This is a genomic window from Gorillibacterium sp. sgz306347 (genome assembly GCF_059735245.1).
In genome coordinates, this window is the sequence record NZ_JCAPET010000011.1 from 55,200 (window position 1) to 112,870 (window position 57,671).

At 61.1% G+C, this 57,671-nt stretch carries 49 protein-coding genes and 2 other annotated features (1 of these 51 only partly in view); of the genes, 46 read left to right on the forward strand and 3 right to left on the reverse strand.

Going from position 1 to position 57,671, the window contains the following annotated elements:
- The first annotated feature begins 74 nt into the window (after positions 1 to 74).
- From tig to AC6I6H_RS08415, 19 genes are all read left to right on the forward strand, one after another.
- The gene (gene tig / locus AC6I6H_RS08325; RefSeq protein ID WP_497953284.1) at positions 75 to 1,379 is read left to right on the forward strand and encodes a trigger factor; all 1,305 of its coding nucleotides are present in this window, start codon (positions 75 to 77) and stop codon (positions 1,377 to 1,379) included.
- Between the two features lie 200 nt (positions 1,380 to 1,579).
- On the forward strand, positions 1,580 to 2,170 hold the full coding sequence (gene clpP / locus AC6I6H_RS08330) for an ATP-dependent Clp endopeptidase proteolytic subunit ClpP (protein ID WP_497953285.1): 591 nt from the start codon (positions 1,580 to 1,582) through the stop codon (positions 2,168 to 2,170).
- 16 nt (positions 2,171 to 2,186) lie between these two features.
- On the forward strand, positions 2,187 to 3,440 hold the full coding sequence (clpX, locus tag AC6I6H_RS08335) for an ATP-dependent protease ATP-binding subunit ClpX (protein WP_497953286.1): 1,254 nt from the start codon (positions 2,187 to 2,189) through the stop codon (positions 3,438 to 3,440).
- Between the two features lie 102 nt (positions 3,441 to 3,542).
- A complete protein-coding gene (ispG, locus tag AC6I6H_RS08340) occupies positions 3,543 to 4,661 on the forward strand; it encodes a flavodoxin-dependent (E)-4-hydroxy-3-methylbut-2-enyl-diphosphate synthase (RefSeq protein ID WP_497953287.1) in 1,119 nt (372 codons plus the stop codon).
- Between the two features lie 138 nt (positions 4,662 to 4,799).
- The gene (gene lonB / locus AC6I6H_RS08345; protein WP_497953288.1) at positions 4,800 to 6,539 is read left to right on the forward strand and encodes an ATP-dependent protease LonB; all 1,740 of its coding nucleotides are present in this window, start codon (positions 4,800 to 4,802) and stop codon (positions 6,537 to 6,539) included.
- A gap of 83 nt (positions 6,540 to 6,622) precedes the next feature.
- The gene (gene lon, locus AC6I6H_RS08350; protein ID WP_497953289.1) at positions 6,623 to 8,956 is read left to right on the forward strand and encodes an endopeptidase La; all 2,334 of its coding nucleotides are present in this window, start codon (positions 6,623 to 6,625) and stop codon (positions 8,954 to 8,956) included.
- Positions 8,957 to 8,971: 15 nt separating this feature from the next.
- Entirely contained in the window at positions 8,972 to 9,598 is a 627-nt protein-coding gene (gene yihA / locus AC6I6H_RS08355) for a ribosome biogenesis GTP-binding protein YihA/YsxC (protein ID WP_497953290.1), read from the forward strand.
- Positions 9,599 to 9,794: 196 nt separating this feature from the next.
- The gene (hemA, locus tag AC6I6H_RS08360) at positions 9,795 to 11,192 is read left to right on the forward strand and encodes a glutamyl-tRNA reductase (RefSeq protein WP_497953291.1); all 1,398 of its coding nucleotides are present in this window, start codon (positions 9,795 to 9,797) and stop codon (positions 11,190 to 11,192) included.
- Positions 11,193 to 11,259: 67 nt separating this feature from the next.
- The gene (gene ccsA / locus AC6I6H_RS08365) at positions 11,260 to 12,090 is read left to right on the forward strand and encodes a cytochrome c biogenesis protein CcsA (protein WP_497953338.1); all 831 of its coding nucleotides are present in this window, start codon (positions 11,260 to 11,262) and stop codon (positions 12,088 to 12,090) included.
- A complete protein-coding gene (locus AC6I6H_RS08370) occupies positions 12,090 to 12,821 on the forward strand; it encodes a precorrin-2 dehydrogenase/sirohydrochlorin ferrochelatase family protein (RefSeq protein WP_497953292.1) in 732 nt (243 codons plus the stop codon). Before ccsA ends, AC6I6H_RS08370 begins: the two co-directional genes overlap by 1 nt.
- Positions 12,822 to 12,902: 81 nt before the next feature.
- Positions 12,903 to 13,862 carry a hydroxymethylbilane synthase gene (gene hemC / locus AC6I6H_RS08375; RefSeq protein WP_497953293.1) on the forward strand — a complete coding sequence of 320 codons (960 nt, stop codon included), beginning with the start codon at positions 12,903 to 12,905 and terminating at the stop codon, positions 13,860 to 13,862.
- 102 nt (positions 13,863 to 13,964) lie between these two features.
- Positions 13,965 to 15,512 (forward strand): uroporphyrinogen-III C-methyltransferase, encoded by a 1,548-nt coding sequence (gene cobA / locus AC6I6H_RS08380; RefSeq protein WP_497953294.1) that lies wholly within the window; start codon positions 13,965 to 13,967, stop codon positions 15,510 to 15,512.
- 66 nt (positions 15,513 to 15,578) lie between these two features.
- A complete protein-coding gene (gene hemB, locus AC6I6H_RS08385) occupies positions 15,579 to 16,568 on the forward strand; it encodes a porphobilinogen synthase (protein ID WP_497953295.1) in 990 nt (329 codons plus the stop codon).
- A gap of 100 nt (positions 16,569 to 16,668) precedes the next feature.
- Positions 16,669 to 17,751, forward strand: a complete 1,083-nt coding sequence (gene hemE, locus AC6I6H_RS08390) for a uroporphyrinogen decarboxylase (protein WP_497953296.1) — start codon at positions 16,669 to 16,671, stop codon at positions 17,749 to 17,751.
- A complete protein-coding gene (hemH, locus tag AC6I6H_RS08395) occupies positions 17,748 to 18,722 on the forward strand; it encodes a ferrochelatase (protein ID WP_497953297.1) in 975 nt (324 codons plus the stop codon). The genes hemE and hemH overlap by 4 nt, the downstream gene beginning before the upstream one ends.
- Entirely contained in the window at positions 18,712 to 20,178 is a 1,467-nt protein-coding gene (gene hemG / locus AC6I6H_RS08400) for a protoporphyrinogen oxidase (RefSeq protein ID WP_497953298.1), read from the forward strand. The genes hemH and hemG overlap by 11 nt, the downstream gene beginning before the upstream one ends.
- A 46-nt stretch (positions 20,179 to 20,224) precedes the next feature.
- Positions 20,225 to 21,523 carry a glutamate-1-semialdehyde 2,1-aminomutase gene (gene hemL / locus AC6I6H_RS08405; RefSeq protein WP_497953299.1) on the forward strand — a complete coding sequence of 433 codons (1,299 nt, stop codon included), beginning with the start codon at positions 20,225 to 20,227 and terminating at the stop codon, positions 21,521 to 21,523.
- A 125-nt stretch (positions 21,524 to 21,648) separates the two neighbouring features.
- Positions 21,649 to 22,596: an RluA family pseudouridine synthase gene (locus AC6I6H_RS08410; RefSeq protein WP_497953300.1), complete on the forward strand. Its 948-nt coding sequence runs from the start codon at positions 21,649 to 21,651 to the stop codon at positions 22,594 to 22,596.
- 75 nt (positions 22,597 to 22,671) lie between these two features.
- The gene (locus tag AC6I6H_RS08415) at positions 22,672 to 23,850 is read left to right on the forward strand and encodes a LysM peptidoglycan-binding domain-containing protein (RefSeq protein WP_497953301.1); all 1,179 of its coding nucleotides are present in this window, start codon (positions 22,672 to 22,674) and stop codon (positions 23,848 to 23,850) included.
- A gap of 88 nt (positions 23,851 to 23,938) precedes the next feature.
- On the opposite strand, the gene AC6I6H_RS08420 is transcribed toward AC6I6H_RS08415, so the two are convergent.
- Positions 23,939 to 24,103, reverse strand: a complete 165-nt coding sequence (locus AC6I6H_RS08420; RefSeq protein ID WP_497953302.1) for a YszA family small membrane protein — start codon at positions 24,101 to 24,103, stop codon at positions 23,939 to 23,941.
- A 180-nt stretch (positions 24,104 to 24,283) separates the two neighbouring features.
- Positions 24,284 to 24,528: a binding site (T-box leader), on the forward strand.
- A gap of 85 nt (positions 24,529 to 24,613) precedes the next feature.
- Here AC6I6H_RS08420 and AC6I6H_RS08425 point away from each other — a divergent pair.
- From AC6I6H_RS08425 to AC6I6H_RS08450, 6 genes are all read left to right on the forward strand, one after another.
- Positions 24,614 to 27,292, forward strand: a complete 2,679-nt coding sequence (locus tag AC6I6H_RS08425) for a valine--tRNA ligase (RefSeq protein ID WP_497953303.1) — start codon at positions 24,614 to 24,616, stop codon at positions 27,290 to 27,292.
- An 88-nt stretch (positions 27,293 to 27,380) separates the two neighbouring features.
- Positions 27,381 to 28,799, forward strand: a complete 1,419-nt coding sequence (locus tag AC6I6H_RS08430; protein ID WP_497953304.1) for a bifunctional folylpolyglutamate synthase/dihydrofolate synthase — start codon at positions 27,381 to 27,383, stop codon at positions 28,797 to 28,799.
- A gap of 5 nt (positions 28,800 to 28,804) precedes the next feature.
- A complete protein-coding gene (gene murC, locus AC6I6H_RS08435) occupies positions 28,805 to 30,181 on the forward strand; it encodes a UDP-N-acetylmuramate--L-alanine ligase (protein ID WP_497953305.1) in 1,377 nt (458 codons plus the stop codon).
- 186 nt (positions 30,182 to 30,367) lie between these two features.
- Entirely contained in the window at positions 30,368 to 30,574 is a 207-nt protein-coding gene (locus AC6I6H_RS08440; RefSeq protein WP_497953306.1) for a hypothetical protein, read from the forward strand.
- A gap of 14 nt (positions 30,575 to 30,588) precedes the next feature.
- Positions 30,589 to 31,434: a YCF48-related protein gene (locus tag AC6I6H_RS08445; protein WP_497953307.1), complete on the forward strand. Its 846-nt coding sequence runs from the start codon at positions 30,589 to 30,591 to the stop codon at positions 31,432 to 31,434.
- Positions 31,435 to 31,501: 67 nt separating this feature from the next.
- Entirely contained in the window at positions 31,502 to 33,400 is a 1,899-nt protein-coding gene (locus tag AC6I6H_RS08450; protein ID WP_497953308.1) for a hypothetical protein, read from the forward strand.
- A gap of 165 nt (positions 33,401 to 33,565) precedes the next feature.
- On the opposite strand, the gene AC6I6H_RS08455 is transcribed toward AC6I6H_RS08450, so the two are convergent.
- Positions 33,566 to 34,396, reverse strand: a complete 831-nt coding sequence (locus AC6I6H_RS08455) for a hypothetical protein (protein WP_497953309.1) — start codon at positions 34,394 to 34,396, stop codon at positions 33,566 to 33,568.
- A gap of 244 nt (positions 34,397 to 34,640) precedes the next feature.
- On the opposite strand from AC6I6H_RS08455, the gene ppk1 reads away from it, so the two are divergent.
- On the forward strand, positions 34,641 to 36,749 hold the full coding sequence (gene ppk1 / locus AC6I6H_RS08460; RefSeq protein WP_497953310.1) for a polyphosphate kinase 1: 2,109 nt from the start codon (positions 34,641 to 34,643) through the stop codon (positions 36,747 to 36,749).
- Here ppk1 and AC6I6H_RS08465 read toward each other — a convergent pair.
- Positions 36,694 to 38,229, reverse strand: coding sequence for a Ppx/GppA phosphatase family protein (locus tag AC6I6H_RS08465; protein WP_497953311.1), 1,536 nt, complete (start codon positions 38,227 to 38,229; stop codon positions 36,694 to 36,696). The genes ppk1 and AC6I6H_RS08465 overlap by 56 nt on opposite strands.
- A 212-nt stretch (positions 38,230 to 38,441) precedes the next feature.
- Here AC6I6H_RS08465 and AC6I6H_RS08470 point away from each other — a divergent pair, with 212 nt between their 5' ends.
- The 20 genes from AC6I6H_RS08470 to AC6I6H_RS08565 form a co-directional block, all read left to right on the forward strand.
- Positions 38,442 to 38,684 carry a DUF4321 domain-containing protein gene (locus tag AC6I6H_RS08470; protein WP_497953312.1) on the forward strand — a complete coding sequence of 81 codons (243 nt, stop codon included), beginning with the start codon at positions 38,442 to 38,444 and terminating at the stop codon, positions 38,682 to 38,684.
- A 15-nt stretch (positions 38,685 to 38,699) separates the two neighbouring features.
- The gene (locus tag AC6I6H_RS08475; protein WP_497953313.1) at positions 38,700 to 39,389 is read left to right on the forward strand and encodes a Maf family protein; all 690 of its coding nucleotides are present in this window, start codon (positions 38,700 to 38,702) and stop codon (positions 39,387 to 39,389) included.
- A gap of 319 nt (positions 39,390 to 39,708) precedes the next feature.
- Complete coding sequence (gene radC / locus AC6I6H_RS08480) at positions 39,709 to 40,398, forward strand: RadC family protein (RefSeq protein WP_497953314.1); 690 nt, start codon at positions 39,709 to 39,711, stop codon at positions 40,396 to 40,398.
- Between the two features lie 53 nt (positions 40,399 to 40,451).
- The gene (locus AC6I6H_RS08485; protein ID WP_497953315.1) at positions 40,452 to 41,477 is read left to right on the forward strand and encodes a rod shape-determining protein; all 1,026 of its coding nucleotides are present in this window, start codon (positions 40,452 to 40,454) and stop codon (positions 41,475 to 41,477) included.
- Between the two features lie 14 nt (positions 41,478 to 41,491).
- Positions 41,492 to 42,346 carry a rod shape-determining protein MreC gene (gene mreC, locus AC6I6H_RS08490; protein ID WP_497953316.1) on the forward strand — a complete coding sequence of 285 codons (855 nt, stop codon included), beginning with the start codon at positions 41,492 to 41,494 and terminating at the stop codon, positions 42,344 to 42,346.
- A gap of 10 nt (positions 42,347 to 42,356) precedes the next feature.
- Positions 42,357 to 42,887: a rod shape-determining protein MreD gene (gene mreD, locus AC6I6H_RS08495; protein ID WP_497953317.1), complete on the forward strand. Its 531-nt coding sequence runs from the start codon at positions 42,357 to 42,359 to the stop codon at positions 42,885 to 42,887.
- Positions 42,884 to 43,663, forward strand: a complete 780-nt coding sequence (gene minC / locus AC6I6H_RS08500; RefSeq protein ID WP_497953318.1) for a septum site-determining protein MinC — start codon at positions 42,884 to 42,886, stop codon at positions 43,661 to 43,663. The genes mreD and minC overlap by 4 nt, the downstream gene beginning before the upstream one ends.
- Positions 43,664 to 43,667: 4 nt before the next feature.
- Positions 43,668 to 44,465, forward strand: a complete 798-nt coding sequence (minD, locus tag AC6I6H_RS08505) for a septum site-determining protein MinD (protein WP_497953319.1) — start codon at positions 43,668 to 43,670, stop codon at positions 44,463 to 44,465.
- A 9-nt stretch (positions 44,466 to 44,474) separates the two neighbouring features.
- A complete protein-coding gene (locus AC6I6H_RS08510) occupies positions 44,475 to 45,674 on the forward strand; it encodes an FtsW/RodA/SpoVE family cell cycle protein (protein WP_497953320.1) in 1,200 nt (399 codons plus the stop codon).
- A gap of 654 nt (positions 45,675 to 46,328) precedes the next feature.
- Positions 46,329 to 47,528 (forward strand): CobW family GTP-binding protein, encoded by a 1,200-nt coding sequence (locus AC6I6H_RS08515; protein WP_497953321.1) that lies wholly within the window; start codon positions 46,329 to 46,331, stop codon positions 47,526 to 47,528.
- Between the two features lie 210 nt (positions 47,529 to 47,738).
- Complete coding sequence (locus AC6I6H_RS08520) at positions 47,739 to 49,136, forward strand: peptidoglycan DD-metalloendopeptidase family protein (protein WP_497953322.1); 1,398 nt, start codon at positions 47,739 to 47,741, stop codon at positions 49,134 to 49,136.
- Positions 49,129 to 50,001, forward strand: a complete 873-nt coding sequence (locus AC6I6H_RS08525; protein WP_497953323.1) for a site-2 protease family protein — start codon at positions 49,129 to 49,131, stop codon at positions 49,999 to 50,001. Before AC6I6H_RS08520 ends, AC6I6H_RS08525 begins: the two co-directional genes overlap by 8 nt.
- 34 nt (positions 50,002 to 50,035) lie before the next feature.
- On the forward strand, positions 50,036 to 51,298 hold the full coding sequence (locus AC6I6H_RS08530) for an Rne/Rng family ribonuclease (RefSeq protein ID WP_497953324.1): 1,263 nt from the start codon (positions 50,036 to 50,038) through the stop codon (positions 51,296 to 51,298).
- An 814-nt stretch (positions 51,299 to 52,112) separates the two neighbouring features.
- Positions 52,113 to 52,201: a sequence feature (ribosomal protein L21 leader region), on the forward strand.
- A 13-nt stretch (positions 52,202 to 52,214) separates the two neighbouring features.
- A complete protein-coding gene (gene rplU / locus AC6I6H_RS08535; RefSeq protein WP_497953325.1) occupies positions 52,215 to 52,526 on the forward strand; it encodes a 50S ribosomal protein L21 in 312 nt (103 codons plus the stop codon).
- Positions 52,527 to 52,532: 6 nt separating this feature from the next.
- Complete coding sequence (locus AC6I6H_RS08540) at positions 52,533 to 52,883, forward strand: ribosomal-processing cysteine protease Prp (protein ID WP_497953326.1); 351 nt, start codon at positions 52,533 to 52,535, stop codon at positions 52,881 to 52,883.
- Between the two features lie 7 nt (positions 52,884 to 52,890).
- Positions 52,891 to 53,202, forward strand: coding sequence for a 50S ribosomal protein L27 (rpmA, locus tag AC6I6H_RS08545; RefSeq protein ID WP_497953327.1), 312 nt, complete (start codon positions 52,891 to 52,893; stop codon positions 53,200 to 53,202).
- 184 nt (positions 53,203 to 53,386) lie between these two features.
- Positions 53,387 to 54,109 (forward strand): Spo0B domain-containing protein, encoded by a 723-nt coding sequence (locus AC6I6H_RS08550; RefSeq protein WP_497953328.1) that lies wholly within the window; start codon positions 53,387 to 53,389, stop codon positions 54,107 to 54,109.
- 9 nt (positions 54,110 to 54,118) lie between these two features.
- On the forward strand, positions 54,119 to 55,426 hold the full coding sequence (gene obgE / locus AC6I6H_RS08555; protein WP_497953329.1) for a GTPase ObgE: 1,308 nt from the start codon (positions 54,119 to 54,121) through the stop codon (positions 55,424 to 55,426).
- Positions 55,427 to 55,530: 104 nt separating this feature from the next.
- Positions 55,531 to 56,481, forward strand: a complete 951-nt coding sequence (locus AC6I6H_RS08560; RefSeq protein ID WP_497953330.1) for an aromatic acid exporter family protein — start codon at positions 55,531 to 55,533, stop codon at positions 56,479 to 56,481.
- A gap of 94 nt (positions 56,482 to 56,575) precedes the next feature.
- A protein-coding gene (locus tag AC6I6H_RS08565) for a stalk domain-containing protein (RefSeq protein WP_497953331.1) crosses the window boundary here: on the forward strand, positions 56,576 to 57,671 show its 5' portion. 848 nt of this gene lie beyond the right edge of the window; 1,096 of the gene's 1,944 nt are visible here — the first part of the coding sequence; it begins with the start codon at positions 56,576 to 56,578; its stop codon lies beyond the right edge, outside the window.

Here is a 57,671-nt window from a genome sequence, read left to right on the forward strand (position 1 = left end):
ATGATTATAATGGAATGGTTTAAGGTCAACGGGTAAAACGAGGCAGGTACATTTTTTGGAGGGGAAAGCATAAAATGAAAGCAAGCTGGGAAATAATAGAGAAGAATCAAGGCGTCCTTACCGTCGAGGTTGAAGCCGAGCGTGTAAACGACGCGTTAGACAAAGCGTTCAAGAAAGTGGCCGGGAAAGTAACCGTTCCGGGCTTCCGCAAAGGCAAAGTGCCGCGGGCCATGTTCGAGCGCCGTTTCGGCGTGGAAAGCCTGTACCAGGACGCGCTGGATATCCTTCTTCCGGAAGTTTACACCGAAGCCGTCGAAGAAGTGAACATTGAGCCGATCGACCGTCCGGAAGTGGACGTACAGGAAATGGGCAAAGGCCAAGTGCTGAAATTCACCGCCAAAGTGGCCGTGAAGCCGGAAGTGGAGCTCGGCGAGTACAAAGGCGTCGAAGTGACGGAGAAATCCGCCGACGTGACCGCCGAGGAAGTCGAAGCCGAGCTGAAGCGCATGCAGGAACGTCACGCCGAGCTCGTAGTAGCCGGTGACGACGAAGCGGCTGTTAACGGCGACATCGCCGTTATCGACTTTGAAGGCTTTATGGACGACGTTGCCTTCGAAGGCGGCAAAGGCGAGAACCACTCCCTCGAGCTCGGTTCGGGCAGCTTTATCCCGGGCTTTGAAGAGCAAGTGGTCGGCATGAAGAAGGACGAAGAGAAAGAAGTCAACGTTACCTTCCCGGAAGAGTACCACGCGCCCGACCTGAAGGGAAAAGCGGCTGTCTTCAAAGTGAAGGTTAACGAAATCAAACGGAAAAACCTGCCCGAGCTGGACGACGAATTCGCGAAGGACGTCAGCGAATTCGACACGCTGGAGGAATACAAAGCCGACGTGGAAAAACGCCTCCGCGAGCAAAAGGAGCAATCCTTGAAGCGCGAGCTGGAGAATGCCGTGATCGAGAAGGTCGCCGCCGCCGCAACCGTGGATGTGCCGGACGTCATGATCGACAACGAAGTGGAAAATCTGTTCTCCGATTTCCGCAACCGCCTGGAAGGGCAAGGCATGAACCTGGAGCTTTACTCGCAGTTCACGGGTCAAACGGAAGAAGCCCTGAAAGAGCAAATGCGCGCGGATGCAAGCAAGCGCGTGCTGAACTCCCTGGTGCTGGAAGCCGTAGCGAAAGCCGAAAGCATCGAGCCGACGGAGGAAGACCTGAACAAGGAGCTTGAGCGTCTCGGCGGTCTGTACCAGCGCTCCAGCGAGGAAATCCGCACGCTGTTCGAATCCAACGGCATGCTGGACAACCTGAAGGCCGACCTGACCCGCAGCAAAGTGGTCGATTTCCTGGTCGAGTCCAGCGTCAAGAAGCCGGAAGAGGCGTAAACGTCGAATCCTAGCGAAAAAATGATGAACCCATACGGAAAGGCGTCGCATTTTCGGCGCCTTTCTTTTCCACTCCGGCTCCGCCCGGAGCCGCGCGGTTTCAACGTTTTTCCAATGGGTAAAAAATGACAGACGTCTTTAAACATGATAAAATAAAGCTGTGCAATCGGTTATTTTAGGGATGAAAGGATGCTGCCGGTATGAGTCTGATTCCTATGGTGGTTGAACAAGAAGCGCGCGGCGAAAGATCGTACGATATCTATTCCCGCCTGCTGAAGGACCGCATTATCTTTATCGGCGACGCGATCGACGACAGCGTGGCCAATCTGGTCATCGCCCAGCTGCTGTTTTTGCAGGCGGCGGATCCGGAGAAGGACATCAGCCTCTACATCAATTCTCCCGGAGGTTCCGTTACGGCCGGGATGGGCATTTACGATACGATGCAGTTCATCAAGCCGGATGTGTCCACCATCTGCGTCGGAATGGCGGCCAGCATGGCCTCGCTTCTTCTGACGGCCGGCGCGAAGGGGAAGCGTTACGCGCTGCCCAACAGCGAAGTGATGATCCACCAGCCGCTGGGCGGAGTCCGGGGACAGGCATCGGACATCCAGATTCACGCCGACTGGATCATCAAGACGAAGCGGAAGCTGAACGAAATTTACGTGACGCACACTGGTCAGCCCTACGAGAAGATCGACCGGGACACGGACCGGGACAACTTCATGTCTGCTGAGGATGCCAAGGCCTACGGGTTGATCGACGAGGTCATCACCCGAAAAGATTTAGTTTAACCCAAGGGGTGATCCGATGTTTAAATTTAACGAAGAGAAAGGTCAGCTCAAATGCTCGTTCTGCGGCAAATCGCAGGACCAGGTGCGCAAGCTGGTCGCCGGTCCCGGCGTCTACATTTGCGACGAATGCATCGAGCTGTGCACGGAAATCGTCGAGGAGGAGCTCGGACAGGACGAGGATCTCGACCTGAAGGACGTTCCCAAGCCGCGCGACATCCGGAACATTCTCGACCAGTATGTCATTGGACAGGACATGGCCAAGAAGTCTTTGTCCGTCGCTGTATATAATCACTACAAGCGCATCAACACCCAAAGCAGCAAGGACGAAGTCGAGCTCGCCAAGAGCAATATCCTGCTGCTCGGGCCGACCGGCAGCGGCAAAACGCTGCTTGCCCAGACGCTCGCCAAAATCCTGAACGTTCCGTTCGCCATCGCCGACGCCACTTCCTTGACGGAAGCGGGCTACGTCGGGGAAGACGTCGAGAACATTCTGCTCAAGCTGATCCAATCGGCGGATTACGACGTGGAGAAAGCGGAGCGCGGCATCATTTACATCGACGAAATCGACAAAGTGGCCCGCAAATCCGAGAACCCGTCGATCACCCGCGACGTTTCCGGCGAGGGCGTGCAGCAAGCGCTGCTGAAGATCCTCGAAGGAACGGTCGCTTCGGTTCCGCCCCAGGGCGGCCGCAAGCACCCGCATCAGGAATTCATCCAGATCGACACGACGAACATTCTGTTCATCGTAGGCGGCGCCTTCGACGGACTGGAATCGATCATCAAACGCCGCATCGGCAAAAAGGTGATCGGCTTCGGCACCGACGGGCACAAAACGGATCTCAAGCCGGGCGAATACCTTTCCCTCGTGCTGCCAGAGGATCTGCTGAAATTCGGCCTGATCCCCGAATTTGTCGGCCGGATTCCGGTCATCTCCACCCTGGAGCCGCTTGACGAGACTGCGCTCGTACGGATCCTTACGGAGCCGAAGAATGCGCTCGTGAAGCAGTACCAGAAGCTGCTGGAGATGGACAGCGTGAATCTGGAGTTCACCGAGGAAGCGCTGGAGTCGATCGCCAAGGAAGCGATCAAACGCAACACCGGCGCCCGAGGCCTCCGGGCGATCATCGAAAGCATTATGCTGGATGTCATGTTCGACATCCCGTCCCGGACGGACGTCAGCAAATGCGTCGTGACCAAGGAAGTGGTGCAGGAGAAAATTGCGCCGCTCTTGACCACGAAGGAGTCCAAGAAGAAGGAAGAGAGCGCGTAACCGCGCCCGACCAACCGCATCTAAATCCGTTACGCCTCCGCTGCGGAGCCCTATCGAGGGGCCGTAGCGGAGGATCTTTGCATAGAGAGGGAGAAGCCTGCCATGTTCCACAGAAAAGACACGATCCCGGTCAAAGTCGGCAACCTGACCATCGGCGGCAGCGACAGCATCGTCATTCAGAGCATGTGCACGACCAAAACCGCGGACGTGGAAGCGACCGTGGCCGAAATCCTTCGGCTGGAGGAAGCGGGCTGCCAGATCGTCCGCGTGACCGTCAACAACGAGGAGGCCGCCGAAGCCATCCGCGAGATCAAACGGCGCATTCATATTCCGCTTGTGGCGGACATTCATTTCGATTACCGGCTTGCCCTGAAAGCAATCGAAAACGGCATCGACAAGGTGCGCATCAATCCGGGCAACATCGGCCGCCGGGAAAAGGTAGAAGCCGTCGTCAAAGCCTGCAAGGAGCGGGGTATCCCGATCCGCATCGGCGTGAACGCCGGTTCGCTGGAAAAGCATCTGCTGGACAAGTACGGCTATCCGACCGCCGACGCGATGGTGGAAAGCGCCTTGTTCCACATCGGCATTCTGGAGGAGCTGGATTTTCACGACATCATCGTGTCTCTGAAAGCTTCGGACGTGCCGATGGCGATCGAAGCGTATACCAAAGCCGCCGCAGCCTTCCGCTATCCGCTTCACCTGGGCATTACCGAATCCGGGACGCTGTTCTCCGGCACGATCAAAAGCTCGGCCGGGCTCGGAGCGCTCATCTCGCTGGGCATCGGCTCGACCGTCCGCGTGTCGCTGAGCGCCGATCCGGTCGAAGAGGTGAAGGTGGCGCGCGAGCTGCTCAAGATTTTCGGTCTTGTCTCCGACGCGCCGACGCTGATTTCCTGTCCGACCTGCGGCCGCCTGGACATCGACCTGTTTTCCGTCGCCAACGAGGTGGAGGAGTACCTGTCCAAGCTGCGGGTGCCGATCAAGGTATCCGTGCTGGGCTGCGCGGTTAACGGTCCCGGGGAGGCGCGCGAAGCCGATATCGGCATCGCGGGCGCCCGGGGCGAAGGCATGCTGTTCCGGTACGGCGAAATGATCCGCAAGGTGCCGGAAGCGGAGCTGGTCAACGAGCTCAAAAAGGAAATCGACGCGATCGCTCTGGAATACGAGCGGACGGGCAAAATTCCCGGCCGCCGGCACGAGAAAAGCGACGCCGTCGTCTGATACCATGCCGCGAGGTCCATCCCGCCGCCTCTCTCCCCGGAGAGAGGCGGCTTTTCTTTTGCCGCAAGGCTCGTCCGCAGCGGTTAAACGCCCTGCGCACCGGGAAATACTAGGCAGTAGATGAAGGAGGGACCTCTTATGGGACTTAGTGTCGCGCTGATGACGATTCAGGTGTTTTTTGCCGTGGTGATCGGGCTCTATTTCTGGAACCTGCTGCGCACCCAGCAAACCAACCGGACTGCGGTAGACCGGGAGTCGAAAAAGGAAATGGAACGGCTCCGCAAGCTCCGCTCCGTGTCGCTGTCCAAGCCGCTTTCCGAGAAAACGCGCCCGGGGGCGCTGCAGGAAATTGTCGGCCAAAAGGAAGGGGTTCGCGCTCTGAAGGCTGCGCTCTGCGGACCGAATCCCCAGCATGTGCTGATTTACGGGCCGCCCGGCGTCGGCAAAACGGCGGCCGCCCGGGTCATTCTGGAGGAGGCGAAAAAGAATCCGGCCTCCCCGTTCCGCCAGGATGCCAAATTCGTCGAGACGGATGCGACCATCGCCCGCTTCGACGACCGGGGCATCGCCGATCCGCTGATCGGCTCGGTCCACGATCCGATTTATCAGGGAGCGGGGGCCATGGGCGTGGCGGGCATCCCGCAGCCGAAGCCGGGCGCGGTTTCCAAAGCGCACGGGGGTGTTTTGTTCATCGACGAAATCGGCGAACTTCATCCCGTGCAGATGAATAAGCTGCTCAAAGTGCTGGAGGACCGCAAGGTCTTTCTGGAAAGCTCTTATTACAATTCGGAAGACTCCAATATTCCGGGCTACATCCACGATGTGTTTCAAAACGGGCTGCCGGCCGATTTCCGGCTGGTAGGCGCGACTACCCGGACCCCGCAGGAGATTCCGGCCGCCGTCCGGTCGCGCTGCATGGAGATCTTTTTCCGCCCCCTTCTGCCCGATGAAATCGGCGCCATAGCGGAGAACGCCATCCGCAAAATCGGGTTTCCCGACGCGCCGGATGCCGTGGAAGTGGTGAAGCGCTACGCCGCGAACGGCCGCGAAGCGGTCAATATCGTCCAGCTGGCCGCGGGTCTCGCCATGACCGACAAGCGGCAGGCCCTGACGCCGGACGATGTCGAGTGGGTCGTCAACAACAGCCAGATCCCGCCCCGGCCGGAGCGGCGCATTCCGTCCGCGCCGCGCGTCGGGTATGTCAACGGGCTGGCCGTATACGGGCCGAATCTCGGCATGCTGCTGGAGATTGAGGTCACGGCCATGCCGGCCGCATTGCCGGGAACGGGGCGCTTTACGATTACCGGCGTCGTCGACGAAGAGGAGATGGGCGGCGGCGCGCGGACGCTGAGGCGCAAGAGCATGGCGCGCGGTTCGGTGGAGAACGTGCTCACGGTGCTGCGGCGGCTCGGGTTCGAGCCGGAAAACCACGACCTGCACATCAACTTCCCCGGCGGAACGCCGATCGACGGTCCTTCCGCCGGCGTTTCCATGGCGGCTGCCATCGCCTCGGCCATCCGCGGCATCCCGGTTGACAACCGGCTGGCGATGACCGGGGAAATGAGCATTCACGGCAAAGTGAAGCCGGTCGGCGGCGTGGTGCCCAAGGTCGAGGCGGCCATTCAAGCCGGCGCGACCCGGATTGTGATCCCCCGGGAGAACTGGCAGGAGCTGTTCCGCGGAATTGAAGGCGTGGAGGTGCGGCCGGTGGAGTCGGCGGAGGAAGCGCTGGAGTATGCCTTGGGCCTCCGGTTTGCGGGAGAAGCCCAAACGGATGACGCGCCCGCCGCAGCGGAGGGAATCGCGCCCGCCGCGATGCCGTTTCTCCGCGCCGACAACGGCTTCGGAGGCAGTCCGGGCGGAGGACACGGGGGCTGACGCCCGAATTGGTGTTTTCGCCTGAGGTTTGATAAACTGGTTTTACCAAGATAGACAAGGCGAAAGACCACTGGAGGTGGAGCATGGGGCAGTACCACACAAACGCCAAACAAATGCCTTTGCTGCCTTTGCGGGGGCTTTTGGTTTACCCGAGCATGGTTTTGCATCTGGATGTGGGGCGCGAGAAGTCGGTAAAAGCGCTGGAGCAGGCCATGGTGGAGGACAGCGTGATCCTGCTGTCTTCCCAATCCGAAATCAACATTGAAGACCCCGCCAGGGACGATATATACCGCATCGGCACCGTCGCCAAGGTGCGGCAGATGCTGAAGCTGCCCAACGGAACCATCCGCGTTCTGGTGGAGGGCCTGGTACGGGCGGAAATTCTCGAATACCTGGACAGCGAAGAGTATTACACGGTGCTTCTCCGGGAGCTGCCGGAGGAAACCGATACGAGCCCGGAAATCGATGCGCTGATGCGCACCGTGCTGAACCAGTTTGAGCATTACATCACCCTTTCCAAAAAGGTCACGCCCGAGACGCTGGCTTCCGTTTCCGACATCGACGAGCCCGGGCGGCTGGCCGATGTGATCACGAGCCACCTGTCGCTCAAGATCAAGGACAAACAAGAGATTTTGGAAACCGTGAACCCGCGGGAGCGGCTGGAAAAGCTGCTCGACATTCTCGGCAACGAGCGGGAAGTGCTGGAGCTGGAGCGGAAGATCGGCCAGAGGGTCAAGAAGCAGATGGAGAAGACCCAGAAGGAATACTACCTGCGGGAGCAGATGAAGGCGATTCAGAAGGAGCTTGGCGACAAGGAAGGCCGCGCCGGAGAAGTCGAGGAGCTTCGGGCGCAGGCGGAGGAAGCGAAGCTGCCGGACAAAGTCCGCGACAAGATCAACAAGGAGATCGACCGTCTGGAGAAAATGCCCGCGGCTTCGGCCGAAGGCGGGGTCGTCCGCAATTACATCGACTGGCTGCTGGCGCTGCCGTGGCTGAAGCAGACCGACGACGACCTTGATTTGGCGAAGGCCGAGGAGATTCTCGACGAGGACCATTACGGCCTGGAGAAGCCGAAGGAGCGGGTGCTGGAATACCTGGCGGTTCAGCAGCTGGTCAAAAAGCTCAAAGGCCCGATCCTCTGCCTGGTGGGGCCGCCGGGCGTGGGCAAGACGTCCATCGCGCGTTCCATCGCCCGCTCGCTGAACCGGGAGTTCATCCGGATTTCGCTCGGCGGCGTGCGCGACGAAGCAGAAATCCGGGGCCACCGGCGCACGTACGTCGGCGCGATGCCCGGCCGGATTATCCAGGGCATGAAGACGGCGGGCACGTCGAACCCCGTTTTCCTGCTGGATGAAATCGACAAGATGGCGATGGATTTCCGGGGCGACCCTTCGGCGGCGCTGCTGGAGGTGCTCGATCCCGAGCAGAACCAATCTTTCAGCGATCATTACATCGAGCTGCCGTTCGATTTGTCGAACGTCATGTTCGTGACCACCGCGAACGGAGCGCATAACATTCCCCGGCCGCTTCTCGACCGGATGGAAATGCTGCACATTCCCGGCTATACCGAAATCGAGAAGCTGCACATCGCCCAGAACTACCTGCTGCCGAAGCAAAAGAGGGAGCACGGGCTCGACGAGGATAAGCTGACGGTGGACGAAGCCGCCATATTGACGATCATCCGCGAATATACCCGGGAGGCGGGCGTGCGCAACCTGGAGCAGCAAATGGCCAGCCTGTGCCGGAAAACCGCGAAGGAGATCATTTCCGGGGCGGAGAAGGTCGCGGTCGGCCGGGAGGAGCTCAAACGCTACCTCGGCCCGGCGAAATTCCGCTACGGCATGGCCGAGGAAGAGGACCAGGTCGGGGCCGTGACCGGCCTTGCGTGGACCGAGGTCGGCGGAGACACCATGGTCATCGAAGTGAGCGTGCTGCCGGGGAGCGGCAAGCTTACCTTGACCGGCAAGCTCGGGGACGTCATGAAGGAATCGGCGCAGGCCGCCTTCAGCTATACCCGCTCGCGGATCAAGGAATTCGACCTCCCGGCCGACTTTCACGAGAAGAACGACATACACGTGCACGTGCCGGAGGGCGCGATTCCGAAGGACGGTCCTTCGGCGGGCATTACGATGGCGACGGCGCTGATCTCCGCACTCACGGGCGCAGCGGTCTCGAAGGAAGTGGCGATGACCGGGGAAATCACGCTGCGCGGGCGCGTCCTGCCGATCGGCGGGCTCAAGGAGAAATCGCTGGCGGCTCACCGGGCGGGTATCCGCACCATTTTGTTCCCCAAAGACAATGAAAAAGACCTGGAGGAAATTCCGGAGAGCGTGCGGGGCGCGATTCGTTTCATTCCCGTAAGCCATATGGACCAAGTGCTGGAATATGCGCTGGTGAAGCCGCTCCAGGTCGGATAACGAAAGAGGGAAACCATGAAGGTCAAACAGGCTGAATTCATTATCAGCGCGGTTGGACCGGGGCAATACCCACAGGACGCCCTGCCGGAGATCGCTTTGGCGGGGCGTTCCAACGTAGGGAAATCTTCGCTGATCAACCGGCTGCTCGGCCGGAAGAACCTGGCGCGGACCAGCTCCCAGCCCGGAAAAACCCAGACGCTGAATTATTACCGGATTAATGATTTCTTTTATTTTGTCGACGTTCCCGGCTACGGCTATGCCAAGGTGTCCAAAACCCAGCGCGCCGAGTGGGGGAAATTCATCGAGCGGTACTTGACCACGCGCGAGCCGCTGCGGAAGGTGCTCCTGATCGTGGATGTGCGCCACCCCCCGACGAAGGACGACCAGGCCATGTACGAATGGCTGCTGCATTTCGACATCGAGATTATTGTCATCGCCACCAAAGCGGACAAGATCCCGAAAAGCAAATGGCAGAAGCACGTGAAGGAAATGCGCGAAGGACTGGGGATGCCCAAGGGCCAGGCCCCGCTTTTGTTCTCTTCGGAAACCGGAATGGGCGCGGACGAGCTGTGGGCGCTGATCGACCGGGCGGTCGATTGGCCGGAGGAAGAGGCGGCGGCCGGACCGCAAGGAACTGCCTGAGTCAGGTCAACCATGGGAATCCACCCATGGTTTTTTGCTATCCTGCGCAGCACGAATTATGATAAATTTGAATTTGTCAATGAAAATGGACACAACTTTTTCGAATTTATGGCCGTTCCGCTTCGGAAAGCGTGACAAGGCTGTGCTATAATAAGAGAAGTTGAAAAATAGAGAAAAGGGGGCAGGTGAACCAACCATGCATATCATGGCAGTCGGACTCAATTACCGGACGGCACCTGTTGACGTACGGGAGAAGTTTGCCATACCGGACGGGGAACTGCAGGCTGCGCTTCACGAGCTGAAGGCTACCACGAGCGTGCTGGAATGCGTGATTGTCGCCACCTGCAACAGAACCGAATTTTATCTTGTCGTGGACCGGACACCGATGTGCCGGCACTATATAAATAGCTTTTTGGAACGCCGTTTCGGCATTTCCCGGGACGCGTTTTCCTCGCATCTCTACCATTACGATAACAAAGAAGCGGCCCTGCATCTGTTTCGGGTCGCTTGCGGCCTGGACTCGATGGTCATCGGGGAGACGCAAATTCTCGGCCAGGTCCGGGATGCGTTCCTGATCGCCCAGGAAGAGGGCACGACGGGAACGATCTTTAATTCGCTGTTCAAGCATGCCGTCACCGTGGGCAAACGGGCCCACACGGAAACGCCGATCGGCGAAAACCCCGTGTCGGTCAGCTACGCGGCCGTGGAGCTTGGGAAAAAGATATTCGGCAGCTTCGCCGGCAAAAACGTGCTGGTGATCGGCGCCGGGCAGATGAGCGAGCTCACCGTCAAGCACCTGCAAAGCGGCGGAGCCGGGACGGTGACCGTAGCCAACCGGACCCGGGAGCGCGCGGAGGAGCTGGCGCATAAGGTATCCGGACGCGTCTGGCCGTACGAGCGGCTTGCCGACGCGCTGGCCGAGGCCGACGTGGTGATCAGCTCGACAGGCTCGCGCGAGCCGATTCTTCGCGCGGCGGACGTGGAGATGGTGCTGCCCGGGCGGAAATCCCGGCCGCTGTTCCTGATCGACATCGCCGTGCCGCGCGACCTCGATCCGGCCATTTCCGGGCTTCCCGGCGTCTATCTGTACGACATTGACGATCTGGAGTCCATCGTGGAATCCAACCTGGAGGAACGCCGCCGGGTGGCCGCCGTCATTGAAGAGCTGATTCAGGAACAATATGAAACGTACGAAGCCTGGTACAAGACGCTTGGCGTCGGACCGGTCATTCAGGCGCTGCAGGAGAAATCGGCCCGCGTTCACGAAGAGACGATGGAGAGCATGCTGAAAAAGCTCCCCGAGCTGAGCGAGCGGGAAATCCAGGTGATCCGCCGTCTGTCCAAGAGCATGGTCAACCAGCTGCTGCGCGACCCCATTCTCCGGATCAAGGAAATGGCGGGCGAAGCGGACGGGGAGGAAGCGCTCGACCGGTTCGTCAAGATGTTTGCGCTGGAGGAAGCCATGGCGGCGCAAGGGGAGCGGGAACAGCAGGCAGCGCGCCGCAAAGCGGACGAAACGGCAAAAGCAGCCAAAGAAGACCGGCTGCCCGCCGCGCCGCTGCTCGGCTGGGAAGCTTTGGCCAGCACGTCCTGACGGCCGTTTCCGCTTTCCGGCGGAACAGCGGCCGATCTCCCGCTGGGGGTGAGATTGTCGAGTGAGCATGCCTTTGCTTTTGTCCGCCGCCATCGCGGCGGGATACGCCCTGAGCCTGCTGTTTTCCTTTTCCGATTTTCTGAAAGAAAACCGGAGCGCGAAACGGCTGGGCGCGGGGTTTCTGCTTCTTGCCTGGGTTCTTCAAACCGGAGGTCTCGCTTATCTGCCGCCGCTGCGCGGCGAGTGGATGCGCGACCTGTACGGCGAGCCGGTCGGACTGCTGCTCCTCGCCTGGCTTCTCGCCGGCCTGTCGCTGGCCATGTACCGCTTCGCGCGGATCGATCTGTTTGTGTTTGCGGGCGGGCTTCTGGGCTCCGCCTTTTTTTCCTTTGCGCTGACGGCCGGATCGGATACGCCCGCCGCGGCCGGCGTCTGGTCCGTATCGGGCGGGCTGCTGTTTTTGCACGTGTTTTTTGCGGTGGCGGGGTACGCCGCTTTTGCGGCCGCTGCGGTGCTGTCGGGGATGCATCTTCTGATGGACCGAAAGCTGAAGGAAAAGCGCTGGTCGCCCTTGATGCGGCGGCTTCCCAGCCTGGAGCGGACCGACCGGTACGCCTACCGGGCGGTGCTGCTCGGCTTTCCGCTGCTGCTGGCGGCTCTGGCGCTGGGCGTGGCCTGGATGCTGCTCCCCGGCCGGCCGTCGCTGCTTCTGGACGCGAAAGTGCTGGCTTCGCTGCTGATTCTGGCGGTTTACGCCTATTTGCTGTACCTGCGGATGACCGCGCGAGCGGCCGGAACCCGGCTCGCCCGGTTAAATCTCGCGGCCTTCGCGCTGGTGCTGCTGAATCTGTTTGCGGTTAACGGACTGTCCGTGTTTCACCGCTGGGGGTGGATGTGATGAGCGAAGAACAGCCGCTGTATCCGGCGATGCTTCGCCTTGCCGGCCGGCCCTGCCTGATCTTCGGAGGCGGCGCCGTCGCCGAGCGGAAGGCGGCGGGTCTGCTTGCCTCCGGCGCGGCCGTAACGGTCGTCAGTCCGGAGCTGACGGACCGGCTGGCGGCCTGGGCGGAGGAAGGGCGGCTGCGGGCGGAGCGCCGCGTCTACCGCGAAGGGGAAGTGCGCGCCGGCCGGGCCGTGCTGGTGTTTGCCGCCACGGACAGCCCGGAGGCAAACGCCCGCATTGCCGCCGAAGCGGAGGAGGCGTGCCGGCTGTGCAACCGGGCCGACGAGCCCGGACAAGGCGGCTTCGCCGTTCCCGCGTCCGTCCGACGTGGCAGGCTGCAGGTCGCCGTCTCGACGGCGGGCGCAAGCCCGGCCGCCGCACGCGCCCTGGCTGCCGATATCGGGAGCCGCTACGGCGAAGCCTATGAAGCGTACCTCGACTTCCTGCAGGAGGTCCGCGAGCTGGTGCGGGCCGGGACGGAGGACCCGGCCCTTCGCCGCAAGCTGCTGCTGCAGGCGGCCGAATGGGGGACGTCCGCCGATTACCGGAAAGGCTCCGTTTTCCGGGAGGAGAGGCTGGCAGGCCTTCGCGGCATGCTGCGATTCGATGAGCCGGAGCAGGGCGAAGCGCGTCTGTCCGGGCCGGTTAATACGCCGGGAGGCAATTCGGACTTCGAGACAAAATAAGGTATAATGGGAAAAACCCGAATGCGCTGTCCGGACGGAGGCGGGGCAGGGACCCTGCCGAAGCGGACGAAAGGAGCTTTCATGCGTACCGTAAAAGTGGGCACGAGACAAAGCGCGCTGGCGCTGACGCAAACCGGCCAAGTGGTGGAAAGCCTGAAACGGGCCGCCGCCGAAAATGGGGTGGCGTGCAGCTTTGAAATCGTGAAAATCGTAACAAAAGGCGACCGGATTCTCGACGTCACCTTATCCAAAGTGGGCGGCAAAGGCTTGTTTGTCAAAGAAATTGAACAGGCTCTGCTGTCCGGTGAAATCGATATGGCGGTGCACAGCATGAAGGACGTGCCTTCCGTGCGGCAGGACGGCCTGGCAATCGGAGCCGTTCCGAAGCGGGTCGATCCCCGCGACTGCCTGATCACCCGCGGCCCCGCTTCGCTGGAGGAGCTGCCGCAGGGCGCGCTTGTCGGCACAAGCAGCCTGCGCCGGGCGTCCCAGCTGCTGGCCGCCCGGCCGGACCTGCGGGTCGAGCCGGTGCGCGGCAACATCGATTCCCGCCTCCGCAAGCTGGAGACGGAAGGCTTCGACGCCATCCTGCTTGCGGCCGCCGGCCTTCAGCGGATGGGCTGGGAGGACCGGATCAGCGCCTTTTTGCCGCCGGAGACATGCATTCCCGCTGTAGGCCAAGGCGCGCTCGGCATCGAATGCCGGGCGGACGACGCCTTTATGCTGGAGCTGCTCGGCCGCATCAACCATCCGCCGACCGCGCTTGCGGTCCGGGCGGAGCGGGCGTTTCTGGCCCGCCTGAACGGAGGCTGCCAGGTGCCGATCGGCGCGCACGCCGTCCTCCTGGAGGACGAAGCGGGCGCGGCAGCCGGCGGCGCGCGGCTGCGGCTGACCGGAATGGTAGGCCGGCCGGACGGGACCGAGCGGCTTGCGGACACGCGGGAAGGGACGGACCCGGAAGCGCTGGGCGTTCAGCTGGCCGAGGCGCTGGCCGCGCGGGGAGCCGACCGGATCCTGGCGGAATACGCCGTGCCGGAGTAAAGGACAGTTCGCCAAAAGCAATCCGCAGCCGGCGGCTGCGACGTTCGGCGCTTGCCGGATAGGGAAGCGCCGAACGCCGGGCGGAACAGGAGTGGAATACGCATGGGAATGGGAAAAGTATTTCTTGTAGGGGCGGGACCGGGCGATCCGAAGCTGATTACGGTCCGGGGCCTGGAGGCGATCGCCAAGGCCGATGTTGTCGTTTACGACCGGCTGGCCAACCCGGCCCTGCTGAAGCATATGAAGCCGGGGGCGCGCAAGCGGTACGTCGGCAAGCTGCCCGACCGCCACACGCTGCAGCAGGAAGAAATCAATCAGCTGCTGGTGGACCTGGCGCTTGAAGGCAACATCGTAACCCGCCTGAAGGGCGGCGACCCCTCCTTGTTCGGGCGGGTCGGGGAAGAGGCGGAGCTGCTGGCCCGAAACGGCATTGAATACGTCATTGTGCCAGGTATTACATCGGCGCTCGCCGTGCCCGCTTATGCGGGCATCCCTGTGACCCACCGCGACTTTACGTCATCGCTTTCCATCGTGACGGGCCACGAAGCCAAAAAGCTGGAGAGCGGCGCCCTCGATTGGGCCAAGCTGTCCGCGGCTGCGGGAACGACCGTTTTCCTCATGGGCGTTTCCAATCTCGCGGCGATTCGGGACGCTCTTCTGGCGGGCGGGCGTTCTCCCGAAACGCCGGCTGCGGTTATCCAGTGGGGGACCCGGCCGGAGCAGCGGACCGTCACGGGAACCTTGTCCACCATCGTGCGGGAGGTGGAGCGCGCGGGCGTGGAATCGCCCGCCGTCATTATCGTCGGGGAGGTGGTCGGCTTGCGGGAAAAGCTGGCCTGGTTTGAGAAAAAGCCCCTGTTCGGCCGCCGCATTCTGGTCACCCGTTCGCGGACGCAGTCCAGCGGGCTGGCGGACCAGATCGACGAATGGGGCGGAGAAGCGCTGGAGATCCCGGTCATCCGGCTGGTCCGGCCGACCGATCCGGCCAAACGGGCGGCGCTGGACGACGCGCTGGGGCGGCTCGGCGAATACGACTGGGTGTTCTTCACCAGCTCCAACGCCGTGGAATTCTTTTTCTGCCGCCTTGCCGAGCTTGGCGGAGATATCCGCGCGCTCGCAGGCGCAAAAATAGCGGCCGTCGGCGCGAAGACGGCGGCCGCGCTCCGGGAACGCGGGCTGGCCGCCGACTTTCAGCCGGCCAAGTTTCAGGCCGAGCATCTGCTGGAAACCGCCAGGCCCTACCTGCGGGCGGGACAAAAGGCCTTTCTGCCGCGTTCGGGGCTGGCGCGCCGGGTGCTGCCCGAAGGGCTGGCCCGCCTTGGCGTCGAGGTGACGGAGGCGGATCTTTACGAGCCCGTGCCCGCTCTCGAAAACGCGGACGACCTGATCCGCATGCTGACGGAAAGCCGGATCGATGCGGTGTCCTTTACAAGCTCGTCCACCGTGACGAGCATGCTGGCCATGCTCCGGCACTCCGGCGCCGAAGACCGGGTTCCCGGCCTGCTCGCCATTCCGGCCGTTTGCATCGGACCGGTGACGGCGGAAACGGCCCGCAAGGCGGGCTTTGCCCGGGTGATCGTATCGGAGGAAGCCACCGTGGAATCGCTGGCGGAATCCATGCAGGAACTGAACGAAGCAAACGAACGTTAACCGCACGCGGCGTTCCCGGCCGGTTTTCCGCCCGGAGAGGGCCGCATTTTCCAAGGAGGTTTCAGCATGCCTTATCCCTATGTCCGGCACCGCCGGCTGCGCACGTCCGCGGCCATGCGCAGCCTGGTTCGTGAATTTTCGTATACCGCGGATGATTTGATTTATCCGCTTTTTGTCGCCGAAGGAGAGGGGGTACGGAACGAAATCCCGTCCATGCCCGGCGTCTATCACCTTTCGCTTGACCGTCTCGGGGAAGAGCTGGACGAGGTCGCCGCCCTCGGCATCAAGGCGGTCCTCCTGTTCGGCATTCCCGATACGAAGGACGCCTGCGGCACCTCCGCCTTCGATGAGAACGGAATCGTCCAGCGGGCCACCCGGCTGGCGAAGGAACGCCACCCCGGGCTTCTCGTTGTCGCGGACACCTGCCTGTGCGAATACACCGATCACGGCCACTGCGGCATGGTGCACCACACCGTGAAGGGCGTTGAGATCAAGAACGACGAGTCTCTGGAGCTGTTGGCCAAAACGGCGGTTTCCCAGGCCCGGGCGGGCGCCGACATCATCGCCCCGTCGAACATGATGGACGGCTTTGTTCATGCGATCCGATCGGCGCTGGACGAAGAAGGCTTCGAGAACGTCCCGATCATGTCGTACGCGGTTAAATACTCGTCGGCGTTTTACGGCCCGTTCCGCGAAGCGGCGCAATCCGCGCCGCAATTCGGCGACCGCAAAACCTACCAGATGGACCCGGCCAACGCCCGCGAGGCGCTGCGCGAAGCCGAGTCCGACGTCGCGGAAGGGGCGGACATGCTGATCGTCAAGCCCGCGCTCGCTTACATGGACATCATCAAATCGGTCCGCGACAACTTCGATCTTCCGGTTGTCGCCTACAACGTGAGCGCGGAGTATTCGATGGTGAAAGCCGCCGCCGCGAACGGCTGGATCGACGAGCGCGCCATCGTGACCGAAACGCTGACCGGCTTCAAGCGGGCCGGGGCGGATCTGATCATCACCTATTTTGCCAAGGACGCCGTTCGCTGGCTGCAGGAGCGCTGAAGCGGCGGACCCGAATTCACCAAAAGCGGAAAAGCCGGCGCGGCGGCCCTTGCCGGAAGGGCGGGAAAGCCGCGTCCGTTCTGCGGAACAGGAGACCGAAGTGGCCTATAACGATACGTTTTTGAGGGCCTGCCGCAAGGAAACGACCGATTTCGTTCCGGTCTGGTACATGCGGCAAGCGGGCCGGTACGATCCCGAGTACCGGAAAATCAAGGAGAAGTACAGCCTGCTGGAAATTTGCCGCCAGCCCGAGCTTGCGGCGGAAGTCACCCTGATGCCGGTGCGCAAGCTCGGCGTGGACGCCGCCATTTTATATTCCGATATTATGAATCCGGTTGCTTCGCTCGGCATCGATTTTGACATCGTCAAGAACGTCGGTCCGGTGGTGCACAATCCGATCCGCTCCGCGCAGGATGTCGCCCGGCTTACGCCGATCGATGCGGAGGGCGATCTCGGGCATGTCCTCCGGACCATCGAAATCCTCGACCGCGAGCTGGAGGTGCCGCTGATTTCCTTTGCCGGCGCGCCTTTTACCATCGCCAGCTATCTGATCGAAGGCAAGCCTTCCAAGCAGTACCTGCGTACCAAAGAAATGATGTACGGCGCGCCCGAGGTCTGGTTTTCGCTGATGGACAAACTGGGAGACATGGCAATCGCTTATTTGAAAGCGCATATTGCGTCGGGAGCCAAAGCCGTGCAGCTGTTCGACAGCTGGGTCGGCGCTCTGAGCCCGCAGGATTTCCGCCATTATGTGCGGCCGACGGTGGAACGCATTTTTGCCGAGCTGTCCGGTCTTCCGCAGCCGAAAATTTATTTTCCCGGGGTCAGCTCCGGGGAGCTGCTCCCGCATTTGGCGGGCATTCAGGCGGATGTGATCGGCCTTGACTGGCGGGTTTCCCTGACGGAGGGCCGGCGCCGTACCGGAGGCGCTTATGCGGTGCAGGGCAACCTGGACCCGTATCTGCTCACCGCCCCCATGGAGCTGGTCCGCGAAAGGGCCGGCGCCCTGATCGACGAAGGCATCCGGGAGCCGGGCTTTATTTTCAATCTCGGGCACGGCTTATTCCCGCAGGCGGACCTTGGAAAGCTGAAGGAATTGACGGATTTCGTGCACGACTATTCCCGGAGCGCGCTCGCCCAAGAAGCGGGCGCGGAGCGCCGGAAAGCGGAGGTTAACGGATGAGCGGCAAACGCATCGGAGTTTTGGTCATGTCTTACGGAACGCCCGCCAGCATGGACGGCATCGCGGACTATTACACCCACATCCGCCGGGGCCATCCGCCGACGCCCGAGCAGCTGGCGGAGCTGGTCGGCCGCTACGAAGCGATCGTAGGCGGGGTGTTCCCGCTGCGCGAAAACACAAACGCCCAGGTCGCCGCGCTGGAGCGGGCGCTTAACGAAACGGGCGGCGGCGCGGAGTACATCTGCCGCCAGGGCCTGAAGCACGCCAGCCCCTACGTGCCGGACGGAGTGGCGGCGCTGAAGGAAGCGGGGGTGGAGGAGGCGGTCGGCATTGTGCTGGCGCCCCATTATTCCTCCATGAGCGTCGGTGGGTATGTCCGCCAGGCGCGGGAGAAAGCGGAGGAGCTTGGGCTGCCGATCCGGTTTGTGCTGAGCTACCACCTGCACCCGCTGCTGCTGGAAGCTTTTGCGTCCCGCGTTTCCCGCCGGCTGGAGGATTTCGCCGGTGAAGGCGTCGCGAAGGACAACGTCCGTGTGCTTTTCACGGCGCACAGCCTGCCGGCGTCGATACTGGAAAGCGGCGATCCGTACCCGGATCAGCTGCTGGAGACCGCCCGGGAGATCGCAGAGCGGTCAGGCGTCGCCAACTGGTCGTTTGCCTGGCAGAGCGCCGGCCGCACGGCGGTGCCCTGGCTCGGCCCGGACATTCTGGACGTGCTTGCGCAGCTCGCGGAAAGCGGCACGGAGAACGTTCTCGTTTGCCCGATCGGCTTTGTGTCGGATCATTTGGAAATTCTTTACGATGTGGACATCGAATGCCGGCGGGAAGCGGGGCGTCTGGGGCTCCGCCTGATGCGGACGGAGTCGCTGAATACCGATCCCCTTTATATCGGGACGCTGAAGGAAGCCGTTCTGGCCGAGCTGAGCCGCGCCCCGGAGGAACGAAAGGAAGGGTTGCACAGTGGAACGTAACCGCGATAACCGGATTGTCGTGCTGGGCGGCGGCATCACGGGGCTGACCGCCGCGTTTTACGCCTCCCGCTTTGCGGCGGAAGCGGAGCTGCCGGTATCCATAACGGTGCTGGAAAAAAGCGAACGGCTGGGCGGCCGGATCCACACGCTGAACCGCGAAGGCTTCGTGATTGAAAAAGGAGCCGACTCCTTTCTTTCGCGCAAGCTGCCGATGCTGGAGCTGAGCCGCGACCTCGGTCTGGAGGGGAAGCTGGTGCCGCAGGGCCAAAAAGGCCGCAAATCGTATTTTCTGCACCGGGGACGCTTGCATCCGGCCCCATCCGGGATGGTGCTGGGGATTCCCACCGACCTTCCCGCGTTCATGGAGACGGGACTCGTTTCACCGGCGGGCAAAACCCGTGCGCTGGAGGACCTGACGCTTCCCCGTGCGGAGACCGACGCCGACGAATCGCTCGGCGGATTCCTCGAGAGGCGGCTTGGCGCCGAACTGGTGGAGAGCGTGGCGGAGCCGCTGCTAGCCGGCATTTACGCCGGGGACCTGTATAAGCTCAGCCTGGCTGCGACCTTTCCCCAGTTCCGGGACGCCGAGCGCCAGTACGGCAGTGTCATTCAAGGCATGCAGGAAAGCCAGAAAAACCGCCCGGTTTCTTTTCAGAATTCGCCCGAAGCGGCGCGGAGCAGCGCCTTTTTGTCCTACGGGGAGGGGCTGTCGACGGTCATCGGGGAGCTGGAGCGTCAGCTGACGGAAGCCGGCGGGGAGGTGCTTTTCGGCACGGCGGCCGTGCGCATCGAGAAAGACCGGGAGGAAGGCGGGTACCGCGTACACCTCGACCGGGGCGATTCTCTCCGCGCCGATGCGGTGATCGTGGCTCTGCCGTCGTACGAATACCCCGGCCTCTTGCCCCACCTGCCGGCGCTGGCCAAGCTTTCGGAGCTGCCGTATGTTTCGGTGGCGAACGTGGCGCTCGCTTATGACGAAAAAGAAGCGGACCTGACCTTCGATGGAGCCGGGTTCGTCATTTCCCGCAAGGAAGGCCGGTTTATTACCGCCTGCACCTGGACGTCGCAAAAGTGGGAGCATACCGCCCCCGAAGGGAAAATTTTGATCCGCTGCTACGTGGGGCGCTCCGGGGATGAAGAATGGGTGAAGCTGACGGATGAAGAAATCGCCGCCAAGGTGAAGGAAGAAGTGCGGGAGCTGCTTGGCATCCAAGCAGAGCCGCTCTTTTGCGAAATCACCCGGCTCTACCGGTCGATGCCGAATTACCCGGTCGGCCATTTGGAAACGGTCGAGCAGGCGCGCCGCGAGCTTGGAGCGGCCATGCCCGGCGTCCTGATCACGGGCGCGGCGTTTCACGGCGTCGGCGTTCCCGATTGCGTCCGGCAGGGCAGGGAAGCGGCGGAGGACGCCGTGCTCGGGTTAAAAAAGCGGAACGCGTCGCCCAGCGGCTCCTGAGACGGGCGCCGGCGGGTTCAGACCAAACAGAGAGGCGGCAGTAGTGATGGAAACGGAACGCAAAAGAAAAGACGACAAGTCCCGCGCCGCGTTTGTTGAGGCGAAGCAGTACATACCCGGAGGGGTGAACAGCCCCGTACGGGCGTTCAAGTCGGTCGGCCTCACGCCCGTGTTTGTCGAGCGGGCGGCCGGAAGCCGGATATATGACATCGACGGAAATACGTTTATCGATTATATCTGCTCGTGGGGGCCGCTCATTCTCGGCCATGCGCATCCGGAAGTAGTGGAGGCGATCAAACGCACGGCGGAAAAGGGGACCAGCTTCGGCGCCCCGACCGAGCTGGAAACGGCGATGGCCCGGCTCGTCTGCGAGCGGGTGCCCTCCGTGGACATCGTGCGGATGGTCAACAGCGGAACGGAAGCGACGATGAGCGCCATCCGGCTGGCCCGGGGCGTGACCGGGCGCGGCAAGATTCTCAAGTTTGAAGGCAGCTACCACGGCCATGCCGATTCCCTTCTGATCAAGGCGGGCTCCGGCGTCGCGACCCTGGGGCTTCCCGACAGCCCGGGCGTTCCGGAAAGCGTCGCCGCCAACACGCTCACGGTGCCGTACAACGACCTGGAATCGGCCCGTCTTGTGTTCGAGAAGTTCGGGGAAGAGCTGGCCGGCGTGATTGTCGAGCCGGTCGCCGGGAACATGGGCGTCGTTCCGCCGCAGCCCGGCTTTCTGGAAGGCCTGCGCGAGCTGACGAGGCAGTACGGCGCGATTCTGATTTTCGACGAGGTGATGACCGGCTTCCGCGTCGGCTACGGCTGCGCGCAGGAGCGGTTCGGCGTGACGCCGGACTTGACCACCTTCGGTAAGGTCATCGGCGGCGGTCTGCCCGTGGGCGCATACGGCGGGCGGCGCGAGCTGCTGGAGCAGATAGCCCCGAGCGGCCCGATTTACCAGGCCGGGACGCTTTCCGGCAACCCGCTCGCCATGGCGGCCGGCTTCGCCACGCTGAGCCTGCTCACGCCGGAGGTTTACGACCGGCTGGAGCGCTCGGCCGCACGGCTGGAAGCCGGCTTCCGCCAAAACGCCGCCGAAGCGGGCGTGCCGGTAACGATCAACCGGGTCGGCTCGATGGTGTGCCCGTTCTTCACGGAAGGCCCGGTCATCAATTACGAAACGGCGCGGGCTTCGAACCTCGACCGGTTCGTCCGTTATTTCGGGCATCTGCTGGACCAGGGCGTTTGCGTCGCCCCGTCCCAGTTTGAAGGCATGTTTGTGTCGGCCGCGCACAGCGACGAAGACATCGAAGCGACGATCGAGGCGAACCGGCGGGCGCTTCTCGCGCTGTAAGGCAACGGAAGGAGCATCCGCATGGGAAAATACAACCTGTTTGGCGTCCCGCTTGATCTTCTCCTGGTGATGGGAATCTTCGGCCTCGCCCTTCTGCTCCTGGTCTGGAAAGGGGCGCGGAGCAAATGAGCCCGTCGGGAAGCCGAAAAGGCGAATGGTGGGAAACGGAGCTTCCCCCGGGCCTGGAGCCCGAGAGCTGGCTGCGCGGGTTCGGCCTGCCGGAAAGCTATCTCCGCCGTCTGAAGGCGGCGGAGGGACTCCGGCTGCGCGGCGGGCGGCTGTCGCTCCGGCTGTTTCCCGCTTCGGACGAGCCGCAGTTCGAGCCGGAGTGGGACGAGCCGGAGCTTTTGTACGAGGACGACTTCTGCCTCGTGGCGAACAAGCCCGCCGGCATGGCGGTGCATCCGTCCCGTCCGGGCCAGACGGGCACGCTTGCGGGCCGGCTGGCCGGTTATTTCACGCTCACGGGCCAGCCGTGCCGCGTGCGCCACATCCACCGGCTGGACGAGGACACCACGGGGCCGGTGCTGTACGCCAAAAACGAGTTTGCCCACCTGCTCCTGGACGAGCGGATGCGCCGCAAGGAAATCGGGCGCACGTATTTGGCGCTGGTGGAAGGCTGCACCGCCCGGCGGCAGGGCACGATTGACGCGCCCATCGGCCGGGACCGCCACCACGCGTCGCGCCGCCGCGTCAGCCCGGGCGGAGAGCCGGCCGTCACGCATTACGAGACGCTGGAGCGGTACCGCGGATACACGCTGGTCCGCCTGCGGCTCGAAACGGGACGGACGCACCAGATTCGCGTCCATCTGAGCCACCTCGGCCATCCGCTGGCAGGCGATGCGCTGTACGGAGGCCGGCAGGAAGCGTCCGCGGACAGCCTGGCACCGACCGCCGGCCGCGCGGGGGCTTCCGCGCCCCGTCTCATTTTCGCCCGTCAGGCGCTGCATGGCGAACGGCTTGCTTTTCCGCATCCGTGGACAGGCCTGACGGTGGAGGCCGAAGCCCCTCTTCCCGCCGATTTTGCAAGCTGGCTCGGGGCGCTGGACAGCGGGACCCCCGGCCCGAAATAGTTGGCATGCTCCCTCCCGGGAGTCCATATACTGGATAAGGAAGCGTTCGCGAAATACGGGAGGGAGGATGGACGGATGACGGAACGAGGTTCCGGGCTGCGATTTGATATTTACGAACGGGTACATCTGCCGGACGGTCTGGACGGCATTCAAGAACTGGAAGAAGCGGAGCTGACGCCTCATATCCAGGTGGTGGAAGAGGCGGACTGTGCGGTCGTAAAGGGCAATCTCTGGCTGACGGGCACTTACCGGGGGGAAAGCGGAGAAGCCGGGCAAGCCCTGGAGTATTTGATTCCCGTGGAAATCACCATGCCGCTGAACCGCATCGGCAGTCTGGACGACGTGCGCGTCGAGATCGACCAGTTCGACATCGACGCGCTTTCCAGCCGCAGCCTCAATGTGTCCGGCGTGTTATCCCTGCACGGCCTTGGCGCCCTTGCGGCGGACCAGCCGCTTGAACCGGCGTTGGCGGAGGAGCCGGAAGAGGAAGCGGTTGTCGTTCAGGAATGGAGAACCGCGTATGCGGACCAGCCGGAGGAGCTGCAAGCGGAGGAAACGGACGACGCGGTATACGCGGAACAGACGGAAGCGGTCGTGTCGGCCCTGGCTCCGGAGCTGGAGCAGGTTGAGGAGGAAGACGAGCTTTGGGGGGCTTTCCCGGCGTCCGGACAAAGCGGCTTCGCGCCGGTCCGGAGCGAAGCGCAGGAGCCTGCGGCGTTTTACCGGGAGCCGGAGGACGAGTCCGGCTTGGGCTGGGCTGCTCAAGCGGAGGAGGAAGACGAGCCCGCGGACGCCCGCAGCGAAGCCGAACGCGAGGAAGCGGAGGATACGGGACTCGGACTGTTTGCGGCCCCGGATGAACCGTCCGAAGAAGCGGAAGAGGCGCAGGAGAAAGCGCAAGCGCCGGCCGCCCGCGAGCCGATTGTTTCCTTCTCGGCCCAGGGGGGCGAAGCGGCGGCGTTTGCCCATCTGCATTCTCTGGTGCGCAACGAACCGGAGGAACGGACCGAGTCCGCCGAGGCTGAGCCGAAAGACAAGCCGCAGACCGAGACGCTCGAATGGAAAAAGCTGTTTTTCCGCGACAAAGAGACCAACGGCTTCAAAAAGCTGCGCATCTGCATTGTGCAGAAGGACGATACCATGGACTCGATTGCGGAGCGCTACCGGATTAATGCGCGCGAGATCGCCCTGTACAACCGCTTGTCGGGGCAGAGCGTGGGCGAAGGCCAGATTCTGTACATTCCGCCCGCCTGATGCGGCACCTGCCGCCGGGCGCAAGCAAAAAACCGCTCCGAATCCCGGCGACGGGAGGGCGAAGCGGTTTTTTGCCGCAGGCGCGGGTTCAGTACACTTCAAAAAGGAACCCCAGGTACCCGAGAAAAAGCACAAACAATAGCGCCACGTCCAGCGGATTCGGGAGGATCAGGGTCCGCACAAACTGGATGCAGATCAGCGGGAACAAGGCGCTTTTGATGCTGAGCCGGACCTTCCACCACCATTTTTCCACGTCTTCACCTCACTGTCGGAAGCACGTTGCTTTCCCCGGCTCCGCAAACGGCGGAGGGCCGCAGGCCGGGAATGTCCATCATCAGCATATGCGCCGGACAGGCCCGGATATGCCGGTTTCGTCCGCCGCCGATTGACTCGGGGAACGTTTCCCGATATGATAAAGGGAGCAAAAACACCCCCAACAGCTGGGAAAGGGAAGAGTAGGCAGACGCCCCTTCAGAGAGCGGACCGGTTAGCGCTGGAAGGTCCGCGGGTCGCAGGCTGCCGAAGGTCGCCCCGGAGCTGCGGAACCGGAATGAACCGCACAAGGCGTTCGACCGGAAGATCCGCCGGAAGCAGCCGTTACCTGCATTCGAGTGCCGCGCCCGCAAGTGGGCCGGAATGAAGGTGGTACCACGGAAGCACAAGCCTTTCGTCCTTTTTCAGGACGGGGCTTTTTTTGTTGGCCGCAGCTTTATGGAAGCGGCATGGGGGTAGCCCGCAAAGGAATGAAGGAGGCGCATTAACGATGGACGACAAACAAAAAGAAACGAACGAAACCGTTTCGGCCGAAATGCCGACGACGTACGACCCGAAACAGGCCGAGGCCAAATGGGAGGGCTATTGGCGGAAAGGCGGCTACTACAAGGCCGGCCAGCGCAAGGACGCGGAGCCTTTTACCATTGTCATTCCGCCCCCGAACGTCACGGGGATGCTGCACATCGGCCATGCGATGGACCTGACGCTTCAGGACATCATCATCCGCATCAAACGGATGCAGGGCTATGACGCCTTGTGGCTGCCGGGCATGGACCATGCCGGGATCGCCACGCAGGCAAGAGTCGAAGCGAAGCTGCGGGAGCAAGGCGTATCCCGTTACGACCTGGGCCGGGAGAAGTTTCTGGAGCAGGTATGGGAGTGGAAGGAAACCTACGCCGGGACCATCCGCGAGCAGTGGGCCAAGCTCGGCCTGTCGCTCGATTATTCGCGCGAGCGTTTTACGATGGATGAAGGGCTCTCCAAAGCCGTGCGGGAAGTGTTCGTCCGGCTTTACGAGAAAGGCTTGATCTACCGCGGCAAACGGATCATCAATTGGGACCCGCAGGCCCGCACCGCGCTTTCTGATATCGAAGTCGAATACAAGGAAGTTCAGGGCGCGCTTTATCACCTCCGTTATCCGCTGAAGGACGGCAGCGGTTATGTGACGGTCGCCACGACGCGGCCGGAGACGATGCTTGGCGATACGGCGGTGGCGGTTCATCCGAAGGACGAACGCTACGCCGGCATGATCGGCAAAACGCTGGTTCTGCCGGTGGTCGGCCGGGAAATTCCGGTGGTGGCCGACGAATACGTCGACAAGGAGTTCGGCAGCGGCGCCGTCAAAATCACCCCCGCGCACGACCCGAACGACTTTGAGGTCGGCGCGCGCCACAGCCTGGAGCAAATTCTCGTCATGGACGAAACCGGCACCATGAACGCGAACGCCGGCGTGTATCAGGGCCTGGACCGCTTTGAATGCCGCAAGCGCCTCGTGCAGGATCTGAAGGAAGCGGGCGTGCTGGAACGGATCGAGGAGCACGTCCATCAGGTCGGCCACAGCGAACGGACCGGCGCGGTTGTCGAGCCGTACCTGTCGACGCAGTGGTTCGTCCGCATGCAGCCGCTTGCCGACGCCGCCATCGCGGCGCAGAAATCGGACGACGGCGTGCGGTTTGTGCCGGACCGCTTCGAGAAGATCTACCTGAACTGGATCGAAAACATCCGCGACTGGTGCATTTCCCGCCAGCTCTGGTGGGGCCACCGGATTCCGGCCTGGTACTGCGCCGATTGCGGCGAGGTCCATGTTTCCCGCGCGGATGTGACGGCCTGCTCCAAATGCGGAAGCGCCAATCTGACGCAGGACGAGGACGTGCTGGACACCTGGTTCAGCTCCGGGCTGTGGCCGTTCTCCACGCTCGGCTGGCCGGAGGACACGGAAGACCTCAAGCGCTACTACCCGGTCGACGTTCTCGTTACGAGCTACGACATCATTTTCTTCTGGGTGGCCCGGATGATCTTTACCGCGCTCGAATTTACCGGCCAAAAGCCGTTTGACGACGTGCTGATTCACGGCCTGGTGCGCGCGGCCGACGGGCGCAAAATGTCCAAGTCGTTCGGCAACGGCGTCGATCCCCTGGAGGTGATCGACAAGTACGGAACCGATGCGCTGCGTTACATGATCTCGACCGGGAGCACCCCCGGCCAGGACCTGCGGTTCCACTTCGAGCGGGTCGAGCAGGCGCGCAACTTCGCCAACAAGATTTGGAACGCGTCGCGGTTTGTGCGGATGAACCTCGGCGACCTGAAGGCGGAGGACGTGCGCGTGAGCGGCAAGCTCGGAACGGCCGACCGCTGGATTCTGCACCGGCTGAACGAAACGGCCGGCGAAGTGACCCGCCTGGCGGAAGCTTACGAATTTGGCGAAACCGGGCGCGTTCTGTATAATTTCATTTGGGATGACCTGTGCGACTGGTATATCGAATTCAGCAAGCTGGCGCTTTACGGCCAGGACGAGGAAGCCAAAGCCGTTACCCGCTCCGTGCTGGCGTATACGCTGGACCGGACGCTGCGGCTCTTGCATCCGTTCATGCCGTTCCTGACGGAAGAAATCTGGCAGCACCTGCCGCATGAAGGGGAAACGATCTCCCTCGCGCCTTGGCCGGTCCGCTCCGAAGAGCTGGAAGCGCCGGAGGCGGTCCGGGAAATGAACCTGCTGATGGACGCGATCCGCGCGGTTCGCAACATCCGCGCGGAAGTCAACGTGCCGATGAGCAAGAAGGTCGACCTGCTGGTGAAGCCGGCGGATGCGGAAACCGAAGCGATTCTGACCCGCAACGAAGAGTACCTCCGCCGCTTCTGCGGCACGAACCTGCTGGAAATCGGCACGGCGCTTGCGGCGCCCGACAAGGCGATGACCGCGGTCATCACCGGAGCGGAGCTGTTCCTGCCGCTGGCGGGCCTGATCGACATCGCGCAGGAAACCGCGCGGCTGGCGAAGGAGCTGCAGACGCTGAACGGGGAAGTGGAACGCATCGAGAAGAAGCTCGGCAATCCCGGCTTCGTCGCCAAGGCGCCCGCCAAGGTCATCGAAGAGGAAAAGGCCAAGATGGCGGATTACGCCGAGAAGCGCGCCAAAGTGGCGGCCCGCCTTCAGGAGCTGCAAGCCTGATCCCGGGTTTCGGGTGCTGCAAGCGGCAGGAAGAGAAGAGACAATTTAAGCGGATGGTTCATATATATAAAAAAGGATGCGACCTGAAATGATACGGAGCTTGCAGGAGACGGCGGACAAGACCGGGAGCGGGCAAACGCCCGCTTCCCCGTCCCCGTCTTCCCTGAAAACATACGGCGAAGCGGTCGACTGGATCCTCGCGCGGGTGCCTCTTCACGGCATCCGGCAAGGGCTGGAGCGGATGGAACGGATGATGGAGCTGCTGGATCATCCGGAGCGCCGTCTCCGGTTTATTCACGTCGCGGGAACAAACGGCAAAGGCTCCACCTGCGCTTTTTTGACGGAGGCACTGCTTGCGTCGGGGTATGACGTGGGCACGTTTACTTCCCCCTACCTGGAGAAGTTTACGAACCGGCTGCAGTTCAACGGGCAGGACATCCCCGAGGAGGAGCTGCTTCGGCTGACCAACCGGCTGAAGCCGGTCGTCGAGGAAATCGAAGCGACCGGGCTCGGCGCGCCGACCATGTTCGAGATCGTCACGACCATTGCCATTCTTTACTATGCTACGGTCGCGTTCCCCGACTTTGTGGTTTGGGAGGCGGGGCTCGGCGGCAAACGGGACTGCACCAATATCGTGACGCCGGTCGTTTCGGTGATCACCAACATCGGGCATGACCACATGGACATCATCGGTTCGACCGTTGCCGAGATCGCCCGGGAAAAGGCGGGCATCGTCAAGCCCGGCGTTCCGGTGGTGAGCGGAGCGGAGCAGCCGGAGGCCGTGGCCGAGATCGAGGCGGCCTGCCGCGCCTCCCGGTCCACGCTTTACCTGCTGAACCGCAATTACCGGTACCGGCGCGGGGAAGTCCGCGAGCGCGGGCAAATCTTCGATTTTCTCGGCCCGTTCCGGGAGTACCCATCCCTTGAGGTGGGGCTGTCCGGGGAGCACCAATTGAAGAACGCCTCGGCGGCGCTCATGGCGCTGGAGGTTCTCCGCCAGTACGCCGCGATCCGTCTGGAGCCCGAAGAGCTGGCCCGCGCCTTCGCCTCGGCCAAATGGCCGGGGCGGCTGGAGCTTCTGACCGAACGGCCGCGCCTTCTGATTGACGGGGCGCATAACCCCGAGGGCGGGGAGGCGCTTTCCGCCGCTCTTCGGGAAACATACCGGTACCGGAAGCTGAAGGTAATGGTCGGCATGATCAAGGGAAAGGACCACAAAGGCTTTTTGCGGCATTTGCTGCCTCTTGCGGACGAAGTCATTGTAACCGAGCCCGACTACGACAAGAAGTTGAGCGCGGCGGAGCTTGCCGCCCGGGCGGAGGAGCTGCTGGAGGGCGAAAGCCGGCGGCCGGCGCTTGCGGTGGAGCCGGATTGGAAAAAGGCGCTTGACAGGTTGACGGCCGGTACGACGGAAGAGGATCTCGCCCTGGTGGCGGGCACGCTGTACCTGATCTCCGACGTGCGCTCCTGGGTACTGAACCGGTCCGAATCACAAAAAGGTTGGTGAACCAATTGAACAATACGCAACATGTCCATTTTATCGGGATCGGCGGTTACGGCATGAGCGCCATCGCCAAGGTTATGCTGGAGATGGGGTACCGGGTGTCGGGCTCCGATCTCGTCCAGCAGGAGCTGACGGAAAAGCTGGCGGCCAAAGGCGCGCAGGTGTTCATCGGCCACGAAGCCTCAAACGTGCGCGGCGCGGACCTGGTCGTTTATTCTACGGCCCTCTCGGACGACAACGTGGAGAAACGCCAGGCGCAGGAATGGAACATTCCGGTGCTGCACCGCTCCCAGATGCTGGCCCGGCTGATGAACGAGCGCAAGGGCGTCGCCATTGCCGGGGCGCACGGCAAAACGACCACCTCCTCGATGATCGCTTTGGTGCTGGAAAGCTGCGGGCTGGACCCGACCTACATCATCGGCGGCGAGGTGATGAACCTCGGCAGCAACGCCAAAGCCGGAAAAGGCGACTTCGTCATCGCCGAGGCGGATGAAAGCGACGGCTCTTTCCTTCAGTACCATCCGTACATCGCTGTGGTCAACAATATTGAGGCGGACCATCTGGAGCACTATGAAGGCGACTTCGGGAAGCTCCGCCAGGCTTACGCGACCTTCCTCGCGCAGGTGCGCCCGGACGGCAAGGCTGTTTTGTGCGCGGACGATGTCTATTTGCCGGACATCCTGCCGAATCTGCGGCCCACTTCGATCACCTTCGGCATCGAAAACGAAGCGGAGTACCGCGCCTACGACCTGAAGCTCGGAGACCGGAAGGTATCCTTCCAGGTGCGGCATAAGGATCAACCGCTCGGGACCATCACGCTTTCGGTTCCGGGAAAACATAACGTTTACAACGCCCTGGCGACCCTGATCGTCTGCCTGGAAGCCGGTCTTTCGTTCCGGCAGGTAGCCGACGCCATCGTCGAGTTCCGGGGGGCGAAGCGGCGGTTCCAGGTGCTGGGCGACACGGACGGCATTCTCGTCATCGACGATTACGCCCATCACCCGACGGAGATTCAGGCAACCATTACGGCGGCCAAGGCGACGGGCAAACGCATTGTCGCGGTCTTCCAGCCGCAGCGCTACACCCGGACCTTTTTCCTGTTCGAGCAGTTCAGCAAGGCGTTCTCCGAGGCGGACGAGGTGATCATCACCGACATCTACAGCCCCGCGGGGGAAAAACAGATCGAAGGCGTCACTTCGGCCAGGCTGGTGGAGCTGATCCGCCAGAACAGCAACCCCAATGTGAAGCATATGGCGACCAAAGAAGAAGTGCTCGACTACCTGAAAGCCCATGTGCGCTCCGGCGATCTTGTGCTGACGATGGGCGCGGGTGACATCTGGAAGGCGGCCGACGGCCTCGCCAGGTCGCTGCGGGAGCGGGCGTAAGGCGGCGCGGGGAAGCGGAGGGCGGCCCTGCGCGGCGTAACGGAAAGGCTTTTTCCCGGACGGAGGTCCGACGGGGAAAAGCCTTTTTTGCTGCGAAAAAGAAGGCGCGGCGCAGTCCCGGCATGGTAGAATAGGGCTGAACTTTTGTACGGCACCTATTCTTTGAAGCGAAAGGAATATGACCCGATGCTGCGCAAACCCGGCCGTGCTTTACTGGCGCTGATGCTTCTGACACTCCCGCTTTTGCTTTTGGCCGCCTGCTCCAAACCGGAAAGCGTTCCCTTGTCCAAGGAATTGAATTTTATTGAAATGAAGGGAAACGCGCTATTTGCTTACGACAGGGAAGGGCGGCTGTTCGTTCGGATGACTCGGCCCGGCATTTTCGGGATGTGACGCCCGAGGGGCTGATGGACGAGAAAGCCGATTCCTACGGGAGCTTTCTGACCGACCGTCCCTATTACTTCGGCTCCAAAAAGGATATGTGGATCGCCAATGCAAAGGGAGAGCTGTATCGCTCCTATAACGCCGGCCGCAGCTGGAAAAAGATGAAAGAGAAGCTTCCCGGCACTTTTCCGGCGAAGCAAAGCCAGCTTACCTTTCGGGACCCGCTTCACGGTTGGCTGGCAAACGGAGACAGCCTTTACCGGACGGATAACGGCGGCAACACCTGGACGCCGATTGAAGGGCGGCTTCCCGGCTCCGTCCATCAGATTATTTTATTTACGGCGAATGAAGCACTCGTAAGCAGCGTAAATGGCCTTTACCGGACCGTAAACGGGGGAAAGGACTGGACGCCGGTGGAGACGCCGGAGCCGGTTCTGTATGCGCTCCTGTATTTCGAGAACGGGAAAGAAGGCTATCTGACAACGTTTTGGGAAAATGTTCAGCTTCGCTACCGGACAGAGGATGGTGGAGCAACGTGGCGGGACGACATCCGCCTGCCGGAGGAACTGGCCGGCCGTGAGCACTCTTCTCCGGGGGGGAGCCCGTCGAGGCAGGGCATCATCATGTTCCGGACGAACGTCTGGCTCGCTTTTTCCCAGAACGAGGAAATGGGGCTGGAGCAGCTTCACCTGACGGGAGACGGCGGCGAAACCTACCAAAAGCTCGACATCCGCGAAGAAGAGCTGACCGGCGCATTTTTTTGCTTCAGCGGGACGGAACTGCTGATCGCGGCCAAACCGGATGAATACCGGTATACCGAGGATGCGGGAAAAACGTGGGAAACGTTCGCGCCACTCTTGCAAAAATAAATCTTTCATATCCGTCCTGCTTGTTTCATATAAATGATTCTATATGAGACAAGGGAGCGAAGCGGACATGAACAAGGCGCGGCTGACCTATCGTTTTGATCGGGACGGAAAACGGACGGAGGACATCGGCGGCGGCCGTGGGCTTCCTTCCGAGGGCGGAAACGGCCGGGAGCACGGCGAATGGAGCGGGGAAGCTCCGTACCGGGCGGAACGGGAAGATGAGCGCTGGCAGCGCAAAGAGGCCGGTGCGGCATACGAGCGGCCGGTATACACCGAGGAAGAGGAGCTGTACGAAAGCTTTTACCGGGGGGATTACCGGACCGGGACGGCGCGGGAGGGTGAATTTCGCGGAGACGGCCGGGGCGGAAAGGTGGTTTCCCTGTTCGAGCGCGAGGCAAGCCTGCCGGACGACACGGGGCATGTCCGCTTTCCGCTGGAAGGGGAAGCCGGATTGTGGGACGAGACGAATCCGGACGCTGCGGAAGCCAGGCGGATCGAGCAGCTGATCCGGGGGGAGGATTCCCCGCCTGCACGCCAAAATGATCGGGGAAGGCGGGGCGAGCTCCGTTACGGGGAAGAACCGGCGGACCGTACGGAATGGAGAGACCGGCCGGAGCATGCGGAATGGACGGACCGCATGGAGCGAATGGAGCGGACAGGCCGCTACCCTTCCTACGCGGAAGACCGTTTTTCGGATGGGCAGGAGCTGCGGCGCTCATCCGCCAGACCGCATTCGGCGGAAGGTTTGCAAGGACACCCGGATGAGTACGGGGATACCAAACGGTTTGACCGGCGGCCGTCCGCCGACAGCCGCCGGCCCGGCGAATGGGACGGGTACCGGCAGCCGGTGCGGCGCGAGGAGGACGGCAGGCAGCCCGCGTCTCCCCGGCTCCGGGAAAAAACCGGCTATGGGGAGGAGGCCGATTGGCCGGGCTCCCGTTACCGGGCCCGGGAGCCGGATTATCCGCTGTACCGGGATTACCGTGATTATCCGCATTCCGGGAACGGAGGAACGGGAGTCCGGCCCGGCGCTGAAGGCTATTATGAGGAACCGGGCGGCCGGCCTGAATTCCCGGCATTGGACGAGGAAGCATTGAGCGGCTACCGCGTCGTGGAAAGCATGAAACGCCGGCATCGGGCGTGGTTAAAGATCGGGGGCGCTTTGGCGGGCGCTATCATTACCGGCGTTCTGCTGGGCTACTATGTGCTCGGGTTGTTTCCGGGCGCGGCTTCACAGGACGTATCCGAATCCGCCGTTCCCACGGCGCTCGCGGGGGACGCGGCCGGCGGGGCCGCCGCCGCGAATGCCGGGGGAGGCGCCGGTGCGGCGAAGCTGGCTGCGGTCCGTCTCCCGGAGCAGCGCTTTACGCTGCTCCAGAACGGCAAATTCAGCAGCTCGGATACCGCCGGGGCGGCCGCGGAGGCGCTGGATGCGAAGGGTTACGCGTCGGCGACCGAATCCGGCGATTTTTACTCCGTTTACGCCGGCATCGCCTCCGACCGCGAAGGCATCCGCCCGCTGGAGGAGCGGCTGAAAGCCGCGGGCTTTGAAACCTACGCGAAGGAGTTTGCGTTCCCCGCGGTCACCCGGATCGAGTGGAGCGGAGACACCGCTCCGCTCGAAGCTTTTGTGTCCCGGACGGATCAAGTGATCCGGATGATAGCCGGACTGACGCTTGTTCACCTGGAGGAGGACCACCCGACTCCGCTGCAGGGGGAAAGCCTGAGCTCCCTGCAAGCCGCATACGGGGAATGGAGCAAGACGGCCGCGGCCGTAGCTTCCGCCGCGCCGGATAAAGGAGCCGCTGCATTGCGGCAGCTGCGGAACGCTGTGGATACGGCGGAGAAATCGCTGGAGGCGTTCGCCAAGCAGCCGTCCGCTCCGCTGCTCTGGCAGGCGCAGACCAATTTGCTTCAAGGCCTGCTGGCCCAGCAGGAGCTTTACCGGAGTTTGTCCGCCTCCTAAGCGAAGCATAAAAACAACCCCGATTCCGGTTTCAAATGCCGGAGATCGGGGTTGTTTCAGTAAGAAGCAAATAATAATGCCGTGCGGCGGCTACGAAACAACGCCAGCCTCGCGCAGCGGGGCCCGGCCGCCTGAAGCGGCTTCAGCCCTCTGCCGCGTCCGCGCTCAGGCTTCGCTCTGCCCGTCCGCAACCGGCTCCAGCGCGGCCGGCTTGCGCGCGCTCCGCGTCCGTTTCGGCCTGGCCGCAGTCTCTTCCGCCGGCTCTTGCGCGGCGGCCGGCTCCTGCTCAGCCAGCTTGCGCGCGCTCCGCGTCCGCTTCGGCCTGGCCGCAGTCTCTTCCGCCGGCTCTTGTGCGGCAGCCGGCTCCGCTTCCTTCGCGGCGGCGCGCTTCGTCCGCTTGCGGGCCGGCTTGGCGGGCGGCGCGCTTTCCGCTGTCTGCGGCTCGGCCCCGGCGGGCTGCGGAGCTTCCGTCTGCGCCGGTTCGCCGCCCGTCAGATCCGGCTCCGGCTCGCCGTCTGAGCCGCCCGCGCTCGCCGCGGGTTCTTCCGCCGGCTCCGCGGCGGAAACAGGAGCCGCGCCCGCCAGCAGCGTGTCGAGCGCGCGGCTGTATTTGTCCAGCCGCGCCTGCGTTTTATCCGTGGGCTTGCGGAAGCGGAGCGAGGCCATGTTGTCTTGAAGGTCAAAGATTTTTATCCGCCGGGCGAGGGCGTTTTGCTGAATGCGAACAATGAAGTCTTCATAGGATTCCTTTTTGCGCCGGGTCATGGCTTCCACTGCCGCGATAACCTCTTCGGAAAACCCGCTCTTCCGCAGATCCTCCAGGGTAAGCGGAGTGTTTTCCACCGTGTCGTGCAGAACGGCGACCATTTGTTCCTTCTCGGTGCCGGTCCGCAGCATCATGCGCAGCGGGTGAAACACGTACGGATTGCCGCCTTTGTCCGTTTGTCCTTCGTGGCTGCGGGCAGCCAGGATAATGGCTTCGGTAAGTGTGGACACGTTAAAAAGCCTCCTTTGCATGCGGGAACGTTTCTCCCATTGTTTCATATTTTTGCGGGAAAAGAAAGCAAAAGCCGCAGGGCCGCACGCCTGTTCCGGCCCGCCGCCGGACGGGATTCGCCGCCCGCCAAGTGCGGTGTTGCGGCAATGCATAAAATTTAATACAGTCTTAACATTGTTATGCCACAATAGAAGCAGACATGGTACCGAAGCCTTGAAATATAACTCTGTGGGGGATAACCAGGTGACGAAAGCGGAGAAGCGTCCTATCTTGTCCAACTACTTGAACCGCGATTTAAGCTGGATCGAATTTAACCGCCGCGTCCTTGAGGAAGCGCAGGACCCGACGACGCCGCTACTGGAGAAGACGAAGTTTCTCGCCATCGTCTCGTCCAATCTGGACGAGTTCATGAGCGTGCGCGTTGCGGGACTCCGGGACCAGCAGAAAACGGGCTACAACAAAAAGGATTTTACCGGCTACACGCCGACGGGCCTGATCAAACGGATTATGAAACGAACCGCCGCCATGGTGGCGGACCAATACCGCACGTACCGCGAGGTGACCCGTCAGCTGGCCAAAGCGGGCATCCGGATTTTGTCCTACTCGGAGCTGACGGCCACCCAGGCAAACGCGATGGACGAATATTTTCACGACATCGTCTATCCGGTGCTGACCCCGATGGCCATCGATCAGGCCCGGCCTTTTCCGCTGGTGAACAGCCTGGCGCTGTACCTGGCGGTCGTGCTGGCCAAAAAAGGCGAAGAGGCCGGCGACCAGCTGCATTTTGCCATTGTGCGCGTGCCGACGAATCTGTCGCGCCTCGTTCCGGTGCCTTCCCGCACGAAAAGCCGGAAACGCGATTTTATTTTTATGGAAGACCTGATCAAACGGCACATCGAGACGCTGTTTCGGGGGTATTCCCCAGTTTCGGTGGACGGCTTCCGCCTGACCCGGAATTCCGACCTGACGCTGGACGAGGAGGGGGCCGAGGATCTTCTGGAGGAAATCGAAAAGGAGCTGCGCAAGCGCCGCTGGGGCGCGCCCGTCCGGCTGGAGGTGGAGAAGAACATCCATCCGTTCGCGCTGGAGCATCTGATCGAGGAGTTTGAAATACCGGATTCGATCTTCGAAATCGACGGTCCCATGGACCTCGGCGGACTGATGAAGCTCGGGGACCAGCTGAAGGATCTGACCTCGCTGAAGTACCCGGAGGCGCCGGCCGTGTATCCGCGCGAATTTCCCGACGATGAAAGCATGTTCTCCGTGCTCGGGAAGCGGGACGTACTGCTTTATCACCCTTACGAGTCGTTTGATGCGGTCAATGATTTCATCCTTGAGGCGGCCGAGGACCCCCGGGTGCTGGCTATCAAAATCACGCTGTACCGGGTCAGCGGCAACTCGCTTCTTGTCCGCGCGCTTGAGCGGGCGGCGGAGGAGGGCAAGCAGGTTACCGTCGCGCTGGAGCTCAAGGCCCGGTTCGACGAAGAACGGAACATCGCCTGGGCCAAACGGCTGGAGAAGGCGGGCTGCCACGTCGTTTACGGGCTGGTGGGGCTCAAAACCCACGCCAAGCTGACCCAGGTCGTCCGGCAGGAGGAAAAGGGCCTGAAGCGGTACATTCATGTCGGGACGGGGAATTATAACGAAAACACGGCCCGGCTGTATACGGATGTCGGTTTGTTCACTTCCGTCGCCGAGATCGGGGAAGACGTGTCGACGCTGTTCAATGAAATCACGGGGTATTCGGAAACGACGGGGCTGAAATCGCTGGTGGCGGCGCCCAAATACATGAGCGGCTCGCTGTCGCGGCTGATCCGCCGGGAAGCCGAAAATGCGCTTCAAGGGAAACCGGCGCGGATCATCGCCAAGATGAACTCGCTGTCGAACCAGGAAGTGATTGACGACCTGTACGCCGCTTCGCAGGCGGGCGTACGCATCGATCTGATCGTGCGGGGCGTTTGCTGCTTGCGGCCGGGCGTTCCGGGGCTGAGCGAAACGATCACGGTGCGCAGCATTGTGGACCGGTATCTGGAGCATTCGCGGCTGTTTTACTTCGAGAACGGAGGGGAATCGGAGGCGTGGCTGTCCAGCGCGGACTGGATGACGCGAAACCTCACCCGGCGGGTCGAGGTGATGTACCCGGTGCGCCAGCCGGAAATCCGCGACACGATCGTCCGCATCCTGAATCTGCACATGAAGGACAATGTGAAGGCCCGGATCTTGCAGCAGAACGGCCTGTACCTCCGTCCCGAGACGGAAGACAAGCCGTTCCGCAGCCAGTTTGAAGCGGCAGCGATCAGCTTGTGGAAGGTTCCGGAAGAAGGCGAAGGGGAAAGCCCCAAATCTTCCTGAAGTCCTTGGCAAGCTCCCCGGCTTCCGCAAGCTCGGGAACCGTCGTTTCCGCGGCCGCCAGCACGATTTCGGGCGAGCCGGTCCGGCTGATGCGCACGTTTAAATCGCGGACCGCCTGGCGGTGCCCGGCGTCCAGGGCGACGGCAAGCTGGAGCAGCGTGCCGAGGGCGATGGCGGCGTTCAGGTCGTCCTCGTTCAGCAAATCCCGGTGGGCTTCATAAGCCTTCCGGGTTTTTTTCTTGCCCGTGTGGGAGGCGATCAGCGCGGCCACGGCGATTTCACGGTGCGACAGCCCGTTCAGGCGCGAGTGGGTCATCAAATAATAGGTATGCGCCGGAAACGTATAGAAGCTGACGACCGTTCCGATCCGGTACAGCAGCGAAGCGGCGTGCAGGCAGACCCGGTATTCGGGATTCAGCCCGCAGATGTCCTGCAGCCCGTCGAACAGCTTGAGCGCCAGCCGGTTCACATGCACGCTGTGGGTAGGCGGAGAAAACGCCGACTGGCGGAGCAGGGCGTTAATGCCGTGGTCCAGCACGTTCTCCACGAGGGGATTGTCCGGCATGACGGTCTGGTAATAGACGCCTTCGCGAAGTCCCGAGCCGCTGACGACAAACCGGGGCGGGCGCACCCGTTCCAGGACGGCTTGCAGGATCAGCGCTCCCGGCACAATGATGTCCACCCGGTCGGATGCCAGCCCGTCCAGCTTGGCCCGCTCCTCCTGGCCCAGGTCAGCCAGATAGCCGACGGTATCGGCCACCGTTTCGCGGTCCATGCGGAAATTATGGGTGATCGGCAGAGAATAGCGGGTCCGGCGCTGGACAAGCTTGGCGAGGGTGCGGACCGTTCCGCCCATGCCGATGAGCGGGAAGCCGGGGTATTCCGCGATCCAGGGCTCCCCGTCGAGCGACTCCCGCACCATTTCCGCAATCCGCTCCGCGGCTTCCTTGTCCGCCGTGCCGGAAGGCGCGTAACGGGCCGCCGTGTTGACCGCACCAAACGGAAACGAGACGCTCCGCTCGATTTTCCGGTCGCGGAACAGCGTGATCTCGGTGCTACCGCCGCCGATGTCGATCAGGAATCCGTCGGGCTCGCGGAGCGAATTCATCGCGCCGAGAAACCCGTACCGCGCCTCGTCCAGGTCGCTGGCGATTTCGACCCGGATGCCGGTTTTGGTTTCGACGAACGCCGCGATTTCCTCCGAGTTGGCCGCGTTGCGGATCGCCGCCGTGGCCACCGCCCGGATAAAGCTGACGCGGTAGGATTGGCATATGCTTGCAAAAAGGTTCAGCGTATCGGTGAGAACCGTCAGATCGGCGAGCGGAAGGCGGCCGTCCGGGGCTACCTTTTTGATCAGCCGGATCGTTTTTTTGCTTTCCTCGACAATCCGGTGCATGCCGTCTCCAACGTCCTCGTAGACAACCAGGCGGACGGAGTTGGAGCCGATGTCGATGATACCGAAGCGGGTGCTCTCGTTCATGGGACCTCCTGACCAGCGCGCCGTGAGGCGACGTCCGGGAAACCGTCCCGGTTCGTTTGCGGCGGGCTGAAAATAATGACTAATTGTATCATGATTGCCTCGCGGAGGCCAATTCGCGTCCGTTGTCAGGCAGCCGTTTCCGAATTATAATGAATGGGACTGCCTTATCGGCTGAAACCTGTTTTTGCATATTTGCGGGACGCGGGGGAACGATGAAAAAAACGAATGCCGTACTGGTGCTTTTTCTTGTTTTGGGCCTGATGACGGGACTTATCCTGACGGAGCTGCTGTCCTCGGTGAGCGGAATCGCGTTTCTCACCAAAGCGGCGCAGATCAACTGGCACCCGCAGGGCGACTTTCATGTGCTGAAATACGACATTAATCTGACGATCCGGTTCAATCTGCTGTGCATTGCCTGCATGGCGGCGGCGTTCTGGATCTACCGCAAAATCTGACCGGGAGGCTTGGGGATGAATGAACCCGACCGCTTGATCCTGGCGTCGTCTTCGCCGCGCCGCCGGGAGCTGGTCCGCTCGCTCGGACTGGCTTACGAAATCCGCGCGAGCGACGCGGATGAAACCACCGCGCCGGGCATGGCCCCGGCCGATATTGTGAGGACGCTTGCCGAACGCAAGGCGGACACGGTCCGCCGGCTGCTGCCGCAAGGGGAAAAGGAGCGAAGCATCGTTCTCGGCGCGGACACGATTGTCGTGCTGGGCGGCGTGGTGCTGGGCAAGCCCGCGGACGAAGAGGACGCGTTCCGGATGCTCAGCCTGCTGCAGGGCCGGACGCACGAAGTGTACAGCGGCGTCGCGCTGCTTTCGGACAGCGGTTCCGCCGCTTCCGTCCCGGATGGGGCCGACGGCGGGGAAACAAGCTTCGGGCGGGGCGCTTTCCGCATCAGCCGGGCCCCCGAAGAAGGCGTCCTGCGGATTGTCGGCTACAGCGTGACCGACGTCAAGTTCCGGCCCCTTTCGCCGTCTCAGATCCGCAGCTATATCGCCAAGGGCGAAAGCATGGACAAGGCGGGAGCTTACGCGATTCAGAACGTAGGCGCCGCGCTCGTCGAACGTATCGACGGGGATTACTTTAATGTAGTCGGCCTTCCGGTGAGCCTACTTGGGGAAATGCTCGAACGGACAGGCAAACGGATTCTGTAGGGCGGAAGCGCCCCTAAAACCGATTCGTTTTCAGGCGGAAGCACCGCCGTCACTCCTTTGCGGGTGGCGGCTTTTTGCGTTTTTCGGCCCGGAAACGGACACGGAAACCGGCGGAGCGGGCCGGCGGAGAAGCGGGGCGGTTTTTTGGCCCGCAGGCAAACCTTTGCGCTCTCTGCTACGTCCCTTAAGTAATGCTTGCTATTTCGCCATTTTTGATGGCTGGAATTGGGTTTTATACGGCTGAAAAATCGTGTTATAATAAGCAGATGTGCGCGTTCTTCTCGAAAAATGGGAACGGCACAGCGGAAAGAAGGTAGTCATGGAGTCCATCCATACGACGCTGCGGGAAGCTCCCGCAGATGAACGGCCGCGCGAAAAGATGCTTGAACGCGGCCCGCATTCCCTGAGCAACGCGGAATTGCTGGCGATCCTCTTGCGCACGGGCACTCCCTCGGAAACGGCGGTGGGGCTGGCGGGAAGAATTTTGCGGCAGGCCGGCTCGCTCAGCGGACTGGTGGAAATGAGCGTGGATCAGCTTACCGAGGTCAAGGGGATCGGCCCGGCCAAAGCGCTGCAAATCCGGGCGGGCATCGAGCTCGGACGGCGTCTGGCGCGTTCGTCGGCTCCCGAGAGGGCGGCGATCCGTTCGCCCCGCGATGCGGCGGAGCTGCTTATGGAAGACATGCGATATCTGCAAAAAGAACATTTTGTCTGCCTGTTTCTTAACACCAAAAATCACGTTGTCGCTCAGGAAACGCTGTCCATCGGCAGCCTTAACGCTTCCATCGTGCATCCGCGGGAAGTGTTTCTCGCCGCGATCAAAAGAAGCAGCGCTTCCATCATCTGCGTACATAACCACCCGAGCGGCGATCCGACGCCGAGTCCCGAGGATATTGAAATTACGGACCGGCTGGCGCGAGCGGGAGAGCTTGTCGGAATCGAAGTGCTGGACCACATCATTGTCGGAGACCGAACATTTGTTAGTTTGAAGGAAAAAGGGTACCTGTAATATAATGAACCTAGCAATCCCGAAGGATTGCGCCAGAAGGGAGTCAATTGTTCATGTTTTCAACCAAAGACCTTGGAATCGATCTGGGTACCGCCAATACCCTCGTATATGCAAAAGGAAAAGGAATTGTCGTGAGGGAGCCGTCCGTTGTGGCCCTCCGCACCGATACAAAAACGATTGAAGCCGTCGGAGAAGCCGCCAAGAAAATGATCGGGCGGACCCCCGGCAACATCCGCGCCGTCCGCCCCATGAAGGACGGCGTTATCGCGGATTTCGAAACCACCGCGATCATGATCAAGTATTTCATCACCCAGGCGCAGAAGCGGGGGATGTTCAGCCGTCTGCCGCACGTGATGGTTTGCGTTCCTTCCGGAATCACCGCCGTCGAGAAGCGGGCCGTGGAGGACGCGACCAAGCAAGCGGGCGCCCGCGAGGCCTATACGATCGAAGAGCCTTTCGCCGCCGCCATCGGCGCCGATCTTCCCGTGTGGGAGCCGACCGGGAGCATGGTTGTCGACATCGGCGGAGGCACGACGGAGGTCGCCGTCATTTCGCTCGGCGGCATCGTCACCAGCAAGTCGATCCGCATCGCCGGCGATGAAATGGACGAGGCGATCACCCAATACATCAAGCGGATGTACAACCTGATGATCGGGGAACGGACCGCCGAGCAGATGAAGATCGAAATCGGCTCCGCTCTTCCGGCCGAGCAGACCGAAACGATGGAAATCCGCGGCCGCGACCTGGTGACCGGTTTGCCCAAGACGATGAGCATTACGTCCGACGAAGTGACGGAAGCGCTGTCGGACACCATCAACGCCATTGTCGAAGCGGTCAAAATCACCCTGGAGAAATGCCCGCCGGAGCTCGCGGCCGACATCATGGACCGCGGCATCGTGCTGACCGGAGGCGGCGGACTTCTGCGCAATCTGGACAAACTGCTGGCCCGCGAAACCGGAATGCCGGTCATGGTGGCCGAAAACCCGCTCGACTGCGTCGCCATCGGAACGGGCCGTGCGCTCGATAACATCCATCTCTTCAAGGCCAGGGCAAACGGTTCCGGAAAATCCAGAAGATAGACGGAGGAACGGCGTTGTTTAAGTTTATAGGGAACAAGAAGATGCTTGTGCTCATGGCGTCGCTGATCCTGTTTGTCGCTCTCTTCGGGATGACCTTGTCGGGGGCGCGGGAGAATGCGACAGCCCCGGAACGTTTCGTCCGGGACACCTTTTCCCGTATCCAGCAGCTGTTCAACCGGCCGGCGTCTTTTGTCGCCGGCGTCGTGGAGGACATCCGCGACATCCGCACGATCTATGCCGAGAACAAGGCGCTGCGGACCACGCTTACCCAATATGCGCGCGATACGATGCGGCTGAACGAGCTGGAGGCGCAAAACGAACGCTTCAAGGACATGCTGGGCTTTACCGAGCGCCAGAAGTCGGCCAACAATTACATTTATCATCCGGCGGAAGTAATCGCGTACAGCTCGGACCCGTACAGCAAAGTCATCACCGTCAACCGGGGGGCGAAGGAAGGCATCAAGCGGGACATGGCGGTCATTTCCGTGGACGGGCTGGTCGGCCGCGTCATGGACGCCTCCGATTATTCCGCTACGGTGCAGCTTCTCACGGAAACGTACGCGCGGGCCGGTACGAAGGACGTATCGGCCACCGTCAAGGGCAAAGAATCGGAAACGTTCGGAATCGTCAGCTATGACGAGGAGCGCCAGATGCTGGTGATGTCCAAAATCAGCCCGAACGACCCCATCGCCGTCAACGACACCGTGATCACGTCGGGGATCGGGGAGGTTTTCCCCCGGGGCATCGTCATCGGAACGGTGGTTTCCACCGAGGTCGACCGGTTCGGACTGAACATCGTCGCGTACGTGAAGCCTGCCGCAGACTTCGTCCATCTCCGGGAAGTCCTGATTGTGGAAGGACAGGAGTAAGGAGGACCCCATGCGGACCAACGCCATCATTTTTTCGTTATTGCTTTTGTTTATGCTCGAAGGCACCTGGATGAACTGGCTGCTTCCCGCCGCCTGGCAGGGGGAAATCATCGTCTCGCCGCATCCCGTCCTGATTTTCATCATTTTTATCGGCGTCTATTGGAACCGGCATGCCGGGCTTCTGTTCGGCTTGTCCTTCGGTCTTCTGCACGACGTGGTTTTCTATGGACCGATGATCGGAACCTTTTGCCTCGGCTATGGCCTGATCGGTTACCTGGCGGGCTTGTTCCCGTTTCGGACGGACCGCAACATCCTGACCACCCTGTTTATCGTGGCGGTCGGCGAATTTTTCTTTGAATGGCTGGTCTACGGCATTTACCGCTTGATGGAGGTCGTGCCGACCGATCCTCAGCGGATTTTTCTAAATCATATCCTTCCCAGTCTTTTGATCAACCTGCTGCTTGCTCTTGTCCTCTACATACCAGCCAGAAAACTCCTTCAGCGGGTCCATGTTAAGCTGACGCCGGAGGAGCAGGAATGAGCGGGGAACGGCGGCAAACAGGTCTCGGCAAACCGGAAGGGGGAGGAGGCGCTCTTGCGGTGACCAAGCATCACGTAACGATAAAAGGCGTCAAAGAAGGGCTTGTGTTTCTGCTGGACGACGCATGCACCTATACCGACCTGATCGGCGAGCTGAAGCACAAGCTGGCCAACACGCACGAGAAATTCCTGGCGGGACCGCCCGTGCAGGTTCAGGTCAAGCTCGGCAAACGAACCGTCAACGAGGCGGAAAAGGCAGAGCTGCTGGCGGTTATCGGCAGCCGGGAAAACCTGCTTGTGCGCGCGGTCGAATCCGATCCGCCGGAGCTTCTCCGGCCGGACGAGACGTTGAACCGTCTTCAGGTCATGCACGGCATTGTCCGTTCCGGGCAAACCGTTGAGCACGACGGGAATCTGATGCTGTTCGGGGATGTGAACCCCGGCGGCACGATCAGCGCTTCCGGCGATTTGTATATTATGGGCTCCCTGCGGGGCCTGGCCCATGCGGGCAAGGACGGCGACGAAAGCGCGATTATCGCCGCATCCCATCTTTGCCCGACGCAGCTCCGCATAGCGGGCGTCATCAGCCGGCCTCCCGATGAATGGGGAATCGAGAAGGAGGCCTACATGGAATTTGCCTGGATCCGTGAAGGCGCAATGGTGATCGACAAGATCAACCGTCTGGGCCGCATCCGGCCCGATGCCGAAAACGTGCTGGTCGGGTCAGGCGGGAACCGCAGCGGACAGGAGCGGGAAAGTTTAAATACGGGGGAGTGAGCATATGGGAGAGGCGATTGTCGTTACTTCTGGCAAAGGCGGCGTCGGCAAAACGACCACCTCGGCCAATCTGGGCACAGCGTTGGCGCTGCAGGGCAAAAAGGTCTGTATGGTCGACACGGACATCGGGCTGCGCAATCTGGATGTCGTCATGGGGCTGGAAAACCGGATCATTTACGATCTGGTCGATGTGGTGGAAGGCCGCTGCCGGGTGCAGCAGGCTTTGATCAAGGACAAGCGGTTTGACGAGCTGTACCTGCTCCCGGCCGCCCAAACCAAAGACAAAAACGCCGTTTCCCCCGAAAGCGTCCGGGAGATCATCCTGGAGCTGAAAAAGGATTTCGACTACATCGTCATCGACTGTCCCGCCGGGATCGAGCAGGGCTTCCGCAACGCCGTGGCCGGGGCCGACAAAGCCATTGTCGTGACAACGCCGGAGAACGCGGCTGTGCGGGACGCCGACCGGATCATCGGCCTTCTCGAGAAGGAGCGCCAGGTCGATTCGCCCAAGCTGATCGTCAACCGGATTCGGCCGACGATGGTCAAGAAAGGCGAAATGCTCGACATCGACGAAATTTGCCAGGTGCTCGCCATCGATCTCCTTGGCATCGTGCCGGACGACGAACACGTTATCAAGGCGGCCAACAGCGGAGAACCGACGGTGATGAATCCGACCTCGAAGGCGGCCATCGCTTACCGCAACATCGCCCGCCGCATTCTGGGCGACACGGTGCCGCTGATGTCGATGAACGAGAAGCCGGGAATGTTCACCAAAGTGAAAAAGTTTTTCGGAATCGGGTAGGACCGCGCCATGCCATTTTTGAACAAATTCAAGAAACTGGACTGGACGATTCTCTTTCTGCTCGCTCTGCTGATGCTGATCAGCTATTTTATCGTGGGCAGCGCAACCGGTCGAAACCCGGAACTGCAGGGATACGCCAAGCGGCATATGATCTTTTTTACCATGGGTTTTGTCGGCATGATTTTCGTTTCGCTGATCAACTATCGTTTTCTTGTGAAATGGGCGTGGATCGGCTACGGGTTCGGGATTGCGCTTCTGGTCGGCTTGTATGTCCTTCCGCCTAGCATTTCGGATATTCGGGGCGGTGCGCGGGGCTGGTATTTGCTTGGGCCGCTTACTTTTCAGCCGGCGGAATTAATCAAGTTTTTGCTGATCCTCGCCATTACCTGGTACCTGGTCCGCAAAAAGGGCGAGCCGCTCGAATTCTGGCGCGATGTCGTGCCGATCGGCCTGATCTGCGGTCTGCCGTTTGTCATCGTGGCGATGCTGCCCGATCTGGGCAACGCCATGATCCTGATCGTCATCCTGATCGGCATGTACTGGATCGGCAATATCCGGCTGAAGCATGTATTGATCGGAATCGCCGCCATCGGGCTTGTCGTGGGCGGTTTTATCTATTCGTTTATCAACTTTCACCCTCAGGTGAGCGGGTTTATAGACGACTTGGGGGGCCCGCACTGGGTTGAGCGAATTGATACCTTTCTCGGTATCGGAGACGAATCGGACTCCTCCGGGAAAAACTATCAGCTGGAGCAGTCCATGCGGGCGATCGCGACCGGAGGTCTGACGGGAGAAGGTTATAAGCAGGGACCGCTTGTGCAAGGCGGAAGCGTTCCGGTTATCTATTCCGACACGATTTTCGTCGTGGTAGCCGAGGAATTTGGCTTTGTCGGGGCGGCCGCCCTGCTGATGCTGTTTTTCTTCCTGATCTACAAGATGATTGTAATCGCCATGGAGAGTGAAGACCGGGGCGGAGGCTATTTGATTATCGGGATCGTCTCCCTCTACGTGTTCCAAATCTTCCAGAACGTCGCGATGCTGATGAACCTGATGCCCATCACCGGAATCACCCTTCCATTTATCAGTTATGGCGGGACCTCCTTGTTAATCAACATGGTATCGATGGGTCTTGTCATGAGCGTGGCCATTCACGGCAGCGAGGTTACGGAAGAGGACGAAGTTACGAAAGCGCGGGCAGAACTGGTTTGACAGCCCGTAATAAAATTTGACAGGCAAACGGAGCGGATTGTAACCGCTCCGTTTGTGCTAGTGTGCTAGGTCCCTCCCCGCTGGGGGGGCCGTTTTTCGCTTTTGGGCGGGGGACAGGCTTGGCTGGAGCGCGTGCGGGGGAGGGAAGCGTGGAGGGCGGATTGGCTAACGGTTGCCACGGAGCTTATTGGGGCAAAAAAGGGCATTTGAAAATTCTAACGGTTGCCACGGAGCTTATTTGGGGGTTTTACGCTGATCAAGGTTCTTTTTAAGGCAAATAAGCTCTCTGGCAACCGTTAGAAATCGAAAGGTGTCTTTTTGGAGCAAATAAGCTCTGTGGCAACCGTTAGAGTTCTGTTTGCTGTGAAGGCGGGTTTATGATGGTTTTGTCTGGATAGGTTTGGTTACCTGTTGCAGAAATCATTCGGATTCGGGAATGCGTTTTAGCTGATTTTAGCGTCAGAAGCAGACCGTGCGCGGACGAGTTCAACTTAATGGACAGCCAGCGGGATGCCATATTCAGCGTTACGGGCAGACACGCGCGGGGCAGTTTAACTGAAGGGCGATAAGGCAGCGCGGTTGTCGCTTGTTTTTGCGCGGATGGTGTGGTTAAATTATCTTAATCGTAATCATTACATAAAAGGAGTGGCCCATATGAATACGAAGCCGGTGCCGATTTTTGTGTTGTCCGGGTTTCTCGGCAGCGGGAAAACGACGCTGCTCTCCCATATGCTCAATGAAATGAAACGTGTAAGCCTTACGCCGGTCGTCATCATGAACGAAATCGGGGAAGTAAGCCTGGACGGGGCGATCGTTCAGGAGGAAGTGCCGATGGCCGAAATCATGGACGGCTGCATTTGCTGCAGCGTACGCGGCGAGTTGTCGGTTTCCATCAAGCAGATGATCGAGCAGCATTCCCCGGACGCGGTTATCGTGGAGGCGACCGGACTCGCCAACCCGATCGACATTGTCGAGGCCGTAACGGATACGTCCATGGTGATGCAGGCAGAGCTGAGATCGGTGATTACCGTCGTTGACGCTCACCACATTTACAACATGCTGGGGGGCAAGGACGGCACGCTGCGGAAAGGCTCAAAGCCGACGCGCATGCTGATGGAGGATCAAATCCGTGTCGCCGGCTGCCTTGTTGTCAACAAAACCGACTTGCTGGCTCCGGATGAACTGGACTTTTTGATCGGCCGTCTGCGGGAATGGAACCCCCGGGGGCTTTTGATTCCGACCACCTATTCGCAGGTTGACATGAACATGCTGCTGGAGCTCGGGGAGCAAACCGCCACAGAACGGGAAACGGAGAAGACGGAGCGGAAGCGGTCGGACGGCGCCGAAAAAGAAAGCGGTAAAGAAAGCGTCAAGGAAGTTAGTGCTGAAAACGAATGTGCTGAAAATGGAAGCGCAAAAGGGTCGGCCGCTGATGCCGCCCACATAGGCGCCGCCGCTTCTCGGGAAGAAGCGGCGCCTACGGGCTCCGAGTCTTTTAGCCACGACCACGTGACCGTCTACACTCATTATTTTGAACGTCCCGTAAATCGGGAACGGTTCGAGCGGCTGGTTTCTTCCTTGCCCGAGGAAGTGTACCGGGCCAAAGGGATGATCACATTTGATAACAAGCCGGACGAGCGTTCCTTGTTCCAGTATGCCTACAAGAAAATCGCCTTGATGCCGGTCCAGCCGTCCCGTTCCATCCCCGATGTGCTTGTGTTGATGGGTGAAGGCATATCCCGCGCCCAGGTTCGTACTTTGCTGCTGCAGCTGGAAGACCAGGCCCCGGCCGTTGCGCGGCCGGCTGGGAAATCGGCTGTTGTCCGAAAAAAACGGGAGGAAGCGGGCGAGTAACCGCCGGAACGATTCCATCAAGAGTAAGCCAATAAAGAAAATGAACCCCCTCCGCAGGCCGGCCTAAAAAGGTTGGCATGCGGAGGTTTTTGCTTCCCGGCCGCAATCGCCTCTTCGCGCCTTGTGCCTTGCGGATAGAGCGGTTTCGGTCATGCTCCCGGGACGGGCCTCATATGATGTAGAAACAAGCCTGGTTCCGGAGGGAAGCATATGGAAAGCAAAGAAAACGTCCGCCGCAGACGGCAGGACCGGATTAAAGCGATCGCGGAAGGAAAGCACCGGCCCGCGGCGGAACATTCGACCGAGCAGGAAACCGCACGGCCGGAACGGGGGAGCGCGGAACCGGAAGCCTTCTGGCGGACATGGGGCAGGCCGGATCAGGCGAACGGCCGGGATGAACGGTGGCCGGACCTGGAGTCCGGCGGAAATTTACGGGGATCGGAACCGGAGCTCCACCGTAATGTACAGCCACCGGAACCGGGGCTTCGCCGGGATGAACGGGCACGGGAAGAGGGATTTCGCCGGGATGAACGGGCACGGGAAGAGGGATTTCGCCGGGATGAACGGGCACGGGAAGAGGGACTTCGCCGGGATGAACGGGCACGGGAAGAGGGATTTCGCCGGGATGAACGGGCACGGGAAGAGGGATTTCGCCGGGATGTACGGGCACGGGAACCGGATTCCCGCCGGGAGGACCGTTCCGGGCAGTCTCCGGCTTGGCCCCCGCCGCCCGCGGGGACCGGACAACCGCCGGTTTGGCCGGACCCGCCTTTGTCTCCGGAACAGGATGCGGGCCCTCTGGAGCGGCTTCGGCGTGAGGAGGGCTTTGCCCTTTTCGGAAACGACCGTCCGCCCGGCCGCGACCCCGAGCAGGTCTGGAAGGAGAAGGAACGGCTGCTGTTTGAGGGGCCGCTCTTTGGAGGACTGACCGAAGGAAGGGGGGACGGAGGGAGGAGGGACGGGGACAAACCCGGCACCCGTTTCGGAGGCAGGACCTCGCGCCTGCTCCGCCGGCAGGCTGCGGCCAGTCTCCTTTTATTCGCGGCCGTTTGGGGTGTCCTTCGTGCGGACTGGCCTGTGCTTGGTCCCGCCCGGGAAGCTGTCGTCACGGTAATGAGCGCCGAATGGGACTCCGCTTCGCTTTCATCCTGGTATGAGGAGCGGTTTGGCGAGCTGCCATCCTTCCTCCCCGCCTTCCGCCACAAGCAGCCCCCGGCCGCCGAGGAAGCGGCGGGCAAACGGCTCGCGTCCCTGTCCCCGCCCGCCGGACGGGCTGCTGTTACGGCGGCATTTTCCCCGGAGCAGCCCTGGGTCGAGCTGCAGACCGCCGTCGGCACAGCGGTGGAAGCCGTTGACACGGGGATGGTTACCTTTGCCGGCGAGCGGGAGGATTCCGGTTATACGGTTACGATCCGCCATGCGAGCGGGATCGAATCCTCGTATGCTTTGCTCCAGCCGGACCGCCTTCGCGAAGGCGATTGGGTGCAAACGGGTGAAACCGTCGGCCGGGCGCGCCGCAGCGAAACGACGGGGAAGGGGCTCTTTCGCTTTTGGCTGACGGTGGACGGGCAGGCCGTCGATCCGTCGGAGTGGATCGCTTTTGATTAAATGCTTCGGGACGGTCTACCGGCTGCATCCGCTGTTTGTGTGCCTGCTGCTGCTGTCCGCTCTGACCGGCTACATCGTCGAACTGCTGACGCTGTTCGGCATCGTCCTGATCCATGAGCTTGGGCATGTAGCTGCGGCGCGCAGCTTTGGCTGGCGCGTCCCGGAGGTCAAGCTGCTGCCGTTCGGGGGAGTCGCCATTACCGATGAGGGAGAGGGAGTTCCCGCCCTTCAGGAGCTGGCGGTCGCTCTGGCGGGGCCTTTGCAGAACGCCCTCATGGCCGGCTTTGCGCTCCTCATGCGGCAGCTTGGCGCGGATGCCGAATGGTGGACGTACTTTATGGAGGCGAATCTGCTGATCGGCGGCTTCAACCTTCTTCCGATTCACCCGCTCGACGGGGGCCGCATGCTGCTTTGCCTGCTCGGCCTCCGGCTCAGCTACCACCGGACCCTGCTGCTATGCGCGCGCCTCAGCCTGGGATTCAGCCTGGCGCTTGCGTCCGCTTCGCTCCTTCCGGCTTTTGCCGGCGGCGTTCACCTCAACCTGGCGGCGGTGGGGCTTTTTCTGGCGGCGACGAATTACTACGCCCTGAAAAACCTGCCCTACCGGTTTTTGCGCTTTCTGGCCGGCCGTCTTGCCGCGGCGGATCGCATTCTCGCGCATGGAGCGCCCGTCCGCCGGCTGCTGGTGCCAGCCGGACGCACGCTCGACGAAACCGCCCGGCAGTTCATGCGCGACCGGTATCATCTGATTTGCGTCTGCACGGCACGCGGCCAGGTGGGCGCAATGGTGCCGGAGCAGGCGTTTATCGGTGCCTTTTTCAGCGGGGAAAAAACGGGCCGTGCGGTTTCGGAGGTCTTCCTGTAGAATAAGCAGGAGAACGATTTGCCGAGGTGAAAGCATGAAGAAAATCGTTGTGGAATGGGAAAAAGGCTGGAGCCGGGTCGCCCTGCTCGAGGACGGACGGCTTGCGGAATTTTACCTGGAGGGCCCGGAGGAAAACGAGCGGGCCGGCAACGTATACAAAGGCCGGGTGGTCAACGTCCTGCCGGGGATGGAGGCCGCCTTTGTCGATATCGGGCAGGGACGGAATGCGTTTTTGTACCGGGACGAGCTGCTGCCGCCCCACGCGGAAGACCCGCAGACGCCCAAGCCGCGCATCGGCGATCTGGTGCGGGTGGGCCAGGAGCTCTTGGTGCAGGTGAAAAAAGAAGCGCAAGGCGGCAAAGGCGCGCGGGTGACCGCCCGCTTTTCGCTTCCCGGCCGCTGGCTGGTTTATATGCCGGGCGCCAACTATACGGCCATTTCCCGGAAAATTGAGGGGACGGCGGAACGGCAGCGGCTGAAGGCCTTCGGCGAGCGGGTGCGGGGCGAGGCGGACGGCCTCATTCTGCGTACGGCGGCGGGGGGACACAGCGAGGAAACGCTGGAGCGGGAGTGGACCCTGCTGAAGGATCTTTGGACGGCCGCCTTGGTCAAATCGGCGGATCTGCCCGCTCCTTGTCTGATTTATCGCGACCTCGATCTGATTCCCCGGCTGGTGCGCGATTTGTTTACGGACCGCATCGACGAAATGGTGATCGACGACGAGGCGCTGGGCGAGCATATCGTTTCGCTCCTGAACGGCATGGCCCCCGAGCTCACCGCGAAGGTCAAGGTGCACCGCGGCCCGGGTTCGCTTTTCGACGAATACGGAGTGCGCAAGCAGCTGGAGGTAGCGCTGCGCCGCAAAATTCCGTTGGCAAGCGGCGGGCATCTGATCGTGGACCGGACCGAGGCCATGACGGTCATTGACGTCAACACGGGAGGCTATACGGGGGAAGCGGACCTGGAGGAGACGGTGTTCCGGACCAATCTGGAAGCGGCCGAGGAAGTGGTGCGTCTGCTCCGCTTGCGGGACACCGGCGGCATCATCCTGGTCGATTTCATCGACATGCGGCTGGAGGAAAACCGCCAGGCTGTCCGCGACCGGCTGGAGGCGTGCGCGGCCGAGGACCGGACAAAGCTGCAGCTGATCGGCTGGACGAAGCTGGGGCTGTTCGAAATGACCCGGACCAAACGTCGGCAGATGCTGGAGAGCCGGTTTTACGAAACCTGTCCCGCCTGCGGCGGCACCGGCCGGCTTATGGCGAGCGGGCTGGGTGATATGAAACGAATGTTTTAGAGGCGGCGCCCAAGCTGGGGATATACAAGCAAATGTGTTCAAGGACGACGCCGGATACTGGGAGATAGGAAGCGGATGTTTAAGGGCGACGCCGGATGCTGGGAGATAGGAAGCGGATGTTTTAAGGGCGACGCCAGATGCTGGGAGATAGGAAGCGAATGTTTTGAGGACGACGCCGGATGCTGGGAGATAGGAAGCGGATGTTTTAAGGGCGACGCCAAATGCTGGGAGATAGGAAGCGAATGTTTTGAGGACGACGCCGGATGCTGGGAGATAGGAAGCGGATGTTTTAAGGGCGACGCCAAATGCTGGGAGATAGGAGGCGAATGTTTTGAGGACGACGCCGGATGCTGGGAGATAGGAAGCGATGTTTTAAAAACGATACCTAAGCTGCTCAGATGCCGGGATAGGAACGCCGCGCTTTACCCGGCTTCTCCTTCTCTCGTCTCACTTTTGCCGGATGCGATGTGCAGCCGATACCGGATAAAAGGATGAATAATGCAAATGTGCATGATTTTCTTGAACGAAGGGGGCCAATCAAGCGGAAATGCTGCGATAATGCAGCATTAAGAGCCTGTAAGCCGCAATTACGTGGGAAACCGCCAATAATCCTGCATAATCGCAGCATTTTCGGAAAGAGTGCTCTTCCAGTCGAGGAAATCCTGCACTTTTGCAGGATTATAGACAGAGACAAATGGGGAAGGGGCTAGGGAGGGTCGTATTTGTTGCAATGGAACAAAAAGGTGTTTAAAAAATACTAAAAAAGATTGCTATTGCTTGCCCAGTTGTGATATCATAGATCAGTGTGTTGCAAAACATGCCCCAACCGCTCAAACCGGGTCGAAGAGCACGGCCGTTTTACCGGCTGCGCCACCTTGGGTACTGGCGAGTCTTAGACATGAGGAGGTGCAACAAAATGTACGCAATCATTGAAACCGGCGGCAAGCAGTACAAGGTGCAAGAGGGCGATGTTCTCTTCATCGAGAAGCTGACCGCAGGCGAAGGCGAAGAAGTAACCTTCGACCGCGTTCTCGCCGTTTCCGGCGATGCGGGTTTGACGATCGGCGCTCCGCTCGTATCGGGCGCATCCGTTTCGGCGAAAGTCGAGAAGCAGGGCAAAGGCAAGAAGATCACGATCTTCAAATACAAAGCGAAGAAGAACTACCGCCGCAAGCAAGGCCATCGTCAGCCCTACACCAAAGTTGTGATCGGCAAGATCCAGGCGTAAGGCTGTATGATCCAGGTATCCATTGAGCGCGACAGAACGGACGGCGCTATCCTCTCGTTTCGGGTAGAAGGACACGCGCATTATGCGGACCCGGGCGAAGATATCGTTTGTGCCGGAGTCTCGGCGGTGACGGTGGGCACGGTCAATGCGATCGAGAAGCTGACCGGAACCGTACCGGAGAGCCGGATGAAGAACGGCTTTCTGAGCGCGAGGCTGCCGGACGACCTCGACCCTGCGAAGAGGGAACACGTCCAGTTGCTGCTTGAATCCATGGCGGTCATGCTGCAGTCGATTGAAGAGTCCTACGGAGATTATATAGCAGTCCGGTTTCAAACCAATAACGCAAGAAGGAGGTAGACTACACATGTTGAAACTGAATCTTCAGCTGTTTGCTTCGAAGAAGGGCGTAGGTTCCACGAAGAACGGCCGTGACAGCCACGCGAAACGCCTTGGCGCAAAACGCGCGGACGGCCAGACGGTAACCGCAGGAAGCATCCTGTACCGCCAGCGCGGCACCAAAATCCACCCGGGCACGAACGTGGGCATCGGTTCCGATGACACGCTGTACGCCAAAGTGGAAGGCGTCGTCAAATTCGAACGCTGGGGTCGCGACCGCAAGAAAGTGAGCGTCTACCCGGCAGTTGCAGCTCCGGTTGCAGCTTCCGTAGAACGTTAATCCACCCCACGTGAAGCATGCGCCCCGGCTCATCCGAGCCGGGGCTTTTTTGCGGGATTCGCCGGCTCCGCTTGCCCGAATCGTCCGGCATCCGCGTTCCTCGCCCTTTTGGGGCGTTTCGGGCTGTGGTATACTTTGGGAGCGGGGCCGCGCTGTGCGGCGCCCGAACGGGAGAGGGTACGCGATGGGGAAAGGGAAAGCCGTCCGCCTGTGGCCGGCCGTTTGCTTTGCGGGAGCGCTGCTTGCGGCGGCGCTTGTTCCGAATGTGGCGCTCCGGCTGGCGTTTGCCGCTCTGGCTGCCGGCTGCGGGTACGCATGGACCCGGGTTCGGGTGACGGAAACGGAACGCGAGGGCGAAGACCGTCTGCTGCGGATTTTGTCCGTGTACCGGCATGACTGGATGAACAACATCCAGGTTCTGCTGGGCTATATCCAGATGGGCAAACGGGATAGGCTGGAAGAATACGTGGGCAGAATAAACGCAAAGGTGCAGCAGGAAAGCAGCCTGGCGAAGCTGGGCGCCCCTTCCCTGACGGCCTACTATTATGCGTTTCGGGCGGCCAACCGTCCGCTTCTGCTGGATTTCGACATCGAGGGCGACGTCCGGCTTGACCGGCTGCCGGCGCGCGGCGAACGTGCGGTGGCGCTGATTCGCGACGTGACGGAGTGGTTTGCCTCCCGGGAGTCGCCGGATGCGGAAGAAACCGGTACCCTCAGCCTGGCGCTGGACGAAGAGGAAGACGGCATTCTACTGGATTTTGTATATACGGGAAGCATTGCCCCGGAAACCGGACCCGAGCTGGACAAGCTTCTGGCGGGATACGCCGGGGAACGGCTGAAGACGGAACAGCACTGGAACGAAGGGAGCGCGGAGATTGCCGTCCGGCTGCCCTTCCAAGCGAAATGAGGTGGCGGCATGTTTGTCGATAAAGCGAAGATTTTTGTAAAAGGCGGCGACGGGGGCGACGGAGTCGTGGCCTTCCGCCGGGAAAAATACGTGCCGGAGGGCGGACCGGCCGGCGGCGACGGCGGCCGGGGCGGCGACGTGATTTTCCGCGTCGACGAGGGGCTGCGGACGCTGATGGATTTCCGTTACCAGCGGCACTTCAAAGCCGACCGCGGCGTCAAGGGTCGGAACAAAAGCATGCACGGCGCCAACGCCGAGCACATGGTCGTCCGCGTTCCCCCGGGAACGATTGTCGTCGACGACGATACGAAGGAAGTGATCGCCGACCTGACGCGGGCCGGACAGGAAGTCGTGGTCGCCAAGGGCGGACGGGGCGGACGGGGCAATACCCGGTTCGTGACGGCATCCAACACCGCGCCGGAAATCGCCGAGAAAGGCGAGGAAGGTCAGGAGCGGTGGGTCGTGCTGGAGCTGAAGGTGATGGCCGATATCGGGCTCGTCGGGTTTCCGAGCGTCGGCAAATCGACGCTGCTGTCGGTCGTTTCGGCCGCCCAGCCGAAGATTGCGGCGTATCCGTTCACCACGCTCACGCCGAACCTCGGCGTGGTTGACGTTGGCGACGGCCGGAGCTTCGTGATGGCCGACCTGCCGGGCCTTATCGAGGGCGCACATGCCGGCGTCGGCCTCGGCCATGAATTTTTACGGCACGTCGAGCGGACGCGCGTCATCATTCACGTGATCGACATGGCGGCTACGGACGGCCGCGATCCTTTCGACGACTGGGTGAAGATCAACGACGAGCTGAAGCTCTACAACGCGAAGCTGGAGGAGCGCCCGCAGATTATCGCCGCGAACAAAATGGACGTGCCCGAAGCGGAGCAGAACCTGGCCGAGTTCCGGACCAAGCTGGCGGAAGCCGGCCGCGGCGAGCTGGAGATTTTCCCGATCGCGGCGGCGGCGCAGATGGGCATCCGCGAGCTGCTTTACCGGGCGGCGGATATTCTGGACGCCATTCCCGACCAGCCGGCGGTCGAAGAAGTCGCCGAAGAGGAAGAGCGCAAGGTATACCGGTTCGGCAAGGAAGAAGACCCGGACGATATCGTCATCACCCGGGAAAACGACACCTTTATCGTCCAGAGCCCGAGCATCGAGCGGATGCTGAAGCGGATGCAGCTCAACTCCCAGGACGCGCTGCTGCGGTTCGACCGCATCATGCGGAAACGGGGCGTCAACGCCGAGCTGCGCAAGCGCGGCGCGAAGGACGGCCATTATGTAAGGATCGGCGATTTTGAATTCGAGTTCGTCGAGCACGAGTAAGGACAAACAAGCGATGATTTCGGCCGGAGGCGGACTCCCCTGAAACCATCGCTTGTTTGCAACATGCACTTTTTCCATATTTTCCACGACAGCAGGTGACTCCGGTGAAGATTGGCTTCCGCACGCTCAAAACCGCCTTCGGCGTGAGCCTGTCGGTTTTTTTTGCGCAGTTTCTGCAGCTTCAGTACTACAGCTCCTCCGGGATTTTGACGCTGCTCTGCATCCAGAAATCCCGCAAGCAATCGCTTCGCGCGGCCATGAGCCGCTTTTTCGCATGTCTGATCAGCCTGGCCTTGTCCAGCGTATTGTTTGAAACGATCGGTTATCATGCGCTCACGTTTTTTGTTTTGCTGCTCTTGTTTATCCCGATTTGCGTGAGGCTGAAAATCCAGGAGGGGCTCGCCAGCAGCTCCGTTATCGTCATGCACGTTTACATGCATCATCAGCTGGAATGGGCCTTTTTTCTGAACGAGTTTCTGGTCATCACCATCGGCCTCGGCACCGCGCTTCTCATCAACTGGTACATGCCGAGCATCGACGGCGAGCTGGACCGGTACAAGCGGGAGTGCGACCGGCTGATCGCCGCCATTTTGAAGGAATACGCCTCGTACTTGCAGGAAGGCAAAACAAGCTGGGACGGGCGGGAGCTACTGGAGCTGTCCGATGTGCTGAAAAAAGCGCAGGGAACGGCGCAGCTGGATCACGAAAACAAGCCATGGCGCAAGGAAACCTCCTATTACCGGCATTTTCAGCTCAAAAAGCGGCAGGCCGAAATCCTGGAGCATCTGCTGCCTTTTATCTCGGCCGTTACCGGGAAGCTGGAGCAGAGCGTGCGCATCGGCGATTTTGTGGCGCAGCTCAGCGAAAGGGTCGGAGAACCGGAGGAGGTGGTCGGCTTGCGGGACAAGCTGAAGGAAATCCGCGATTACCACAAAAGCCTGCCGCTTCCCGATTCGCGCGTCGAATTCGAAAACCGGGCCAATCTCTTTGTGGTCGCCAACGAATTGGAGCGGCTGATCCGGACCTTCGACAAGGATGCCGCCGAACGGTTGTAAACTGTGGAAAATAACGGTATACAGGTCGGTTGTCCTCCCGTATAATGGTTTCGTTGTCTCAAAAAATGGAATCGTTACTAACGGGGGATGAACCATGAAAAGAATCGTTGCCGGAGCGCTGGCCATCGGATTGGCGCTGGGCACCTGGGGGCCGCATGCACCGAAGGCGGAGGCCGCGAAGCAGCCGGAAATTGTTCAGTTATTTGGTGACAATGGCATGCTGCTGAGCGACGGAACACTGTGGAATGACAAAACGCCGTTTTGGCACGACGGAGCGAATGGACTGGAAAAGCTGGATTACCCTGGACTGGCGGCGTTTTCTCCGGAGAGCTCAATGGGCTTCACGGAGGATGGAAGCTGGTTTTCTCTCGACAAAGGGACGGTAAAACCAATTCCTGGCGTTACGGGTATTAAGCAGATTGCCGGGTCCTACGCACTCGATGCCCAAGGAACCTTGTGGCACTACGAAAACGGAAAAGCCATAAAAGCTTCTACGAACTCCATTGCCCTTATCGGCGGGGAAGAGTATTTGGCTGCGATTGATGTGAACGGGGAGATTTACCATGGAAATGTAAACGGGCAGACGCGAAATCCGGTCAGCATTGCCATGGTGGATGCCCTGGAAGATGAATTGGCCTATTTGGATCGTAGCGGAAAAGTGGTTTACTACGATTACCTGTTTAAGGACACCTCTTCGCAGGCGGACGAGAAACCGACGCTTCCTAGAGAATTGGTGGCGGACGGCGCCCACATCGGTTTTACCGCCTCCCAGGTATTGCTTATTACCCGCAAGGACGGAACCGTATGGAGATGGCTACTCGGTCGCCTGGATCAAATCACCGGACTGACTGGCGTGGTAAAAACCGCAAACGAGCAAGACTCCGATACTTTCGACGTTTACAAAACGGATGGAAACTGGTATCGCTTCGAAAACGGGAAATTGACTAAAATCGAGGTGCCCGCAGTGAAAAATCTTGGGTTTACTTTGGCAAATCTGAAGCCCAAGGTCGGAGACAGCATCAAGGCGGACGTGTCCGTGACTTACACAAATGGAGGCAGGCTCGTCATTCCGCTCAAAGATGCGCAGGTGACGGTGGATAAACCTCATTTGCTTAAGCCGCAGGATAACGGAACCGTCAAGGTCCTTGGCGTAGGCGATGCGAAAATTACCGTAACCGAAGGCGGCGTGA

Coding starts and splice junctions, on each gene's coding strand:
- AC6I6H_RS08475 (WP_497953313.1), top strand. CDS start 38,700: ATGAATGAACCCGACCGCTTGATCCTGGCGTCGTCTTCGCCGCGCCGC.
- AC6I6H_RS08470 (WP_497953312.1), top strand. CDS start 38,442: ATGAAAAAAACGAATGCCGTACTGGTGCTTTTTCTTGTTTTGGGCCTG.
- AC6I6H_RS08515 (WP_497953321.1), top strand. CDS start 46,329: ATGAATACGAAGCCGGTGCCGATTTTTGTGTTGTCCGGGTTTCTCGGC.
- AC6I6H_RS08465 (WP_497953311.1), bottom strand. CDS start 38,229: ATGAACGAGAGCACCCGCTTCGGTATCATCGACATCGGCTCCAACTCC.
- rpmA (WP_497953327.1), top strand. CDS start 52,891: ATGTTGAAACTGAATCTTCAGCTGTTTGCTTCGAAGAAGGGCGTAGGT.
- lon (WP_497953289.1), top strand. CDS start 6,623: ATGGGGCAGTACCACACAAACGCCAAACAAATGCCTTTGCTGCCTTTG.
- AC6I6H_RS08445 (WP_497953307.1), top strand. CDS start 30,589: ATGGACGAGAAAGCCGATTCCTACGGGAGCTTTCTGACCGACCGTCCC.
- minD (WP_497953319.1), top strand. CDS start 43,668: ATGGGAGAGGCGATTGTCGTTACTTCTGGCAAAGGCGGCGTCGGCAAA.
- hemL (WP_497953299.1), top strand. CDS start 20,225: ATGGAAACGGAACGCAAAAGAAAAGACGACAAGTCCCGCGCCGCGTTT.
- AC6I6H_RS08415 (WP_497953301.1), top strand. CDS start 22,672: ATGACGGAACGAGGTTCCGGGCTGCGATTTGATATTTACGAACGGGTA.
- AC6I6H_RS08485 (WP_497953315.1), top strand. CDS start 40,452: ATGTTTTCAACCAAAGACCTTGGAATCGATCTGGGTACCGCCAATACC.
- hemA (WP_497953291.1), top strand. CDS start 9,795: ATGCATATCATGGCAGTCGGACTCAATTACCGGACGGCACCTGTTGAC.
- radC (WP_497953314.1), top strand. CDS start 39,709: ATGGAGTCCATCCATACGACGCTGCGGGAAGCTCCCGCAGATGAACGG.
- hemC (WP_497953293.1), top strand. CDS start 12,903: ATGCGTACCGTAAAAGTGGGCACGAGACAAAGCGCGCTGGCGCTGACG.
- minC (WP_497953318.1), top strand. CDS start 42,884: ATGAGCGGGGAACGGCGGCAAACAGGTCTCGGCAAACCGGAAGGGGGA.
- clpP (WP_497953285.1), top strand. CDS start 1,580: ATGAGTCTGATTCCTATGGTGGTTGAACAAGAAGCGCGCGGCGAAAGA.
- AC6I6H_RS08440 (WP_497953306.1), top strand. CDS start 30,368: ATGCTGCGCAAACCCGGCCGTGCTTTACTGGCGCTGATGCTTCTGACA.
- AC6I6H_RS08540 (WP_497953326.1), top strand. CDS start 52,533: ATGATCCAGGTATCCATTGAGCGCGACAGAACGGACGGCGCTATCCTC.
- ispG (WP_497953287.1), top strand. CDS start 3,543: ATGTTCCACAGAAAAGACACGATCCCGGTCAAAGTCGGCAACCTGACC.
- AC6I6H_RS08370 (WP_497953292.1), top strand. CDS start 12,090: ATGAGCGAAGAACAGCCGCTGTATCCGGCGATGCTTCGCCTTGCCGGC.
- mreD (WP_497953317.1), top strand. CDS start 42,357: ATGCGGACCAACGCCATCATTTTTTCGTTATTGCTTTTGTTTATGCTC.
- ccsA (WP_497953338.1), top strand. CDS start 11,260: ATGCCTTTGCTTTTGTCCGCCGCCATCGCGGCGGGATACGCCCTGAGC.
- AC6I6H_RS08425 (WP_497953303.1), top strand. CDS start 24,614: ATGGACGACAAACAAAAAGAAACGAACGAAACCGTTTCGGCCGAAATG.
- rplU (WP_497953325.1), top strand. CDS start 52,215: ATGTACGCAATCATTGAAACCGGCGGCAAGCAGTACAAGGTGCAAGAG.
- AC6I6H_RS08410 (WP_497953300.1), top strand. CDS start 21,649: ATGAGCCCGTCGGGAAGCCGAAAAGGCGAATGGTGGGAAACGGAGCTT.
- AC6I6H_RS08450 (WP_497953308.1), top strand. CDS start 31,502: ATGAACAAGGCGCGGCTGACCTATCGTTTTGATCGGGACGGAAAACGG.
- lonB (WP_497953288.1), top strand. CDS start 4,800: ATGGGACTTAGTGTCGCGCTGATGACGATTCAGGTGTTTTTTGCCGTG.
- tig (WP_497953284.1), top strand. CDS start 75: ATGAAAGCAAGCTGGGAAATAATAGAGAAGAATCAAGGCGTCCTTACC.
- AC6I6H_RS08430 (WP_497953304.1), top strand. CDS start 27,381: ATGATACGGAGCTTGCAGGAGACGGCGGACAAGACCGGGAGCGGGCAA.
- clpX (WP_497953286.1), top strand. CDS start 2,187: ATGTTTAAATTTAACGAAGAGAAAGGTCAGCTCAAATGCTCGTTCTGC.
- AC6I6H_RS08530 (WP_497953324.1), top strand. CDS start 50,036: ATGAAGAAAATCGTTGTGGAATGGGAAAAAGGCTGGAGCCGGGTCGCC.
- AC6I6H_RS08550 (WP_497953328.1), top strand. CDS start 53,387: ATGGGGAAAGGGAAAGCCGTCCGCCTGTGGCCGGCCGTTTGCTTTGCG.
- hemB (WP_497953295.1), top strand. CDS start 15,579: ATGCCTTATCCCTATGTCCGGCACCGCCGGCTGCGCACGTCCGCGGCC.
- AC6I6H_RS08510 (WP_497953320.1), top strand. CDS start 44,475: ATGCCATTTTTGAACAAATTCAAGAAACTGGACTGGACGATTCTCTTT.
- AC6I6H_RS08520 (WP_497953322.1), top strand. CDS start 47,739: ATGGAAAGCAAAGAAAACGTCCGCCGCAGACGGCAGGACCGGATTAAA.
- yihA (WP_497953290.1), top strand. CDS start 8,972: ATGAAGGTCAAACAGGCTGAATTCATTATCAGCGCGGTTGGACCGGGG.
- cobA (WP_497953294.1), top strand. CDS start 13,965: ATGGGAATGGGAAAAGTATTTCTTGTAGGGGCGGGACCGGGCGATCCG.
- hemH (WP_497953297.1), top strand. CDS start 17,748: ATGAGCGGCAAACGCATCGGAGTTTTGGTCATGTCTTACGGAACGCCC.
- obgE (WP_497953329.1), top strand. CDS start 54,119: ATGTTTGTCGATAAAGCGAAGATTTTTGTAAAAGGCGGCGACGGGGGC.